We start from the raw sequence: 55,740 nt of genomic DNA, 5'->3' as shown, positions 1-55,740 counted from the left end.
GCTCGCCGACCTCGCTGCTCGGTCTCTACTTTCGGCTGGCAGGCGAGGCAGGCGGCACAGCCGGCGCGAAGGTTCTGCCAAAGGGCGGCATGGGTGCTGTCATTTCAGCCATCCGCGCTGCAGCGGAAAAGGCAGAGGTGACCATCCGCACGGCGACTCCGGTGGCAAGGATAATCGTCGAGAAAGGCTGCGCCGTCGGCGTTGTGCTGGCCAGCGGCGAGATGCTCCGCGCCAAGACGATCGTCTCCGCCATCAATCCGGCGACCGCTTTTCTCGATCTTGTCGGGCCGCGCGAGTTAGACACAGGCTTCGTGCGCAAGATGAAAAATATCCGCATGAAGGGCGATGCGGCGAAGCTGCATCTGGCGCTCGACCGGCCGCCGCAATTCACCGGCGTCGATGCCGCCGGCCACAAGGGCCGTCTGGTGATCGCGCCCTCGCCCGATCATGTCGAGCGCGCCTTCAATCCATCGAAGTACGGCGAGTTCTCGCCGGAGCCGGTGATGGAGATCACGCTGCCCAGCCTTGCCGACTCGTCGCTGGCGCCGGACGGCGCCTGTGTGCTGTCTGCGGTCGTGCAGTATGCGCCCTATGCGCTGAAAGAAGGCTGGAGCGTTGGCAAGCCGAAATTCCTCAAGGCGATCATGGCTCAATTGGAGACCTATGCGCCGGGAATCGGCAAGACTGTGCTTCATGCAGAGCTGCTGACACCGGCCGACATCGAGGCGCGCTACCGGATGCCGGGCGGTCACTGGCATCACGGTGAACTGCAGGCCGACCAGATGCTGATGTCGCGCCCCGTCTCCGGCTGGTCGGGCTACGACACGCCGGTCGACGGGCTGTTCCTCGCCGGCGCCGGCTCGCATCCGGGCGGCGGCGTTTCCGGCGCGCCCGGCTTGAATGCCGCGCGGCGCATTATTGGGATGAAGGGGTAGGCATGAATACTCAATCGGCCAAGGCCGTGCTCTACGGCGCCCCCCTCTGTCCTGCCGGACATCTCCCCCACTTGGGGGGAGATTGGCCGCCATCCCGACTTTCGCCAATCACCAACGCCCGAGGAACAAGAGGAGGCGCCCAAGCTGCCGATCTCCCCCCTCGCGGGGGAGATGTCCGGCAGGACAGAGGGGGGCGCGAAGGAATGCAGTCATGAATCAGCTACCTACCCTCGACGCCTCAGCAGCCCGCGCCGCAGCACAATCCCATTTCCGTATCTTGCGGCTCGGCACGCCGTTCCAGCCGCGCATCGACGCGCTGGCCAGGACCAATGACTGGTACAATTGGGCCGGCTACCGTGCCCCACATTCGCTGTGGGACGAGGAGCTCGAATATTTCGCCATCCGCAGCCAAGCGGCCCTGTTCGACATCTCGCCGATGACGAAATACCGCATCGCCGGGCCGGACGCCGAGGCCTTCCTCAATCGCGTCACGTTGCGCGACGTGACCAAGCTGAAGTCGGGCCGCGTCCACTACACCGCCTGGTGCGACGACGACGGTTTCGTCCTCGACGACGGCACGCTGTTCCGCCTGTCGCCAACACGGTTCCGGCTGTGCTCGCAGGAACGGCATCTGCCCTGGCTGCTGGATAGCGCCACAGGCTTCGACGTGACGGTCGAGGAAGAAACAGAGGCCGTCGCCGGTCTGGCGCTGCAAGGCCCAACCTCCTTTGCCGTGCTGCGCGATGCCGGTTTCGCCGGCGTCGAAAGGCTGAGGGTTTTTGATCTAGCCGAGTTCCCGCATGACCACGGCACCATCACCATCTCGCGAACCGGTTTCACCGGCGATCTCGGCTACGAACTGTTCGTGCCGGCCGACAAGGCGCTCAGCCTCTGGGACCGGCTGATACTGGCCGGCGAATTACGCGGCATCCGCGCCATCGGCTACACCGCGCTCAATCGCGCCCGGCTCGAAGCTGGGCTGATCGTTGCCAATGCGGATTTCACGACGTCCGAGCATGCCATTCGCGCCGACCGCTTGCGCATGCCGGATGAGATCGGTCTCGGCTTCATGGTCGACCTGCAAAAGGGTCATTTCAATGGCCGCCGCGCCATTCAAGGCGCGCGGGCGAAGAGGCGTCTTCGCCATGTGCTGGTCGGGCTTGAGATCGAGGGCAACATTCCCGCCGAACACGCCATCGTCTACTATAGGAAAAGCCAGGAGGTCGGGCTGGTCAGTGCCGCCATGTGGTCACCGACGGCCAAGCGCAACATCGCCATCGCCTCTCTTGCGCGGCCGTTTGGCGACACGGTCGTCGACGACCTCTGGGTCGAAATCTACGCCATGCGCGAGTTGCAATACCAGAAGCTGATGAAGCGGGCCAAGGTGGTGCAGCGACCCTTCATCAAGCTCGACCGGCGCACCGCCAATCCGCCGGCAGATTTCTGACCATGACGGATGAGGCAAACAAGCACGACGTCGATGCAGAAGCCAGCGAGCAGTGGGAGCTGGTCAACACGCCGCTCGGCGAAAAATGGTCGGGGCGCACGCGCTATGCCGCGGCCATGTTCTTCTACAAGCGCGGCGAGATGAGCGCCGAGACGCTCGAAGTCTACCGCATCTGCGCGCGGCTGGATTCGACGGATCCGCTGCCGATCATCCGCGACCGCGGCGTCGGCCAGGATTGGCTGAAGCGCATGAGCTTTGAATAGCTCGCCCCAGGGTGTGTTGAGATTCAGGTCAGGCCGCGCCGAGAATGGTGGTTTCCGAGAACCGGAGGGGAGCGTACTTAAAGTACGTGAGCCCGCGCATGACCCCGAAATCGAGATCGATTTCGGAAAGATCATGCGCAAAATCAAAGTTCTACAGCGTCCTTTGCGCGCCCAATAGGGCGCGCGGCGCTGTAGGTAAGCGCAGGAACCGCCGTTCGCAGGCCGGCATCACCTGAATATCAGCAGACCCTACCCGATCGTCTTTTCCAGCATGCTGATCCAGTTGCGATAGGCGATCTTCTCGATCAGCGCGCGACCGAAGCCGCGCGCGGCGAGCGCATCGATGAGCTTCGGCAGGCCGGTCACATCGCCGATCACAGCCGGGATCATGGCGCCGTCGAAATCGGACCCGAGGCCGACGCCGTCTTCGCCCAGCGCCTGCAGCAGCGAATCGACATGGCGCGCCATGATGTCGAGACTGGTGTCGGCATTCATCCTGCCGTCTTCGCGCAAGAATCCGGTGGCGAAATTCAGCCCGACCATGCCGCCCGAGTCGCGGATCGCGCCGAGCTGCCAGTCGGTGAGGTTGCGGGAATGGCCGCAGATCGCATGGACATTGGAATGGGTCGCGACCAGCGGTGCATCACTGATCTCGACCACGTCGCGAAACCCCTTTTCGTTGAGATGCGAAAGGTCAACCATGATGCCGAGCTGGTTGCAGGCGTTGACCAGCGCCTTGCCGGCATCGGTCAGGCCAGGTCCGGTGTCGGGTGTCGACGGAAAGCGGAACGGCACGCCGTGGCCGAAGGCGTTCGGGCGGCTCCAGACGATGCCGAGCGAGCGCAAGCCGGCGGCATACAGCACGTCGAGCATCGTCAGTTCGGGGTCGATCGCCTCGACGCCTTCGATATGGAACACCGCAGCGATCGATCCTTGCGCCATCGCGTTTCGCACGTCGCCGGCGCTGCGGCAAACGGTGAGCGCCGACGCCCGCTCCAGCCTGTACAGGATCGAGGCCATGGCGATGGTGGAATCGAGCGCGTCGGCACGGGAGAGTTCGGGCGGCAACGGCTCGTTGTCGCTGGGTGCCGGCGGCACCGCGCTGCGCCTGGATTTCTCAGCCGGCGGCGGGAAGATCGCGAACATGCCGCCGGCAAAGCCGCCCTTCTTCGCGCGGGGCAGGTCGATGTGGCCGCCCTGCGTCCCTTCGATGAACAGCTTTTCGACATCGGTGTCTTTCGACTGATAGAGCCGGAGCAGCGTATCGTTGTGGCCGTCGAAGACGGGGACGAGATCGGATTCGGTCATCAGGGAGCCATTCGGTTAAGGGGGTGTGCCTCAGACGCAGCCAGTCTGCAGGCGATATGCCTAATTAGGCAAGATGTGCGAACTGCGCAAATGCCAGAGACGTTATCCCCTTGTGGCCACCCGCTCTTCCACCGTCATCCCGCGCGCTCAGGTGGCCGAATTGAGCCGAACCTACTGTTTCAGCACGTCGGCCCATTCCTTGTGACGATGGAACTGGGCGTTGGCGAACGGGCAAAGCGGGATGATCTTCTTGCCCGCCGCGCGCGCGTCCTCGACGGCGCGGGTGACGAGGCGAAGCCCGGCACCCTGGCCGCGAAATGCATCCGGCACCTCGGTGTGGTCGATGATGATCTGGTGCTCGCCGACCTTGGTGAAGGTCATCTCCGCCTCGGCGCCATCAGGCCCGCGCAAGAGATAACGGCCCTTGGAGCCGCGGTCCTCCAGTTCGATCTCCGGCAATTGGTCAAGCATTGCTTACGCTCCTTCTACCGGCGTAGCGGACAGAAATCGCTGCGCCGCCTCGATCTCGTTCGACTGCACCTCATGGCCGCCGTCATGCCACTCCACTGTGACATCGGCGCCATCGGCGCGCAAATACGCCTCCAGCCGCGACGTCAGGTTGGGCGGGCAGATCGGATCGCGCCTGCCGGCGGTGACCAGGATGCGGCGGCCGGCAAGGCTGCCGTGCACCTGCGGCTCGAACGGGATCAGCGGATGCATCAGCACCGCCGCATCGAGAAGCGTCGGCGCAGCGAACACCACCGAGGCCAGGATGTTGGCGCCGTTGGAATAGCCGAGGCCAAGCACCGACGAGGGTTTTGCCGCCTCGACATGTGCCCTGATAAAACCCACCATCTTGTCCGTCGCCCGCGCCAGGTCGCCCATGTCGTAGACGCCCTCGCCGGTGCGGCGAAAGAAGCGTCCCGCACCGTGTTCCGAGACATCGCCGCGCGGCGAGATGATGGTCGCCTGCGGCGCGAGATCGCGCCCGAGCGACAGAAGCTGGCTCTCGTCGGCCCCGGTGCCGTGGAAGACGAAAAGCAGCGCGCTGCCCGGCGAACCGGGCAGCACCTTGTGGATGTAAGCGTCCTTGCTCATGGCCCTGTCCTCAGTCTTCGAGCTTCTGCAAATGCTGTTCGAGATAGGGCCTCAGATGCTGGTGCTGCGTCGGCAGCTTCAGCGCCTCACCGAGATGGGCCGTATCCTCGTCGCGGTCGAAGCCCGGCTCGTTGGTCGAGACCTCAAACAGCACGCCGCCAGGCGTGCGGAAATAGATCGCCCAGAAATAATCGCGGTCGATCACCGGCGTCACCTGATAGCCGGTGTCCATCAGCGCCTTGCGCACTTCGAGTTGCTTGGCGCGGTTTTCGACGGCGAAGGCGACGTGGTGGACGGAGCCAGCGCCGAGATCAGCAAATGCAGCGCCCGGCAGCGATTCGATGTCGACGACATTGGCACCATTGCCGTTCTTCACTGCCAGCCGTCTGATGGTGCCGGATGTGTCGACTTCCTCATAGCCCATGAATTTCAGCAGCTCTTCTGTGGCGCCGCCATCCTTGAGTCTGAGCGACACCGAGTGAAACCCGCGGATCGCCTCGTCGGAGGGAATGCCAGCTTTCGCCCATGGCGCACGATGGTCGGCCTTGTTCTCGACCAGCGCAAACCCGTCGCCATCGGGACCGGCGAAGGCAAGCCGCTTCTCGCCGAATGTTTCTTCGCGCGACAGCCCCATGACGCCCTCATCGGCAAAACGCTTTTCCCAATAGGCGAGCGTGCCTTCGGGCACCGAATAGACCGTGGTGCCGACCTCGCCGACGCCGTGGCGGCCCTTGCCGATGTTGGGGAAGGGGAAATAGGTCATCACCGAGCCGGGCGTGCCGACCTCGTCGGCATAGTAGAGGTGGTAGACATCCGGCGCGTCGAAATTGACGGTTTTCTTGACCCGGCGCAGGCCAAGCTTTTTTGTGAAGAATTCATTGTTCTGGCGTGCATCCCTGGCCATCGAGGTGACATGATGCAGGCCCTTGATCTGGTCGAGCATTTTCCTGCTCCTTCCCTTGTCCTGTGCGGCCCATGCCGCGGTCCACGCCAATATGAGGACCCGCCAGCCGGCGGCAAAGGCCGCAAACGCAGAATAGACTGTGCTGGAAAAGTGAACAATAAGGCGATTTATGTTCACTATTCAGAAAACCCGTCAGGCTTGCGTCATCGCCAAAATTCGGCTCCATGAGCGGCACGGATACATGATTGGGAAGGATACAGCGATTGGCCGAAAAAGGCAGACGCCAGAACATTCTCCTGATCACCTGCGACCAGTGGCGCGGCGATTGTCTGTCGGCTGTCAGTCATCCGGTGGTGCGGACCCCAAACGTCGACGCACTCGCTGCCGAGGGTGTACTATTCAGAGAACACTATGGCGGCGCGGCGCCCTGCTCGCCGGCGCGCGCTTGCCTCTACACCGGCCTCTACCAGATGAACAACCGCGTCTGCCGCAACGGCACTCCGCTCGACGCACGCCACGGCAACATCGCGCTCTGGGCGCGCAGCCTCGGCTATGATCCGACGCTGTTCGGCTATACCGACGTGTCGCCCGACCCGCGCGCTCTGGCGCCGGGCGACCCGCGGCTGAAAAGCTACGAAGGCGTGCTGCCCGGCTTCACCGTGCGCCAACTCCTGCCGGAGCATCAGAAACCGTGGCTGTCCTGGCTCAAGGCGCGCGGCATCGATAGCGGCGCCGGCTTTCCCGACATCCATCGGCCAGCGAGCAAGATTGGAGGCAGGATCGAAAGCGCGGTGACCAGCGCACCGCCCGTCTATTCGAAGGACGAGACCCCAGCCGCTTTCCTGACCGGCGAATTCGTCCGCTGGCTTGGCGAACAGGAGCGCGACACACCGTGGTTTGCGCATCTTTCCTTCCTCAGCCCGCATCCGCCCTTCATCGTGCCGGAGCCTTACAATATGATGTATGATCCGGCCGACGGCACAGCCTTCCGCCGCGCCGCGAGCTGGCAGGCCGAGGCGGAGAGCCACCCCTACCTTGCCTATGATCTTGACCAGCAGCAGCGGACAAAATTCCGCCCCGGCGCCGAGGGCAAGGTGCGCGACTGGGGCGACGATAATTTTGGCGGCATCCGCGCGCTTTATTACGGCATGATCTCGGAGGTCGACGCGCAGCTTGGCCGCATCTGGCAGGCGGTCAAGGCGGTGGGTGCATGGGATGACACCATCATCGTGCTGACCTCGGACCACGCCGAGATGATGGGCGACCATTACATGCTGGGCAAGGGCGGCTTCTTCGACGGCAGTTTTCATATTCCGCTGATCATCCGCGACCCGCGCCGCCGCAAAGCGGCCGGCGCCAGCGTCGACCGCTTCACTGAGGCGGTGGACATAGCGCCGACATTGCTCGATCTGCTTGGCGAGGAAACGCCGCCGCATCTCGACGGACAATCGCTGAAGCCGTTCCTGGATGCCGGGGAGCCGGACAACTGGCGCGAGGCCGCGCATTGGGAGTTCGATTTCCGCTCGGTAGCCGAGGGTCATGCCGAGCGCCACTTCGGCATCGGTCCGCGCCAGTGCAATCTGGCCGTCATCCGCACGGAAAAATTCAAATATGTACATTTCGGCGGCGGCCTGCCGCCGCTGCTGTTCGACCTCGAGAAGGATCGAGACGAGCTAACCAATGTCGCTGCCGACCCGGCCTATCTGCCAGTCCGCCTGGAGCTTGCCGAAAGGCTGCTTGCCTGGCGGGCCGAACATCTCGACCAGTCGCTGGCGCTTGCCGAACTGACCGAGGATGGCGTTGCCGGCCACGTCGCAGGCCTGCCACCTTTCCAGTCATGAAAAGGCCCGCGCCGTTGCCGGCACGGGCCTTTTTCATCGTTGGAGCGAACTACCGCATGATCATGCGCTGTGTGTCGCGGTTTTGCGCATATGTAGCCTTGTCATAGGGGGCCTGCGCCTCGAGCTGCTCCTTGGTGAAGTTCGTGTAGAGATAGCGCTTGCCATCCTTGTCGGTCATGAATTTGAGGTTGTCCATGCCGATCGCCACCTCCTTCTCGCCAACGCCAAGGAAACCGCCGACGTCGATGATGACGGCGTCGACCTTCTTGTCGCCCGTCAGCACGACGTCACCAATTTCACCGACATTGACATCATTGGCGCCATAGACGGTGGTTCCAACCAGATCCTCGGACCGGATTTTGTCGACCGGCATTTCGGTCAGCGCCGACTTGTCGATCGCAGCGGTCTGCGTCTGGTCGGGGGCGGAGGCGTCAGGCGTTGCTGCAGCCGGAGCCTCGGCTGTCTTGTCCATTGGGGCCGGAGCAGCGGTGTCAGGCGTTGCCGCGGGGGCTTGCGCCGTCTTGTCCGCCGGTGCTGGAGCCGGAGTGACGGTAGGGGTGGTAGCTACCGGCGCCGCCGCGTCAGTGGATGCGGTAGTCACCGGGGCGGGATCATAGGGCCTGCGGTCGAACTCCGGCAACGCCTCCAGCCCCTCCTTCGTGGTCTCGGCCACCAGCCAGCGATCACCGTCCCTCTCCGCCCACTTGGCCTTGTCGAACTGATAGGCCACGTTCTTTTCGCCAACCTCAAGGAAGCCGCCGACGCCAATGATCAGCGACTCGGCCATGCCATCCTTGGCCAGGACGATGTCGTTCACGTCGCCGATGTTTTGAGCATCGTCGCCAGTGCCGTTGTAGACGGTTTCACCGATGATGTTGGTGGCAAGGTTCCCATCGGCGCGCTTCACGGGTTCGGCAGGAGCCGGTTCAGCCGGAGCCGCCGGAGCGTTCTGTGCGGTGGTATCGGTCGCGCCAGAAGGGGCTGGAGGAGCCGTGGCCGTGGTGTCGCTGGCCGCAGGAGCCGGATCATAGGGCTTGCGATCGAAGTCCGGCTGAGCCGTCAATTCATCCTTTGTGGTTTGGGCAATCAGCCAGCGGTCGCCATCGCGTTCGGCCCACTGCAGCTTGCTGTAGTCGAAAGTGACATTCTTGGCGCCGACGCCAAGAAAGCCGCCGACGCCGATGACGACGGATTTCGCCTGACCGTTTTCATCGAAGATGACATCACTGACATTGCCGATGTTCTCGGCATCGTCGGCTGTGCCATTATAGACAGATTCACCGATGATATTGGTTACCAGGCTGCCTTCGGCGCGCGGAATGGGAGCAGCCGGAGCGGTATCCTGGACTGCTGGATCCTGCGTCGGCGCCGGGGTTGTGGCCGTCTGCGCGTATGCGCCGGTCGCAATCAACGCTGCGAGTGCGGTGGTGGTTAAAAGGGTGCGGATCATTGTAATCTCCTCGTGCGTTATCTCGTTCACGCCACGGGCCGCCGGTGGGAGATTGGTCGCGGCGTTACATATTCACAACGTCGTGACCGCGCCGTTGTTCCGACACCATGGCGAGCGTCGTGAAAAAAACCTTCCGAACCGCGCCAATCAGGCAGTCGGCCGGTGAGATTCGCGCCTGTATTTTCGTTAGAGCTGCGGAACTTTTTTTCAGCCGCCCCGTTTCAGCCTGTGGCTGGGTCTGTCCTGGTCGATGAATACCCAATGGCTGACAAGAAAAAACGGAGCGGGGGGATGCGATTTGCGGCGGTGCTGAACCAGGAGGGCGGCACCTTGCGCACGATTGATCTTTCCGCGTTCACCGACCGGATGCGCCAGACATTGGAGGCAGCAGGTCACTCCATCGATATCGACATCGTTGCCGGCAATGACATCGTTAGAGCGCTGGACCGCATCGCTTCGAAGCACAGCATCGACATTGTTCTGGCCGGTGGCGGCGACGGCACCATTTCGGCCGCGGCGGCTCGGTTGATGGGCAAGAAGAAGGCACTTGCCATTTTGCCGGCTGGCACGATGAACCTGTTCGCGCGCGGGCTCGGCATCCCACAGACCCTTGACGCGGCAGTGAAATCCTTTGCCGACGGCGAGGTGATCGCAGTCGATATGGCAACCGCCAATGGCCAGCCATTCGTGCACCAGTTCTCGATCGGCATGCATGCCAGGATGGTTCAACTTCGCCAGACCATGGAGTTTGGCTCGCGGTTGGGAAAGATGCGGGCCTCGGCGAAGGCTGCCTGGGCGGCGATCAACAATCCGTCGGCAATGAAGGTGACGCTGACTATCGGCGAAGCCGAGATCGTGACGCGCACCACCGGCATCGGCATCACCAACAATCTGTTCGGTGAGGGTCATCTACCCTATGCCGACAATCCCGCCGGCGGCGTGCTCGGCATCTATGTCACGGTGGCGCGGCGGCGTGGCGAACTGATCAGGTTCCTCTTCGACATGGCGCGCGGCAAATGGCGCGACAGCGAGCACGTCGAAATCCACCAGGCCGACCGGGCCGTTTTGAAAGTCCACTCGGCAACCAAGAAATTCCGAGCCGTCATGGATGGCGAACTGGTCAGGCTTGACCGCGAAACGACGATCGAAATCCGTCCTGGCGCGCTGAACGTTCTCGTCCCGGCGCGCGCTGTCCAAGCGAAGGCCGCGTGATGCAGGCCGGCACAGTCGATCGGAAGGCTTCAGCCTTTGGGAATCTCGCCCTGTTCGTTCCTGGGAAGCTCGCCCTGTTCGGTTGTCGACGTCTTGTCTATCATGTTGCCGTAAATCTCCGCGATGCCCCAGGCGATAAACGCCAAAAGCAGCGCGGCGATCAAGATACGGAAAGTGTGCCACCCCCAGCGTCCCTGGCGGGCTTTGTCTTCAGGAACGATCTTGGGCATGATGATCGGCCTCCATGTTGTTTGGCGCAAGCATGTCGTTTGGCGCCGGCGGGCGCGGCTGGCAAAACGTGGTTGGGTAACGGTTCCTCAAGGCGAAGGTTCCGGTTTCAGAGCCAGGCAACTGGCCTAGCGCGAATGGCTGCAAGCCGATGCATTTGGGGGCCTTGTGGATAGCAGGGTAGTGAAAAAGCCGACTCTGCCGGTCGATGTGCTTGGCGCAGTTGGCGCCGCGGACCGGCTTGCCGTGCTCCACGGTCTCGATGCAATCGACACGACGGCCGATCCTGACTTCGACCGTATCAGCGCTCTTGCCGCCGCGGTGATGCAAGCGCCTATCGCGCTCGTCACGCTGCTCGGTGTCGAGCGGCAATGGTTCAAGTCCTGTGTCGGCCTGGATGAGACCGAGGCCGCGACCGATACATCTTTCTGCGCCCACGCCATTGCCGCCGGCGACGAGCCGATGGTGGTGACCGATGCGAGCACGGATTCGCGTTTCAACGCCAGCCCGCTGGTCACCGGCGAGCACCATGTCCGTTTCTATGCGGGTGCGGTGATTGTGGTAGCCGGCGCCCGGATCGGCACGCTCTGCGTGCTCGACCGCAAGCCGCGCGCGTCGCCGTCTACAGCCAAGCTTGAACAATTGACGGCGCTCGCCAGTCTCGCCGCCAGCCTGTTCGCATTGAAGGACGCCACCCGCAACGGCGCCAGCGCCGCTGCGGCGCTGGCGCGTGAGGAAAAGCGGCGCGCCATAGCGCTCGACGCCGCCTCGCTCGCTAGCTGGGCATGGGATATCCCCACCGATATGATCGAATGCGATGTCCGGCTGTCCGAGCTGTTCGACCTGCCGCGCTCGAATCGGCTAAGGGCGCGCGATATCCTTGCTGCCATCGACCCGCGCGATGTCTACCAGACCGAGACGCACTTTCGCGACGCGCTGGCCAGCGGCGACGACTATTTTGGCGAATACCGCGTCAAGGGCTTCAGTCCGCCGCGCTGGCTCGCTACGCGCGGCCGTGTCATCGAGCGCGACGGCGACGGCAAGCCGACGTTGATCTTCGGCGTCAATTACGACGTCACCGAACGCAAGCTCGGCGACGAGCGGCAACGGCTCTTGCTGCGCGAGCTGAACCATCGCGTCAAGAACACGCTGGCGACCGTGCAGGCACTGGCGACGCAAACCGTTCGCCATGCCCGCAAGCCGAGCGAGTTCCTCGAAGCCTTTAGCGCCAGGCTTCAGGCGCTAGGCGCCGCCCACAGCCTGCTGTCCGACCGCGAGTGGCGCGGCATCGGCATTCGCGAACTCGTGCAGATCGAGGTCAAGCCATTCGACACCGCCCAACAGCCGCGCATGACGATCTCAGGCGCCGATCTCCTGCTTTCGCCCGACCAGGCGGTCGGGCTCGGCCTGATCCTGCATGAACTGGCCAATAACGCGCTGCAATACGGATCGCTGTCGGCGGCTGCGGGCAAGGTCGATCTCGACTGGAAGGCACAGGGCCGGAAAGGCGCACGGCGTCTTGTGCTGACCTGGCGCGAAAGCGGCGGGCCTGAAGTTGCCTCGCCCGAACGCCACGGCTTCGGCTCGATCCTGATCCGCCGCAGCCTGGCTAAGGTCATCTCCAGCGAAGTGACCCACGAATTCCGACCGGAAGGCGTGTTTGCCGAAATATCGATGCCGCTGGAGGATCTGTCGAAGTGATGGCCCGACCCTGATCCCGAACCGAAGGTCCTCGTCAGCGAAAAGTGGGGTCCGGTTTTCGGATAAGATCATGGTCGAACAAGAAGAAGAATCGCTTCGAGCTATTTCGCTTCGCCGGCATCCGGATCGTCGGCATCGGGCTTTATATTCTCGCGGTAGATGGCGTAGGCGGCGAGCGCGATCGCCGGACCGAGAATGGTGCCCAGGCCACCTTTCCCCTTGAGCAGCGTCGGCAGTATGGCGAGCGCAGCCGTGATGCCGACCGCCTTCATGTCGGCATTGCGCCTCCGCGCCCTGCGTCGGGCGCGCGCGCCGGCCGACAGCTGATAAATAAGCAGGAGGACCCCTGCGATCACCAGGAAGCCGATTCCGAAACCAAAGCAGGCTGCCATCGGCCCGTAGCGGCCCGCCACCCAAATATAGGCCGCTCCGACGAGGAAACCGAGGCCGCACAGTGCTGCAAGTGCCGCGAGCGCATAGACGATTGCAGCCGTGCGCGCGCGACGCACGGCTGCAACGGTCTCACCCGAGGCGAGGCCCGAGATCAGCGATGCCAGCATTCCCATCTGGGCTGAGGCTAGCGGCGCGCGAGAAGCGCGAACAGAAAGCCGACCCCGGCTGCGATCGCCAGCGACGTCACCGGCTTTTCGCGCACGCTCGCCGCCACTTGCGCTTCGAGGTCCTTGGCGTTGCTGCGCAGGGTGTCGAAGGCCGCTTCGCCCTGGGCGCGCAGTTGCTCGACGCCTTCGGTCGCGGCGCGGCGGGCCGTCCCGTAACCATGTTCGCCAGTCTTGGCCAATTGCTTGGTGAGTTTTTCGATATCGGCTTTCAATTGCCTGATGTCGGCCTCGAGATCCGAATTCGCCCGGCTTGCGTTCGCGGTCTTTCCTGCGGCAGTCGCCATTGCTTAACTCCTTGCGCTTGCTTGGTTTCAAACGCTCGATACTCACCAAGGTTCCGAAATCGGAACAAGGTCCATGAAAGGGTGTTTCCGCGTATGAGTCCAGCCCGAACCGAACATCCCAGGACCGGCGTCAGATCAGCAGCCGGCGTTCCTCGCTCAACCCTCCCAGCGCGAGTTAAACCTGCGGATCGTCTGTTGAAGAATCGAGATTCCGTCGTCTGCGACGGACGTGTTTTTTTACATAACAGAATGCCAAATAACTTTAGATGACAGGACACCAAATAGCGATCATGACTCCTCTGTTCCCTGCGCTTCCCCTTTTCCCTGCGCGCCACGGAGACATTGCCACGTGCCACCCCTGCTTGACGGATTGCGAATTCTTGTTTTGGAGGATGAATTCCTGATCGCCATGGATGTCGAGCAGCTTTGCCGCGACTATGGCGCCGGCGACGTGACCATCGCCCGCGATCTGGGTGAGATCGATCGCAAGAACGTTGCCTTGCGATTCGACGCAGCCATCGTCGATCTCATGCTGGGCGGCGCTTCGACGCTCGATTTCGCTTCGCGGCTGCGCGAATCGGGCGTGCCTTTCGTCTTCGCCTCGGGCTATTCCGACATGGACGAAATCAAGGTGTCCTTTCCCGATATCAGATTGGTCACCAAGCCCTATTCGGGAGACGATCTCGTGCAAGCAGTGGCGGCGGCGTGCGGGCGCGGACCTCCTGTTTGAGGGTCCGGAAACGGGGGCGCGGATTGCCGGGTCAGTGTTCAGGCGGCGTTCGACCCCGTCACCTGAGCCGAGATCGCGTCCGGGCCAAACTCGTCATCGCCGGAAATCTTCAGGATTTCCTGCAACCGCGTGCGGGCGCGGCTGACGCGGCTCTTGATCGTTCCGACCGCACAGCCGCAGATCTCGGCGGCTTCCTCGTAGGAAAAGCCCGAAGCGCCGATGAGGATGATGGCTTCGCGCTGGTCCTCGGGCAATTGCTCGAGCGCGCTACGAAAGTCCTTGAGGTCGAGTTGGCCGTGCTGGGCCGGATGGACGGCTAGCCTGGCCGTCATGATGCCGTCGCTGTCCTGCACCTCGCGGCCGCGCTTGCGCATCTGCGAATAGAATTCATTGCGCAGGATGGTGAACAGCCATGCCTTGAGATTGGTGCCCGGCTCGAAGCTTTCATGCTTGTCCCAGGCCTTCACCAGCGTTTCCTGCACCAGATCGTCGGCCTTGTCGGCGTTTTGCGTCAACGATACGGCGAAGGCCCGCAGGCTCGGAATCGAGCCGAGCAGATCGGTCTTGAAGCTCTGGGAGACAGCCGCCATGCCTCAGTCCTTTTTCTGTGCAGGTTGGGCCCGTTCCAACTGGCTGAGCAATTGGGCGAAGCGATCCGGCACATTGTCGGAGACCAGCTCGTCGTAATATTGTTTGAGTTTGCGGCCGATTTCCGAATTTGGCCCGAGCGGGTCGCCGGAAGCAGCCCGGCGCCTGTTTGCAGCGCCAGCCGTGGTATTTTTCGTCATGTCTTCATTTCGCCCTTTGTTCCCAGCACCCAGCCGCCCCTCAACACAAGACGCAAAGCAAGCGGCCCCCTCGTCGGGTTGCCCCATCCCGACCTCAAACGCCGTCCCATTATATTAGTTCCACAACCATCGGAACTTTTTCGGAAATCCGGCGTTTGTGTTTTCAGGGCTATTTTCGGGACTTGTAATCAGCTTGGCCTGCAATCTATGCATTTACGTCAGAGGGAGACGTCCGTCATGAGCCTATCCGCAACCATCGCTCCACACCTGCCGTTCCTGCGCCGCTTCTCGCGGGCCGTTTCCGGATCTCAGGAGAGTGGCGACGCGCTGGTCGCCGCGATGCTCGAAGCCATCATCGCCGACGTCGACATCTTTCCGAACGCGTCGAACGACCGCATCGCGCTCTACAAGGTCTTCGCCAGGCTGTTCACCTCGGTCGCCATCCGCGTTCCGCAAGAGCACCCGCAGTCGGCATGGGAACAGCGCGCCGCCGCCAATCTGAACGCGATCTCACCGCGCCCCCGCCAGGCCTTCCTGCTGGTCGCCGTCGAAGGTTTCAGCGAAGACGAGGCGGCGGAGATTCTAGACGTCGACGATGAGGAGTTCTCCGAACTTCTCACCGAGGCCAGCAACGAGATTTCCCGCCAGGTGGCAACCGATGTGCTGATCATCGAGGACGAGCCGCTGATCGCCATGGACATCGAGCAAATGGTCGAAAGCCTGGGTCACCGCGTCGTCGGGACTGCGCGTACCCACGCCGAGGCGGTGGCTTTGTTCGCAAAGACGCGGCCAAAAATGGTGCTGGCCGACATCCAGCTTGCCGACGGCAGCTCGGGCATCGAAGCGGTGAACGAAATCCTGTCGTCCACGCCGGTGCCGGTGATCTTCATCACCGCCTTTCCCGAACGTCTCCTGACCGGCGAGCGGCCGGAGCCGGCCTTCCTCGTCACCAAGCCGTTCAATCCGGAGATGGTCAAGGCCCTGATCAGCCAGGCGCTGTTCTTCGACCGGCATGCGAAAGCCGCTGCATAGGACCGGATAGGCCCAGCCTAGCGCCGCTCTGTTTTCCACAGATCAAACGACGCTGGCCCTTTGCGGCTGGCAAACGTCCTTTGCGCCTCGAACTTTCCCTGCTCGTGACGATTCAATTCGGGCCGGAAAGATTTCCAGGGATCGTCTTTTTCGGGAAATGGTGGAACAAACGGCAGCGAAAGGCGTTTTTGCCACACCATTCGAAGGAGATGGATCATGCTTTACTGGGCGCTCGTATTTCTCGTCGTCGCGATCATTGCAGGCGCTCTTGGTTTCGGCGGCATCGCCGGCACCTCTGCCGGTATAGCGCAGATATTGTTTTTCATCTTTCTCGCTTTCCTGATCATTTCGCTTATCGCGGGCTTGTTCAAACGGGCGTCGTGAACGCTAGGTGCGATCAGACACTGGGAGCCGCACCCCTCAAGCGGTTTCCAGCTACCGCCGGGCGGTGTCCTTCAACGGGACGTCGCTCGGCGGACCTGTTTTGGGAACCCATTTTTCCGTCATCCGTTCAGCCTGGACTGGGCGGGTGAAGTGCGATGCAATCCAGAGCCGGAGACATGAAAGACAGCGGACGAAGTGATGAGATCATCGCTTTGCATTCCGCTGAGAGTGGAATGCAGCTTGGCCGGGCCCTTCTCCATGCGCTGCACAATGCCGGCATCTCGGTTCTCTATCAGGATCGCGAGATGAAAACCGTCTGGGCCCGCAACATGCGCCCGCCATGGGCCTCCGATACGGCCGACAGCAACGGCAACCTGCCACTGGCGCAGGCGGAGCGTATCGGTGCGGCCAAACGCAACGTCATCGCATCCGGCAATCCCGAACATCTTGAGCTCAGCATTCCCGCCGACGATGGCGTTCGCTGGTTCCAAATATGGGTGGATGCCGATCACGACGACGGCGGCGCCGTGCAGGGCGTCGTCACCACCATGGTCGAAACGACCGAGCAGAAACGTCGCGAGCAGACCCTGAAGACGCTGCTGCGCGAGGTCAGCCACCGCTCGAAGAACCTTTTGGCCATCATCCAGAGCATCGCCACCCAGACCAGCCGTTATTCAGACACGCTCGGTGATTTCCTGACACGCTTTCGCGGCCGGCTGCAGTCGCTTGCCTCATCCCAGGATCTGGTGACCTCGTCCAACTGGCGGGGAGCGGCACTGCGCGAACTGGTGTCCGGTCAGGTTGGCCGCTATGGAGCCGACCCCTCGCGCAGCCTGCGTTTCCAGGGTGCAAATCCATACCTCAACCCCAATGCCGCCCTGCATATCGGCTTGGCCATGCACGAGCTAGCCGTCAATTCGGTCAGCTACGGCGCGCTGTCGCGAGCCGACGGATTCGTCGAGGTGACGGCCGATCTGACGGCTGCTTCCGCTGGTGAGACCGCCCTGTCGCTGACATGGGCCGAAGCCATCGGAGCCAATGACAATCAGCCCAGCGAGAAGCGTTTTGGCAGTGTCGCGCTCGAGCGCGTCGTCCCTGCGTCGCTGAACGGCACGGCGACACTTGAAATCACCAGGGACCGCCTCGAGTATCGCCTTATTGTTCCTCGCGGCAATTTCGAGACCGATTGAACGGACAACAGCCGAGCCAAAGTGGACTGATCACGGCCGCCCCGGCTTTAACCACCTATTCACCATAAAGTCCGATGCTGTTTTTCCCAGCACCGCTACGCATGACGTTTTCGATCGCAGTTTGCTGCGCAGCACGGGAGGAGTGGCTTTGACGGTTGCCGACATCAACAGGCTGGAACAGGCCGCACGCGTTTCGATGGGCGGGTTTCAGGATATCGAAGCATCCGCGATGCCATCGCCCCGTGCTTCCCTCCCGACCCTCGGCGTCGCCGCAATTGCGCTGGCCGCGGCGGTCGTCCTGGCCGCCGCGTTCCAGTTGATCTAGAGCATCGGAACCAAAGTGGCCGGCGGGTTGTGCTTGCCTCATGTTGACCTGTTTCTCGAATCAATCGCGCGCCAGCCTGCATCGCAGGAACTTTGGCGAATGTGGCCCGTTTCTTATGGCGAGAGGACCGTCGCCATGGAACACATCGCTGCCGTGCTGCTGGTCATTGGTTGTTCGAACACAATGACCGAATGCCGCGAACTGCCCGCATCGATGAGCGTGTTCGAAACCGCTCAGGAATGCACCGCCGAGCGTCCGTTCGCCCTGGGCGATGTGCAAGGTCAAGCCCCGCGCGTAATTGCCAAATGCCTGCCCGTCGATCCGCCACTGGAGGATGATTACGACCAGATCGTCTGGAATGTGCGTCCAGACGGCACGCTCGACGCTTCCGTTGAGATTTCCAACGTCGAGGTTGTTTCGAACGGCGCGCGCCCCGTAAAAGATTCTCTTAGCCAACAATAAAATCGAGCAGGCAAAACCCTTTTTCGCATGATAAGTGACGGGTGGAGCTACAAGTGAGGACAAAGCGAGGAGTGACTCTATGCGGAAGATGATTATTGCCATGGTTGCCGTGGTCGCAGTCAGCGGTTGCAGCACCACCGAGCGGGATGTCGGCGTCGGCGCCGGTGTCGGCGCTTTGGCTGGCGGCCTGATTGACGGAGGCAAGGGTGCGCTTGTCGGCGCAGCCATCGGTGCCGGTTCCGGCTTGCTGGTGCGCAACCTGCGCAATGGCTATTGCCAGTACCGCGACAACCGTGGCCGTCTCTATACGGCTCGCTGCTGATCCGTTCAAACGCATGAGGCAATAGAAGCAGAGACCGGCTCGTCCGGTCTCTGCTTGCTTGCGCCTTCGAAAACGGTCGGTTTGCGGCAGCGTTTCAGCCCGACAGTGGAATCCTGATTTCCACGCTCAATCCGCCATCGTGAAAATCGCGATTGATCGTGCCGCGCAATTCGCGCGTCACGTTCAAATCGATCAGCTTGGTGCCAAAACCGGTTTTGACAGGTGCTTCGAGCTTCTTCTGGCCAACTTCGCGCCAGTTGAGAACCAGCGTCCTATCGCGCCTGCGACCTTCGACCGACCAGTCGACCTTGAGCGAGCCGACTGAGTTGCCGGTTTCGCCATATTTCAGTGCATTCGTCGCCAGTTCGTGAAAGGTCAGGCCGAGCGCTTGCGTTGTCGTCTCGTCGAGCAGCACCTCTGGCCCCGACAATATCCCCTCGGGAAGCTCCTTGCCGAACACCTGGCCAAGCTCGATGCGCAAGAGATCGCCGAGATCGGCCTTCTGCCAGCGCGAGCGCGTCAGCATGTCCTGGGAGGCCGCCATCGCTTGCAACCGGGCCGAAAAGGAGGAGGAGAACTCGTGGACGTCGGTGGCGTGCGACGCCGTCTGGCGCGCGATCGCCAGCACCCGCGTGATCGAGTTCTTGATGCGGTGCTTCATTTCCTGCAGCATCAGGTCTTTTTCGAGCAGGCTCTTTTCCGTCGTCTCGTGAAGCAGCGAGACCGCGTCATAGGCCCGCTCCTGATAGCGTGCCACCAGCGCGATGGTGCCTGCGAGCAACAGCCCGAACAGGCCGAGCATCACCGGAATTGCGCGCGAGGAGGGTTGCGAGAAGGCGCTTGTCGGCCTGAACAGGATGGTCCACGGTCGTCCGGCGATGGTGATCTTGCGGGAAGCCAGCAGCCTGTCGCCGAAGGTCGACACCGGCGGCGTTTCCGACTGGAACAAAAGATGATCGGCATCCACCTTGCCGTCATAGATTTCGATGTTCACCGGCAGCAGCGGCGTCCGGCTGAGCGCGGTTTGGAACAGATCGCGGGCGCGGAAGGCCGCATAAAGAAAGCCTGATGTCGAGGATCTGGACGCATCGATGCCGTCCGGCGCGGTTTCGACGTTGAGCCGCACGAAAACCAGGAAGCCGGTGAAGGTTTGCGCAGCACCTGTCTCCTGGCCTAGCTGCACGCGCCCGGTCGCGTGCTGCTGGTCGTCGGCCATCGCCTTTTCGATCGCCTCGCGCCGCACCGGGTCGGTGAACATGTCGTAGCCGATGCTGGATTGATTGGAAGCGTCGAGCGGCTCGAACAGCATGATGGGCGTACGCCACGGCAATGTCGTATCCGGATAGACGGCATGGCTGGTGCCATAGTCGTGCAGGATGGCACGCTCGACCGCTGCCTCGTCGCCGGCTCTCGCCAGTCTGAGAAAGCCTATGCCGCGCAGGCCGGCGAAATTGTCGTTAATGCCAAGCGCATCGAAGAACGCCTTGAACTCGCCCCGCGAAATGCCGCCATTGCGGGCGTCGAACAGCGCCTGGGTCGATCGCAGCAGCGACAGATGCAGGTCAATGCGGCTATCGATCCGGTTGAGCGCGTCGTCCGCCGTCGCCTCGAACTTGATGCGCGCCGCTTCCTGCGTCGCGAAATAGGCGAATCCCGCCATCGTCAGGCTGATCAGCGCGACGGCGATGAAAGCGACGGTCGGAAAGAACTTCTTCAATTGCTTCTGCGGCCCATGAACGGTTCCTGACCTTTATGGGCAAGTCCCCGCGCCAACACAATGGCGCGGCCAAACCATCATGACGGCTGGCATATCATGTCGCAGATATTTAGCCGGCTATTTAAAGCCTCAGGCTGCGATCTTCAGCGCACCTGGCCCCGGAATGGCACCGGGCGGACACTTCCCCAGGATGATCATGCCGAGCACCTCGTCCTGGGTCACGTCGCTGGTGCGCGCCGTTCCAACGACCTGACCATTCTTCATCACGCAGACGCGGTCGGCAAGCTCGAACACGTCGTGGATGTCGTGGCTGATCAGGAAGATGCCGATGCCGTCGGCCTTGAGCTGCATGACCAGTTCGCCGACCTGCGCCGTTTCCTGCGGCCCCAATGCCGCCGTTGGCTCATCCATGATCAGGATACGGGCGTTGAACAGGATGGCGCGCGCGATCGCCACCGACTGCCGCTGGCCGCCCGAAAGCTTGACCACCGGTTCCTTGAAGCGCTGGAAGCGGGGATTGAGCCTGCCCATCACCTTGCGCGCCTCGGCCTCCATGGCGCCATCGTCGAGCGTGCCCCAGCCGGTCATCAGCTCGCGGCCGAGGAAGAGGTTGGCGGCGGCGTCGACATTGTCGGCGAGCGCCAGCGTCTGGTAGATCGTTTCGATGCCGTATTTCTTGGCATCGCGCGGATTGGAGATCGAGGCCTCCTCGCCATTGACGAATATCTGGCCCGAGTCGCGCTTGTAGGCGCCGGACAGGATCTTGATCAGCGTCGACTTCCCGGCACCGTTGTGGCCGAGCAGCGCCACCACCTCGCCCGGGAAAAGGTCGATCGACGCGTCGTCGACCGCGCGAATACCACCAAAGGCAATCGAGATGTTCCGCATATCGATCAACGGCGTGCCTGTGCGAGCAGTTGTGTCAACCATGATCGCCCTTCCCTAAACGCGCTTGCGGTAGACGGTGTCGAGCCAGACGGCGATCACCAGGACGGCGCCGACGACGACGCTCTGAAGCGGTGAATCGATGCCGAGCAACACCATGCCGGATTGCAATGACTGCATCAGAAGCGCGCCCAGCATGGCGCCGAGCACCGTGCCGGAGCCGCCGGCCAGCGACGTGCCGCCGATGACGGCTGCGGCGATGACCAGCAACTCGTCCAGCGTACCCAGCGCATTGGTCGAGGCATTGAGGCGAGCCGACGCAATCGCCGCGCTGATTGCGGCCAATATGCCCATGATCATGAACACCTTCATGGTCACCCAGCGCGTGTTGATGCCGGCGAGTTCCGCCGCTTCCGGGTTGCCGCCAATGGCAAAGACATAGCGGCCGAAACGGGTGCGCCTGGTGATGAAGGTCATGACGATGCCCACTGCGACCGCAATCAGCACCGGTATGGCGATGCCATGGGCGATGAACAGCCCGCCTTCGGGGACGGTGATGCCGTTCCGCTGCGCGTATTGGCGCACGATGCCGATTGGCCAGGGATAGGAATTGGCGATCCACACGGCGCCGAGGATGGCGGCGCAGGCGACAACACCAAGCAAGCTCTCCGCCCAGACAGGACGCAGCGGAAACTTGAACCGCTTGCGCTGCGACCGGCCGTTGAGCAGCATGAAAGCGACGGCCGCACAGGCGAGAACGCCGACGATCCAGCTTGCGGTTGCCCCGATCGAGCCACGCGGCCCGCCACCCATGAGCTGGAAGGTGGCGTCGAGCGGCGCGACGGTGCGCCCGCTCGTCATCAGCCACGCCATGCCACGCCAGATCAGCAAGCCGCCCAGCGTCACGATGAAGGCCGGAACCTCGAGATAAGCGATGATGAAGCCCTGGAGCGCGCCTATCATGAGGCCGAGCACCACACCGGCAGCCAATGCGATAATCCATATCCAGGGATTTCCCACCTGGAGCCCCATGACGCGGATCAGGAATTCGGCCTGCGCCACGCCCATCACCATGCCGATCACGCCTTCGACGGAGCCCACCGAAAGATCGATGTTGCGCATCACGATGACCAGCACCATGCCGGTCGCCATGATCGCCACCGAGGAGGTCTGCACCGACAGGTTCCAGAGATTGCGCGGCGTGAGGAAAAGCCCACCCGACAGGATGTGAATTCCAACCCAGATGACCAGCAGAGCGCCGACCATGCCGAGCATGCGTATATCGAGCTCGGTTGCCTTGAGGAACCGTCCGATGGCGCTGAGCTCGGATTCGCGCGCCCGGTCTTCGGCCGTGTGGGCGACCGGTGGGTTGGATGCCGTGTCGGTCATGATGTCCTCCGACCGGGTTGCCGTCTGGCGCGGATGCCGGAACAGAATGCTATTTGCTTTCCACGGTCATTTGAAGCGGAAAGCCTCTCGAAAAACGCCGCGGCCTGACAGCCGCGGCGTTCGTTTCCTTGCGAAATGATCCAGATCAGTTGCAGGCCGCAACGCTGCCCGCGGCGACACCCGCGCAGACTTCGTCCTTCTTGATCCAGCCGGCGTCGATGACGACGTTGAGATTGTCCTTGGTGATGGCAATCGGCGTCAGGAACAGCGACTTGACGGCATTGCCGCCCGGCGTGGTGAAGTCCTTGACGCCCGCAATGTCGGTCATCTGCTTGCCATCGGCAAGCTGCGAGGCGATCTCGGCGGCGTTCTTGCCGAGCTCTCGCGCGTCCTTCCACACCGATACGGTCTGTGTGCCGAGCGCAATGCGGTTCAGCGCTGCATGGTCGCCGTCCTGGCCGGACACCGGGACGGATCCGGCCAAGCCTTGCGCCGTCAGCGCCGCGACGACGCCACCGGCGGTGCCGTCATTGGCGGCAACCACCGCATCGACCTTGTTGTCGTTGGCGGTCAGGAACTGTTCCATGTTCTTCTGGGCGTTGGCGGGAAGCCAGCCGTCGGTATACGCCTCGCCGACATTCTTGATCTTGCCGCTCTCGATGGCATCCTTGAGCACTTCCATGGAGCCGGCGAACAGGAAATCGGCATTCGGATCGGCGCCCGAGCCCTTGATGAAGACGTAGTTGCCTTCCGGCGCGACCTTGAACACTTCGCGGGCCTGCATGCGGCCGACTTCCTGGTTGTCGAAGGTCAGATAGAACACGTCCTTGTTCTCGATCAACCGGTCATAGCCGACGACCGGAATGCCTTCGTCCAGCGCCTTTTGCACCGCCGGCCCGATGGCCGACGCATCTTGCGCAAGGATGATGAGCGCGTTGGCGCCCTGCGAGATCAGGCTCTCGACATCGGTCAGCTGCTTGCCGGGATTGGACTGCGCATCGGCGGAAATATACTTGTCGCCGGCGGCCTCGATCGCTGTCTTCATGGCGGCTTCGTCGGTCTTCCAGCGCTCTTCCTGGAAGTTCGACCACGAAACGCCAATGACCTTGTCCTTCGCCTGTGCGACCGACGCGAGCGTCAGCGACATGGCGACCCCCGCCAGGATGGCGGCTGCGAATCTCTTCATGATAGTCCTCCCTGCGCCGCGATACGGCGCGACCAAACTGGCCCGAAGGCCGGCACAAAGGCTCTATTTTTTCGAGCCTCGAAAAAATACTGGTCCAACGCCGAAGCGCTGTCAACATCAATTCTGATGGATTTTGATGTCCCTGCCGACTTTTTTCGAGCCCCGGAATAAACAATGACAGGGCCTTCTGCTTCTGCCAGTATTTGTCGGACGCTACCGACGGCTTCCGGTTCATGAGCGGCCGCGGCAAGAGGGAGGAAGCAAAGGATGTCGGTTGGAATCCGTCATGACGATTTGCGTCGGCGCAACCGGGCGATGGTGATTTCGGCCGTACGCCGGGCAGGCCAGCCGTCGCGAACCGAGATCGCCGCGACCACCGGCCTCAGCCATTCGACCATATCGGCGATCTCTTCCGACCTCATCCAGGAAGGCATCCTGACCGAGAGCAAAGCGAGCGAGACCGTTTCGCTGAAACGCGGCCGGCCGCAGGTCGGCCTTAGCCTCAATCCGGAAGCGGCAGCGGTGTTGGCCGTCGTGTTGTCGCTGAATTTCCTTTCGGTCGCCGTCATCGATTATGCCGGACAAGTGGTCGCCGAGGAACAGCGCCGGCTGGACACGCTGACCATGTCGCGCGACGAGCTGATCGACGAATGTGTCGCCATCGTCCGGCGCCGGCTCGAAGATCCCGATCTCGATGTCCAAAGCGTCGCCCGCATCGCGCTGGCGATCCAGGGCATCACCGATTCCCATGCGCGCGCCATGTTGTGGTCGCCGATCACGCCGCAGACGAACATTGCCTTCGCCGACATTCTGGAACGTGAGTTCGGCATCCCGGCCATCATGGAGAACGACTGCAACATGATGGCCGTGGCGCTGCGCTGGCGCGACCCGGATCGCTACCGCGACGATTTCATCGCCATCCTGCTCTCCCACGGCATCGGCATGGGGCTGGTGCTGAAGGGCGAACTGTTCACCGGCACCCATTCCTCAGGCGGCGAATTCGGCCACATGATCCACCGGCCGGGCGGCGCGCTTTGCCGCTGCGGGCGGCGCGGCTGCGTCGAGGCCTATGCCGGCAACTACGCCATCTGGCGCAATGCAAGGCAGTTGAGCGAGAACGCCGAGCCGGTCGCCGATGTCAGCGACGCCGAGATGCGGGCACTGGCGGCCCGGGCGCGCCAGACGGACGGACCCGAGCGCGAAGCCTACCGCAAGGCCGGCGAAGCGCTCGGCTTCGGGCTCGGCAGCCTGTTCGCGTTGATCGATCCGGCGCCGGTCGCCATGGTCGGCGCCAGCGCTGCCGCCTTCGACCTGATCGAGCCGGCCCTGCGCGAGGCCATCGCTCAGACCGCCGGCGGTCAGCATTCGGGTTCGATTTCCTTCGACACTGAGCCGAACGAGCTGCCGCTGATCCGCGAAGGCTGCGCCATGCGAGCGCTGAGCTTCGTCGACCAGGAGATTTTCGCGCCGGGCGCGCAAGGGAAGTCCGGCACGGCCAGGAAGCACGTGGCCTGAATGGAAGAACGCAGCTTGAATTTAGGCAGTCTGTTCAGTCTTCCCTGATCGCATAGCCCGCGCCGCGGATGGTGCGGATGACATCGGGCATGCGGCCATTGTTGACCGCCTTGCGCAGCCGGCCGACATGGACGTCCACCGTGCGCTCGTCGATGTAGATCGTCTCGCCCCAGACATTGTCGAGCAACTGGCTGCGCGAGAACACCCGACCCGGGTGCCGCATCATGAATTCGAGCAGCCGGAATTCGGTCGGCCCGAGCCGGATCTCGCTCTTCTTGCGATAGACCCTGTGCGATTCGCGATCGAGCATGATGTCACCGACCTTCAGCACGCTGGACAGCACTTCGGGCTTGGCGCGGCGCAGCAGCGCCTTGACCCTGGCCATGAATTCCGGTGTCGAGAACGGCTTGACCAGATAGTCGTCGGCCCCGGTCGAGAGGCCGCGCACCCGGTCGCTTTCCTCGCCGCGCGCGGTCAGCATGATGATCGGCAGCCGCTCGGTTTCGGGACGCACCCGAAGGCGACGGCAAAGCTCGATGCCCGAAACCGCCGGCACCATCCAGTCGAGCACCAGAAGATCGGGCACGTTTTCCTGAAGCCGGATTTCGGCCTCGTCGCCGCGCGTCACCACCTCGACCTGATAGCCTTCGGATTCCAGATTGTAGCGAAGGAGGACGCCCAGCGGCTCTTCGTCCTCCACCACCATGATGCGCGGCGCGATCATCGGCCGGTTACCCCTGTCATGTCGCCGACGCCGGCATCGTCGTTTCGTCGAGCTTCGGCCGATCCGCCGGCAATTGCTGCCCGGTCACGACATAGTAGGCGTTTTCGGCGATGTTGGTGACATGATCGCCGATACGCTCGAGATTCTTGGCGCAGAACAGAAGATGCGTGCAGGCGGTGATGTTGCGCGGATCCTCCATCATGTAGGTCAGGAGTTCGCGAAAAACCGCCGTGTATTTCACGTCGATCTTCTCGTCGGCGGCGCGCAGCTCTTTCAACGCGCCGGCGTTGCGCGACACATAGTGCTCGACCACGCCGCGGAGCTGCTCGAGAACGAGATCCGCCATCGCGTCGATACCGTGCGAGAGATTACGCGGCGTGGCGCTCTGCCCGACGGCGCTGACCCGCTTGGCTATGTTCTTGGCCAGGTCGCCGATGCGCTCGAGATCGCCGGCCATCCGGATTGCGCCAACCACGGCGCGCAGATCTTGCGCCATCGGCTGCCGCTTGGCGATCAGCGTGATCGCGCTGTCGTCGAGTTCGCGCTGCCGCGCATCCATGATGGCGTCATCCGAGACGACGCGCTGCGCCATCGCATTATCTGACGCGAGCAACGCGCGGATCGAGGCTGCGACCATCGCGGCGGCAAGCTCGTCCATGTCGCGGATCAGCCTGTCGATGTGCTCCAGTTCCTCGTCGAAAGATGCGACGGTATGTTCACCCATGATACTGTCCTCGTGCTCGAAATTCGCCGGACCGCTTAGCCGAACCGGCCGGTGATGTAGTCCTGGGTGCGCTTGTCGTCGGGGTTGGTGAACATCTTGTCGGTCGCGCCCTCCTCGACCAGATAGCCGAGATGGAACATCGCCGTGCGCTGCGACACGCGCGCTGCCTGCTGCATCGAATGGGTGACGATGACGATCGTGTAGTTCTGGCGCAGTTCGTCAATCAGTTCCTCGACACGGGCGGTGGCGATCGGATCGAGCGCAGAACACGGCTCGTCCATCAGGATCACTTCCGGTGACACAGCGATGGCGCGCGCAATGCACAGGCGCTGCTGCTGGCCACCGGAAAGGCCAGTGCCCGACTCGAGCAGGCGATCCTTGACCTCGTTGAACAGGCCGGCCTTCTTCAGGCTCGATTCGACGATGCCGTCCAACTCCGCCTTGCTCCTGGCCAGACCGTGAATGCGCGGACCGTAGGCGACGTTTTCGTAGATCGACTTCGGAAACGGGTTCGGCTTCTGGAACACCATGCCGACGCGAGCTCGCAGCTCGACGACATCGATTTTCGGGTCGTAGACATCCTCGTTGTCGAGCGTGATCTTGCCGCTTACCCGCGCGATGTCGATCGTGTCGTTCATTCGGTTCAAGCAACGCAGAAAGGTCGACTTGCCGCAGCCCGATGGGCCGATCAACGCCGTCACCTGGTTCTCGCGGACATCGAGATCCACGTCGAACAGAGCTCGCTTCTCGCCGTAATGAACGGAGACCTTTTCGCCCTTCATCTTGATCGAAGGCTCGTTGGTTCCGCTACTCAGTTTCTGCTCGACGCTGGCTTCCGTCATGATGTTCATATCCTCTACTCCTTACCAGCGCCGCTCGAAGCGCCTGCGCAGTATCACCGCGATGGCATTCATGATGACCAAAAACACCAGCAAAATCAAAATCGCCGCCGAAGTCTTCTGCTGGAACCCCGCTTCAGGAAAATCGGCCCACATGAATATCTGCACCGGCAGGATCGTCGCGGGATCGGTGAAGCCACCGGGAATGTCGACGATGAAGGCGACCATGCCGATCATCAGCAACGGCGCGGTTTCACCCAGCGCATGCGCCATTCCGAGGATGGTGCCGGTCATGATACCCGGCATCGCCAGCGGCAGGACGTGATGGAATACGGTCTGGACCTTGGACGCTCCGATGCCAAGTGCGGCCTCGCGGATCGACGGTGGCACGGCGCGCAGCGAAGCGCGTGAGGCGATAATGATGATCGGCAGGGTCATCAGCGCCAGCACCATGCCGCCGACCACCGGGGCCGAGCGCGGCAGGCCGAAGAAATTCAGGAATACGGCAAGTCCAAGCAGGCCGAAGACGATCGAAGGCACCGCCGCCAGATTGTTGATATTCACTTCGATGATCGTCGTCAGCCGGTTCTTGGGCGCAAATTCCTCAAGATAGATCGCCGCCGAAACGCCGATCGGGAAGGCGATGGCGAGCGTTACGATCATGGTCAGGAACGATCCGACGACCGCGCCCCAGATACCGGCCAGTTCCGGCTCGCGGCTTGCGCCGGTGAAGAAGAAGATCGAGTTGAACCGGCTTTCGATCAGGCCGGCGCTCTTCAGCGTATCGAGCCAGACGATCACCTTGTCCGAAATCTTTCGCGATGCTTCCGGCGTGTCGATGACCCGCAGGAATGCCTGGCCGCTCGCGGCTGGCGCCGTGCTGTCCAGCGCCTCGATCACCGTGCCCTTTGCGACCGCCGTTCCGTTGGCCCCAGGCGACAGCGCGGTCAGCTTGACCGTGCCGCCATTGAACGCGACCAGCAGCGACGACGCGCCGCTCGTCAGCGTGAGCATGCCGTTTTCGCCCTCGGTCGCACCATGGCCGCGCGCCAACGCCAGCATGGCATCGTCGCCGAAGGTCAGATCGATGTCGCCGCTGCTTTGCGAAGGCGTGACGCTTGTCGAAATCGCCTCGTCCGAACCGACGTCGGCAAGCAAACCCTTGAGATAAAGGTCGGCAAAATCGTCAAGTGGAACCGCGTAGTCCACAGTTCCTCCGAGCATCCCCGGATCAGCAGCGATATCTTTGCGCAGGAACACGCCTGTGCCCGTGGAAATCAGTCCGCGCAGCAGGCGCTTGTCCTGACGGCTCGTCACATCCGGAAATTTTGCCGTAAGCGCTTCCTGGGCGATGGCGTCGTAGTTGACGGCGTCGAGTTTCGCCGGGTCTACCTTGGCCGCCGAAAGATCGATCGGCAGCGTCAGATAGTTCTGCCGCAGCGCCGGGATCGCCTGCGTGACGATCGTCGACAAGAGCAGCACAAGGAACAAGCCGGCCAACGCAACGGCTGCGGCGCCAAGCCATTTGAACCACGTTTCCGCGCGGTAACGGCCCTTCAGCCGTGCCTTCGCGGCATCGTCGGTATGAATGCTGACCGGCCGTCTGCCGGCGCCGAATGACGCGATCGCATCAGTCATATTGCTCTCGGTATTTCTGGACGACGCGCAAAGCGACGATGTTGAGGGTAAGCGTGATGCAGAACAACACCAGGCCGAGCGCGAAGGCTGCAAGCGTCTTGGCGCTGTCGAATTCCTGATCGCCCACAAGCAGCGTCACGATCTGCACCGTCACTGTTGTGACCGCTTCGAGCGGGTTGGCCGTGAGGTTTGCCGCCAGCCCTGCGGCCATGACCACGATCATTGTTTCACCGATCGCGCGGCTGACTGCGAGCAGCATCGCCGAAACGATGCCCGGAAGGGCCGCCGGAAGGATCACCTTGCGGATGGTTTCAGACTTGGTCGCGCCGAGGCCGGCGGAACCGTCCCTCAGGGATTGCGGAACGGCGTTGATCACATCGTCGGAAAGCGAGGAAACGAAGGGAATGATCATGATGCCCATGACCACGCCTGCGGCGAGCGCGGATTCTGACGCAACGTTGAGACCCAGGCTTTCGCCCAGACCACGGAAGTAGGGCGCAACCGTCAGCGCAGCGAAGAAACCGTAGACGACGGTCGGAATGCCAGCAAGGATTTCCAATACCGGCTTTGCGACCGCGCGGACGCTTTTGGAGGCGTAATCCGAAAGATAGATCGCAGCCATCAGCCCGATAGGCGCAGCTACCAGCATGGCAATGAAGGTGATGAGCAACGTGCCGGCAAACAGCGGCACCATGCCAAAAATGTCCTGGTTGACCGCCCCGGCTTCCGCTCCGGCGCCGGTGAAGGCGCTCTGTGGCGACCAATGCGTGCCGAACAGGAACTTATAGAGCGGCACCTGTTGGAAGAACCGCAAGGATTCAAAGATGAGCGACAAGACGATGCCGATCGTCGTCAGGATCGCGACCGCCGAACAGGTGATCAAGAATGCGCGAAGAACGCGCTCGACCACGTGGCGCGCCCGGTAGGCCTGCGCGATGCGCGAATAGGCCCAGTAAAATCCGGACGCGGACAGTATGAGCGCGATCCCCCAGATGATCCAGGCGCTGGTCGCATGGATCGATTTGTAGACGGCCGCGGCCGCCTCTTTCGTGGGATCGGCGAAGCCGACAAGCCCGCCAAAGGCCATCGCGCGAGCGTCGCGGATGAAAGCTTCGACCTGCGGAATGCCCATTCCCGACAGCTCGGCGGAGAAGCGGTCGGCAATGATCGACGATTCAATTCCCGGCGTCACCATCGACCACAGCACGATCGCAAGCAGCGCGGGACCGGCGGCAAAAAGCGCCAGGAACATGCCATGCTGGCCAGGCAGCGAATGCAGCCGGGCGACGTCGCCATTGACACTGGCAATGGCGCGTGTGCGGCCTATCCAATAGGCCGCAGCAGCCAGAACTAACAGAAGAACAACGAGATAACCGACCATGATTCAGGACGTCCCCTCGACCGCCGGCCATTCACCGGCTCAAAGCACGGGACGTTGGTCCCGCGCTTTGTGCTTTAGAGCATGAGGGTCAGAGCGGATATTTGCCCGGACCCCGAAAAAATCAGGAGCCCATGCCCTTCAGGGCCTTGGCGTTTTCGGCCCACGTGGCGCGCTCGGCGTCCGGCAGCGGGATCAGGCCCTTGTCGGCCAGATAACCCTCAGGACCCCATGCACCCTCCGAGGTGTACTCTGCGATGAACTCTTGCATGCCGGGGATGACGCCGACATGCTCTTTCTTGGCATAGATAAAGAGCGAGCGGGAAACGCCGTACTTGCCGGATGCGATGTTTTCGAAGGTCGGCTCGACGCCGTCGACCTTGTGGCCCTGCAGCTTGTCGGCATTCTGGTCAAGGAACGAGAAACCAAAGATGCCGAAGGCATTGGGGTTGGCTTCCAGCTTCTGGACAATCAGATTGTCGTTTTCGCCGGCCTCGACAAAAGCGCCGTCTTCGCGGATTTCGCCGCAGCCCTTTTCATTAGCCGCCTTCACTTCTTCCTGGCAGGCCGCATCCATGACGAGTTCAACGAACGCGTCGCGCGTGCCAGACGTGGGCGGCGGGCCAAGCACCTCGATCTTTGTCGCGGGAAGCGACGCATCGACATCCGACCAGTTCTTGTAGGGGTTGGCGACGACCTTTCCGTCAACTGCGACATTCTTGGCGAGCGCCTTGAAAACCTGTTCCTTGGTCAGATCGACGACAGTCCCTGCCTTCGAGTTGGCGAGCACGATGCCGTCGAAGCCGACCTTGATCTCGACCGGCGTCACGCCGTTTGCCTTGCAGGTTTTAAGCTCGCTGTCCTTGATGGCGCGCGAGGCATTGGTGAAGTCGGCGGTATTTTCGCCGACGCCCTGGCAAAACAGCTTCATGCCGCCGCCGGTGCCAGTCGATTCGACGACCGGGGTCTTGATCTGCCCGCTCTGGCCGAGCTTTTCGGCGACAGCCGTCGTGAAGGGGAACACTGTGGACGAACCGACGATTTGAATCTGGTCGCGCGCGGCGGCATAACCAGCCGACGCGGCGAGCGCAAGCGCCGCGGCCGACGCCGTAAGGAGGAATTTCTTCATGTGGCCTGCTCCTGTTCGGAATATGGTCTCTCGGCGCCATTCCTTCGGCGCCCGCTGAGGCCAATAGCCCCCGATTATAACAGTCGCATGACAGTTTGATGTCAGCCCGGTAACGCCGCACAGCCATGTCGAAAGGGAAGCGCCGCGGGTCTCGCCGGCACAGCCGTGGTTTGCCGCTGGAATCAGCAGCTTGCACGGTTTCCAGCCGGCATTTCCTCGGACAGGCGGTGCAAATTTGCGTCGAAAAAGAAAATCCGGGCGGGAGCGCGTTGCATGCGGCCAAAGGAGGTCATGGCCGCGCCATCGCCGAAACAGGTCCGTTGGGGTAAATCTGACCCTGTTTCTTGCCGGCGGTCGCTGCTCCCGCCCGTAACTGGAGGGGCGGAACTCGAATGTGCTTATTGTCCCAACCCGGCGCACGCTTTGGTATGGTGCGATCGCACCATAGTCTCGTCCGCAATGCGTCGCCGAATCTCAGCTGAATTTCTTGCAGCCTGACCGGATGCCTATCCCGCGTTGCGCTGGATTTCGCCGTCCGCGCCGAGCCAGCGTTCGACCTTTTCCAGCAAGGCCCTGGGCTGATGGGCTTGGGCAGATAACGTCCATGCCCGCCTCCAGGCACCGTTCGCGATCACTCTTCAGTGCGTGCGCGGTGACGCCGACGATCGGGACGTGCGAGCCGGTCTCTTCTTCCAGCCGCCGAATAGCGGCGGTCGCTTCGTGGCCGTTCATCTCAGGCATCGAAACATCCATCAGGATCATGCGCGGATTGAGCCTGCCGAAGGCATCGAGCGCCTTGCGGCCATTGCCGACGATCTCGAAGCCGTAGCCGGTTTCGCCGAGAATCTGAGTGAAAACCATTTGGTTCACCTCGTTGTCCTCGGCAACGAGGATGTCCAGCCGATGCCCGGTGCCTGCCGGCGTGCTGGTGCGGGGACGAACCGGTGGCGGCTGCAGCAGCGCCCGCACGGACGCGGCTCCATATACGGGCAGCGGCGGTTGCACCGGCGATGACTGCGCCATGTCGTTCTCGGAACCGCCGGCCGGCGGCGCGCCGGAATGTGCCCCACAAGCATCAACGTTCCGCTAACCTTAACGGACCGTGACCAGTGCATCGGATTTGGAATTCGGTTGTTGCGCCGCTCCAAACTGGGGCGAATTCGCATTCGCCAAACTGCAGCGCCGCGCCTCGTTTCGGGCGCGCTACGGACGCTGCGGCACTTTGATTTTGCCCGCGATATTCCGACGGTTGCCGCTAGAACCGAAGCGGCGTTACAATCCCGCAAGGGTGTTGCCGATGTTGGGACGGATTCTGCCTTTTTTGCTGTGCCCGATGCTGCTGTTCGGAAGCGGCTGCTCGCGCAGTTATGACGGCACCGTCGTCATTCCAAGGCCGCTCGATGTCCGGCGGTTCTGGGACAGGCCGCCGCAGCAGGCGCAAGCCGAACAGCCCCAGTTGCAGACCGATGTGTTTCCTGTGGCGCCCGAAACGCCGAAAAAAGCCGAGGTCCGCAGAACCAACACCCCCGTGGCGCCGAGAAGGCAAATCACCAGGATTTCCAAAGATCCGCCGACGCCGTCATCCGAGCCGGCAAAACCGCTCACTTGCAGGAATATCAGCCAACCCGGAAAACGGGTCCGCATGGTCTGCGAATAGCCGACCGGCATTCAAACGGTGATCTAAATTAAGCTCCACGGGGTCAGTTTTCGGGGAAGAAAGCCGGCCCGACCACCCTTACCGGCCGCGTTTCGGTTAATTTTTCGATCGACTGATGCTGAGCGGCGCCCTTGGCTTCGGCATTGGGAGCCCCGAGATCCGGAGCGTTGGCATCGGGTCCGAGAATTTCTGCAACGGCGCCAAGATCCGGCTTTGTCGTCGGCAATGGAATGATGGCGTTGGCCATGTTGGCGGGCGTTACCGTCCGCGCCCTGAGTTCGGCGACCCGCCGGGAATAACGCTTGACGCTACACGCCTTGAAATTCGCGTCGTCGCGGTACCTGAAAGCGGTCGCAAGCTCTGTGTAGGGTTTTCGCGTCTCGAGAGCGACCATCGCTTCGGTCTCGAGGCTGGCATCCTCCAGCGTATAGAGGTCGACACCGGCATCGTCGCAAATGTAGCGGCACTGATCGACGGTCTCCTTCAGATCGTCTCTTTTGGCGAACTGCGATTTTGGCGCGGGGAAGAAATATCCGTCCGATAGGCGCACGCAAAACAGCATCGGGCTGCCAGCATATTTCAGGCCAGCGGACTGGGTTTTGGCTGCCGAACGCTGGTCCTGCTGCTGCTCTTTCTGCCGATTCTGTTGCTTGGCGGTGGGCGCGCAGCCCAGGGCGGCGAACCTGGCCCGCAGGCCGGCTGTAATCCTGCCCGCATTCGATGCGGCCGCGATCTGGCGTTGCACCTCTGCCTTGCTCCTGACGAGATCGGCACAAGGGTTGAAGAAGAACCCGACCAGCGAACTTTTGCCCGAACATTGGCGCTGTTTCTCCAACCGTTGGATCGCAGCAAGCTGCCGGCGAAACTGCGCAAGCTGCGGGCTCGACCCGCCGCCGCGTTCGGCCGAACGCATTTGGCTTTCGATCGCGCTGCAACTATCCGCGTATGAAGAGGAAGTGCCGAGCATAAATGCCGTCACCAATACCGGCACAAGAAACATGTCAGACCAGAAGCGTGTCATTGGAGCGACCATTGCCATTGTTTCTGCCGATAACCTGGAACCGCATTCTTTGTTGATGGTGAATAAGGGTTCTCTAAATGAGCATCACCTAATTCCAGCGAGATTGCAGCTTCAAGAGACTTTAATACTAGTGTATTAGATGTATTCGCGTAAATTCAATATTGCACTTTTGTTTCAAGATTGAGACGAAACCAAAAATAACGCCGGCTATCCGCGCCACTGCCGAAAATTTGACCAGACTGGCAGGTTTCGGACTCCTCGATCGACCGGTGAATTTCCGATCAATCCGGCGTTACCGGCAGTTTCGCACTGAAACCTTTGTCCTGTCTTCGGCGTTAAATGGCCATTGCAGCGCCGCGCGTCCCTTTGGGCGAAAGGCCGCTGTAACGTTTTGATTTGGCGCATGGTCCTTTCCGGTCTTGGGCCATGCGCTGGACGGTCAAAGGAGACGCGCATGTCGATTCACTTCACTGTCTCGGGCCTGACCAGAAATCTGTTTCATTCGCTTGGACTGGACCATGAGCGCGCGCCGAGACCTCTCAGTCCTGAGCAAAATCTTTTGCTGGAATGCTATCTGTCCGGCCAGATTCCGGAATCGGCCTGGAGCGACTACGTCTTCGAAACACCGGAATTGGCACGCCATGTCAACGCGAGGCGCGGGCAGCACTAGTGCATGTCGCCCAAAAGTGCGCAGCGGTTTTGGGATAACGACATGCATAAAAACAAAGGCTTAAAGCACGTCGATTGAATCCGTTTCAACGCGACGCGCTTTAACATCTCGTGCCGGAATTCGGCCCGATCGCTTTGGGATGGCGCCACCGGACTACGCGTGGCTGAATGCGCCCGCCCGGAAACGAGCGGGCCTTTGCTTGGGGTGACGCCCGATTACTGTTTGGGCGAGCTGAATTGCAGGGTGAAGATGTTGCCTGCAATCCCTTGGGCGAGCGCCGGCGAAAAGCTCAGCGGCAAGCAGTCTTCCACGGCGGCGATCGCGGCATCGACAAAGGATTGCCGTGCCTTCGCGTCGCCGGTCACGTTGATGGCAGCCGGCCTGGGCGGGCCGATCAGCGTGCCATTGCGCTTGAAGCTGAAGCTCAACGTGACGGTTGAATTCCCGGCATCTGCCGGCGGGGTCCAGCACGCCTGGATCGCAGCCCCGACATCATCCATGGTGTTGAGCGATGCGGCATTCGATTGACAGGTGGCGCCTGCCAATATCGCGCCCGCAATCACGCACAGCCCTGCAGCGCGTTTCATTGCAAGTCCTCGTCCTTCCGCCTTGCCCCACAGCGATATGGTACGGACAATGGCGACGATGACAATATGTTTTGCAAGGGCTTGATGCCCGGCAATCGCGAAGTCAGGCCGCAGTTTCCGGGCGAAATGGCCCTTGAGAGCAAAAAGGCCGGCACATGGCCGACCTTTCCTTTTCACCTCGCCCGCGCCAGTACATCCGTGGTCACGAATTGGGGTGAATTGCCGATCAGTAGATAGGGCTTTGGTTAACAAATCCTTAGCTGGCGGGGCTGCTCACCGACGTGTCCTGGCCAACCTTGATCGGCGTTTTCGTGATGAATGCGGAAAGTCGTTTTTAAAACCAGCACAGACTATTAATCGTTGTGCACCAACATGTTGGCGCGTGAGACATATCGAAGTAACTATCGTATTCTGGAAGTCGATTTATGGCCGTGCTTGGCGCCCTCCCTCCCGACGTTCTCTGTCGACCAATTCGCGAAGCTGATTGGGAAGGGGTGGTCGACTGCCTGTGCCGGGGCTTTCCGAAGCGTGACCGGAATTACTGGATACAGGCGCTGACCCGTTTGTCGCAGCGGCCTGCCGTCGCCGAGTTCCCACAATACGGCTTGGCTTTGGAGAAGGCTGGTCGGATCGTTGGCGTTGTGCTGACCCTATATACCCGTTATCGCGGGCAAGAAGGGGACGAAGTCCGCTGCAACCTTTCAAGCTGGTCCGTCGACGCGGAATCCCGTCCCTATGGCGCCAAATTGGTTACGACGATTCTCAAGCAAAGGGACGTGACCTACACGAATATTTCGCCGGCGCCCGCGACATTAAAGGCTAACTGGGCGCTCGGCTTTCGCCCCTTTTCCACCGGACAATTCGCCTTCTTGCCGGCTTTGAATTCAGTGCCGCGGTCATATCGCGTGCTCGAGGCTCGTCCCGATCTTGCGGAAATGGCGATGCTGCCCGACAGTGAGAGATACATACTCTCGGAACACTCCGCGCTGGGCTGCATGTCATTGATTTGCATTTGCGACGGCGTGGCGTTTCCTTTCGTATTGATGCCGCGCCGAATATTGCGCGGTCTTGTCCCGTGCTATCAGGTCATCTATTGCCGCTCCCTCGCGGATTTGAGCCGGTGCGCCGGCGCTGTGGGGCGCTTTCTCTTGCGAAGCGGCATCCTGCTTTGCGTCGTCGACGCCAAGGAGCCGATTGCAGGTCTGCACGGGCGGTACCGCCACAACAGGGGGCTGAAATATTTCAAGGGCCCCAAACCACCCTCGCTTGGAGATCTGACGTTCACCGAGCTTGTGATATTCGGTCCCTGAACGACAAGCGCAACAACCTGTTGGGCTTCGGCGATGCCGAAAGTGAACCCCCGCCTTGCGCGGGGGTTCCATTTTTGAAGCTACGATCTGCTACTGAACAGGGGCGGTCTGAGCTGGCGGGGTTGCGGGTGCCGGCGTCATCGTGTCGGCTGGAGGTGGCGGCAATTGGCCAGCGGTCGTCGCCTGCGTTCCTCCTGATTGAGTTTGGTCACACGCCGCCAGGGCAGCAAGCGCCAGGCCGAACGCAGCGAATAAAGGTAGTTTGCGGGTCATGTACAGTCCCTTCCATGGACGCCACCCGCGCGGCCCCATCATCGGGACCCATGCCCCCAGGTCAACCGTCGCTTCTTCGTCGACGCTTCAAACATTCTTACGTCCAGTAAAAGGCAGGGCTTTCGACCTCTGTTTTAGGTCGGCTTAGGAAGCAACCGTTAGAGCGAAAGCCTCACGCCTCGGCCTGTGACTTCACATAGGCGATATAGCCACGCACGTCGCCGGCCGGCTCCGCATAGGCCTTGCCGAGCTTCTTCTCGATCGCCGCCATATATTCCTTCGCCCATTGGGGCAGCGCGTAGTCGATGACGGCGAGGAATTCGAGCGTCGCCGCTAGGCGGATGTCGGCGATCGACGGGTTCTTGCCGCCGATGAACGGCTTGCCGTTCCTGAAGAAGCTGTGAAAGACCTCCAGCGGCTCGGCAATTGCGGCCGCCGCGGCCTTCTGGGCCTCCGATTTCCTGTCGGGGTGGGCGTCGCTGTGGCCGACCTCGCCGGCATATTGCGGGAAGTTCAGCGCAGGATAGGTGGCGCGCGCCACATAGGGGTAGAGCGTGCCGATCAGGTAGAACATGGCGCTGTCGATCATTGCCCGCTTGGCCGGCGCCTTCGGATATAGTTTCTCCAGCCCATGCTTGTTGGCGAGATACTGCATGATGGCGCAGCTTTCCCACAACACGCCTCTCGGCAGGCCCTTGTCCTCGATCATCGGCGTCAAATGGGCTGGGTTTCGCGCCATGTATTCAGGCGAGCGCGTGTGGCCCCATACGTCGGTCTCGGAATGATCCAGCCCCGCCGCCCGCGCAAACACCCGAACGCTCATATTATTGACGCTCGGCTTCAGCATGCTGAGCGTCAGTCCGGGCTTCTTCGCTGATTTCGCTACGGCCATCCGCGCGGACTTCGCGGATGCCTTGGCTGCAGGTTTTGCGGCGGCTTTCGTTGCCGACTTGGCGGAAGCTTTCGACGCCTTCGCTGCAGGCTTTGTTGCGGCCTTGGCAGCTGGTTTCGTAGCGGCCTTGGCGGCCGGCTTCTTCGCACTCTTCGTTGTCGTCTTTGCCATTGAGTTCCTCCCTCGGGGTTGCTGTCGTCAGTATGGATTTTTCGGTGTCCGGTCGTCCGACAAGGTTGCGCGGGAGCGCTCGACCAGCGCCTGGATCGCGTCGGCGAGATGCACTTCGGCTATTGCGTAGTCGCCGCGCCCAACGCGGATTTTGTGCGCCTGCATCAGAACGTCGGCGTGGGTGAAGCCCGCCGGCGGCTCGAAACGGTAGGAGGCGAGCTCGATCAGCAGGCCGAGCGGATCCTCGAAATAGATCGAATCCATAAAACCGCGATCCTTGACGCCGCTGTGCTTGATGGCTCGCTCGTCGAGCCGGGCAACCGCCTGCAGAAAGGTAACGCGCGACACCGCAAAGGCGATATGATGGACGCAGCCCGGATCGGTCGGCGTACGCCGTTTCTCCGGCGTGCGGCTCTCGTCGGTGAAGATGGTGATCAGCCGGCCGTCGCCCGGATCGAAATAGAGGTGACTTTCGCTGGCCTTGTCGAGGTTGGGCTGCTCGAAGATGAACGGCATGCCAAGCACGCCTTCCCAGAAGTCGATGGAGGTCTGGCGCCCGGCACCGACCAGCGTGATGTGATGGACGCCCTGCGATTGCAGTTTCTGCATTTGGCCCTCTCTCCCTACGATCTCCTCGTCCCCAGGACGAGCGTCGATCTATTCGCTGCGCGACAGATTCGTCCCGGCGGCGTTCTGCGCACCGTCCTGGAACCTTTAGCCCCAATACATGCCGCGATGCTAATTCAATTGAGGGCGCCGCACCAGAAGCGGCGACTCCGGCCGTGACCGACGGGCGATATCCGTGTATGCAATGTTTTGAAATTCTTGGTACGCCCAAGGGGAATCGAACCCCTGTTCCCGCCGTGAGAGGGCGGTGTCCTGACCGCTAGACGATGGGCGCGTTCAAGAACCGGCGATATAGGCTGACGGCTGGGAAAAAGCAACTGGGCTTCGGACAGTCTCTAGTGCCGGGAAAATATCCGTTGCAGGCTTACCGTTTTGGCTGGATCAAGTCCCAGAGATTTCCGTGGAGATCGGCGAAAACCGCCACAGTGCCATAGGCCTCGTGTCGGGGCGCCTCACGGAATTCGACGCCCTTTTCGAGCATCAGCGCGTGGTCGCGCACAAAATCGTCGGTTTCGAGAAACAAAAAGACGCGGCCGCCGGTCTGGTTGCCGATGCAGCTTGCTTGCGCGTCGTCCGACGCCTCGGCCAGCAGCAGTCGCGCGCCTTGCCCGTTCGCCGGCGCGACCGTGACCCAGCGCTTGCCGCCGCCCAGATCGGCGTCCTCAATGAGCAAAAAGCCCAGCCGGTCGACATACCAGGAGATCGCCTCGTCATAGTTTCTGACCACGAGTGCGACGGTCGCGACGCGGCGGCCTTCAGCAAAGCCGGTCATTGTTGCGGCCACCAATCATTGTGCAGCGAAGTCATCGGTTGCGGATCGAAAAGCGACCGATGATGCGGCGCTCAGTAATGTCGTAGACAAAAATGGCGCGGCTGCCGTCGGCAAGTTCCGCATCGATGGAGATGCGATTGCCGGAGAGCGACTGGCTGATGACCTTGGCGCCGACCGGCAGCACGATGTCGCCGGTCAGCGGCTCGCCTGATGGCACCTGGATGTCGCCGGCCAGCGGCGGGCTAGCCGGCGGCGCGGTGCGCGTTTTGTAGACAAGGGCCGCGATCACCACCATAAGGGCAAGGAACAGCAGGCCGAGATTGATGGCGACGAAGCGGACGAGCTTCTTGCGCACCTTTTCGACTTCGGGGTCGAGCGGCTTTTCCTCGTCTTCGTCGGCAACAGCCATGGCAAACATTCCGGAACGATTTTCGATGAGCGCTCATAACGAAGAGGCCCCCATATTGATAGAGGATGGATTGATAGGCGATGGATTGATGGAGGGCGGATCGCCAGATGGTCGATCGATCGTGCTGGAAGCGGGTCCCGATGTGGCCGGCCAGCGCCTTGACCAATGGCTGGCGGGCAAGCTCGGTCCGGACATGTCGCGCAGCCGGGTACAGATGCTGATCAGGCAGGGCGCGGTCAAGGTTGGCGGCCAGCCGGTCAACGAGACGAAGCGCAAGATGGCGGCCGGTGACCGCGTGTCGGTCGACATGCCGGAGCCGGAGCCGGCGGAGCCGCAAGGCGAGAACATCCCGCTCGACGTTCTCTACGAAGACAACGAATTGATCGTCATCAACAAGCCGCCGGGGCTGGTCGTCCATCCCGGCGCCGGCAACTGGACCGGCACGCTGGTCAACGCGCTGATCCACCATTGCGGCGACAGTCTCTCCGGCATCGGCGGTGTGCGGCGGCCGGGCATCGTCCACCGCCTGGACAAGGAGACCAGCGGCGTCATGGTCGTCGCCAAGACCGACCGCGCCCACAAGTCATTGTCAGAGGCCTTTGCCGACCATGGCCTGACCGGCGACCTCAAACGCGCCTACCTGGCGCTGGTCTGGGGCATACCGATGAGACCGACAGGCACTGTCGACGAGCCGCTTGGCCGCGCCGCCGATCGCGTGCGCCGTGCCGTGGTGCCGGAGGGCCGCGACGATGCCCGCCACGCAATCACCCATTTCACCGTGATCGAGCGCTTTGGCGAGCAGCAAAAGGAATTTGCCACGGCAAGCCTGGTCGAGTGTCGCCTCGAGACCGGCCGCACCCATCAGATCCGCGTCCACATGGCCCATATCGGCCATCCGGTCATCGGCGATCCCGATTACGGCCAGGCCTTTCGCACCAAGGCAAACCGGCTGCCCGAGCCGCTGAAAGGCCGGGTGAAGGCATTTCCGCGACAGGCATTGCATGCCCGCCTCCTTGAATTTCGGCATCCGACAACCCACTTAACGATGAGTTTCGAGGCGCCGGTACCGAGGGATATGGAGGCACTCGTCGACGGCTTTCGCAAACTCTGAACCGCCATCCATCCATTCAAACCTGATCGGCAAAAACCTGACCGGCGTTGTTCACTTTGGCGTGACACACTGTTTCGTGTTGAACCAATGCTGTCCTTTCTGGTTTTGTTCCTATATACATCCGCTGTCGCGACGAGCCTTTTGGCGTTCGCGACATATGCCCGCCGCGTTTCGGGGGCACCACTCCAAGAGAGAGGGGGCGCTATCATGGCCCAGTCATTACCCAGTATCGTTTCCGGCGAAGGCGGCCTCAGCCGCTACCTGGAAGAAATCCGTCGCTTTCCGATGCTTCAGCCGCAGGAAGAGTACATGCTCGCCAAGCGTTACGCTGAGCATGAGGACACCACGGCTGCGCACAAGCTCGTCACCAGCCACCTTCGGCTCGTCGCCAAGATCGCCATGGGCTATCGCGGCTACGGCCTGCCGATCGGCGAGGTGATCTCGGAAGGCAATGTCGGCCTGATGCAGGCCGTCAAGAAATTCGAACCGGAGCGTGGCTTCCGGCTCGCCACCTACGCCATGTGGTGGATCAAGGCCTCGATCCAGGAATACATCCTGCGCTCGTGGAGCTTGGTCAAGATGGGCACGACCGCCAACCAGAAGCGCCTGTTCTTCAACCTGCGCAAGGTGAAGGGCAAGATCCAGGCGCTCGACGACGGCGATTTGAAGCCCGACCAGATCACCGAGATCGCCACCCGCCTCAACGTGTCCGAAGCGGAGGTGGTGTCGATGAACCGCCGCCTGTCGGGCGATGCCTCGCTCAACGCACCGATCCGGGCGAGCGAAGGTGAATCGGGTGAATGGCAGGACTGGCTGGTCGACGACCACGAAAGCCAGGAAGAGGCGCTGATAGAGCAGGACGAGCTGGAAAACCGGCGCGGCATGCTGTCCGGCGCTCTTGCAGTTCTCAACGAGCGCGAGCGGCGCATCTTCGAGGCGCGCCGCCTGGCCGAGGAGCCGCTGACGCTGGAAGAGCTGTCGGCCGAGTTCGACATCAGCCGCGAGCGCGTGCGCCAGATCGAGGTGCGCGCCTTCGAAAAGGTGCAGGACGCGGTCAAGGCCGCAGCCAAGCGCCAGATGCAGGCCCTGCGCACCATCGAGGCGCAGCCGGCGGCGTAAAGCTTCCGACGAAAACAAATAACGGCGGCGTCAGGTAACTGGCGCCGCCGTTTTTTATGGGTCCTCCGACTGCCGGGAGAACTGTACCTTGGTGCCATACTCTAGCTAGGATTGCCGGTTCCGCCGCGCCTTCGCGACCGCCCGATCCCGCCATAAATCGCTCAATCATCGGTGTGATCAGCCTGGCCGGCCCGGCAACTCGCCATCGCGTTCGCAAACGATCGCATTCATAGCGGCATTATAGCAATTTTCCCCAAGCCCTGGAAACCGCAACGCTGCAAGTTGTGACGGCAATGTTCCGGCGCCGACACGTGCGTCCGTCGCGAAATTCCACAAGGCGGCGCTTGCGGCAGGCGGGCGCGACAATGGGCCGCCGGGGCTGCGCTGGGCAGTTGAGCTCGTCTATTTGGAAACCAAAGGCAATATGACGATGACGATTTCTCAGTTTCTCATCGCTCTCGGATCCGAAGGTCCCCCAGCCGACCGAGCGAAAGAGATGGACCTGTATGGATGGCTAATTGGAAGCTGGGAAATGGACACGGTCCACTACCTCGACGACGGCACAATTCAGAAATGGAATGGAGAATGCCATTTTGGCTGGGTGCTCGAAGGCCGCGCGATTCAGGACGTTTGGATCAGGCCCAAGCGCCCTGCGCCGTCCACGATGTATGGCACGACTTTGCGCATCTTCGATCCTGGGATCGATGGCTGGCACATCATATGGAACGACCCGCTCAACCGAGATCACTCGCGCCAGATCGGGCGGGCCGAGGGTAAGGACATTGTCCAGCTCGGCAATGACTCGCGCGGTCTGAAAACTCGATGGCGTTTCACTGAGATCACTACCAACAGCTTCCATTGGATCGGCGAGGAAAGATCTTCCGAGAGCGACCCTTGGCAAATCACGTATGAACATTTAGCCCGCAGAACAAAACCCTGAAGCTAGACTAGCTGGCGTCTGCGACCCATCTCATCACAAGCAATCGAGCGGAAATTTCAAATACCGGCGGCCGTTGGATTCCGGTTCCGGCAAGCGTCCACCATTCATGTTGACCTGCAGCGCGTGCAGGATCAGTCTGGGCATGGGCAGCGTCCTGTCGCGCGCCTCGCGCAACGCCACGAAATCGGCCTCTGTCCTGCAGGCGGCAATATGGGTGTTCTTGGATTTCTGTTCCGCGACCGTGCTCTCCCACAGGGGTTCGCGCCCTTCCGCCTGGTAGTCATGACCGACGAAAAGACGTGTCTCGTCCGGTAGCGCGAGGATATCCTGGATCGAGCGCCAGAGCCGGGCGGCACTGCCGCCGGGAAAGTCCGCCCTCGCCGTGCCGCTGTCCGGCATGAACAGCGTATCATGGATGAAAGCGGCGTCGCCGATCACATAGGTGATCGATGCCAGCGTGTGGCCCGGCGAAAAAAGCACCTTTGCCGGAATGCCGCCGACCGAAAAGGTCTCGCCATCCGCAAACAGCCTGTTCCACTGGGATCCGTCGGCAGGAAAATCCGGCCAGTTGTAGATCACCTTCCACAATTTCTGGACGTCGATGATCTTCTCGCCAATCGCCGTCGGCGCTCCGGTCTTCGCGCTGAGATAGTGCGCCGCCGAGAAATGGTCGGCATGCGGGTGGGTGTCGAGGATCCATTCGACGACCAGCCGTTGATGTCTAATGAAGTCGAGCAGGGCGTCGGCATTCTTCGTCGCCGTGGCGCCGGACTTCTCGTCGAAATCCAGGACCGGATCGATGATTGCGCATCGTCGCGTCTGCGGGTCGGCGACGACATACTGGATGGACCCGCTCGGCTTGTCGTAAAAGCCTGCCACCTGCAGCTTGGCCGATGTCGCGTCCAATCCCGGCTCCCTCAACTCCTACCCGGCAGGAATGGTTTTCCCTGCCGGGGCAAAAGAAGAGCATGGTCATTCGCCAGCGCCACGCCGTCAAGCACCGCATGCTCGTGCAGGCGAGAAAACCGAAAAATCTCCTGTGCCGCCTCTGCCCTGCTCAGGCAGCGGGCTGCTTGGTCTTCCGGAGATACGGCAGTATCGTCTCATAGGCGCCGAAACGCTTGATCGCATCCTCGTTGGAAACGGCGGCGGTGATGATGACGTCCTCGCCCTGCTTCCAGTTCGCCGGCGTCGCCACCTGGTGCTTGGCGGTCAGCTGCATGGAATCGATGGCGCGCAGGATCTCATCGAAGTTGCGGCCAGTGGTCATCGGATAGGTGAGGACCAGCTTGATCTTCTTGTCGGGGCCGATGACATAGACCGAACGCACCGTGGCATTGTCGGCGGGCGTGCGCCCTTCCGAGGTTTCGCCGGCACCGGCCGGCAGCATCTCGTAAAGCTTGGCGACCTTGAGATCCTTGTCGCCGATCAGCGGATAGTTCACCGAATGGCCGGTCGCCGTCTTGATGTCGTCCTGCCATTTGGCGTGGTTTTCGACCGGATCGACGGAAATGCCGATGATCTTGACGTTGCGCTTCTTGAACTCGCCTTCCAGCCCGGCCATCGTGCCGAGCTCGGTCGTGCAGACCGGCGTGAAATTCTTCGGATGGCTGAAGAGCACCGCCCAGCCGTCACCGATCCATTCGTGGAAGCTGATCGTCCCTTGCGTGGTTTCGGCCGTGAAATCCGGCGCGATATCGTTGATACGAAGGCTCATGACGTGTCCCTACCCTGTGATTGCAGATTTGCAGATCGCAGCCGGCACCCACCGGCGCTGCTCTGCCCTTCTACCACTCCGGTGTCATCCTTCAAACGCCTGTTGCCACCGGCATTGAGGCCGGCGGCGAAAAATTTTCATTGCTTCTCGGCAAATGCAGCAGGAATTTCCGCTGCGCTGGCTCAGGCCTTGTTCACCGCCAGCGTCGTGGCCAGATCTTCCATGCGCTGGGCGAGCGCCCCAAGCGCATTCGTCAGCACGGAATCGTTCTTATCGGCCTTGGTCAGCGCGTCGTCACGCGTCTTGCGCAGCGTCAGCACTTCGCTTTCCATGCCCTTGACGCGTTTTTGCAGTTCCGAAAGCTCGTCCATGACCATGATGCCGGCCATCACGGTCAGCCGCTGGTCGCCGATCTCGCCGAAAGAATCCTTCAGATGTGAGACATAGCGGTCGAAGCGCTCGGCGAGGTCGATCAGATGCTCTTCCTGGCCCTCGTCGCAAGCCATGCGATACTGCTTGCCGTCTATGGAAACCGTGACTTGTGCCATTGGGCCAGCCCCTATCTATCCAACACGGCGCGGATGGTTTCCATGGCGGTCACCAGCCGACGAGACACTTCCTTGTTGGCGTCTTCCAGTCGTTCGGCGCGCGCTTCGGAATTGTCGAGTTCCTGCGCCAGCCGCGAGCGGTCGGCGTTCATGCGCTGCACCTCCGCCTCGGCTTCCGTATAGTCGCGCTCGTGCTCGAGCTTGGCCGCGACGGCATTTTCCAGCCCCTCGATGGCCTTACCCAGCCTCGCGATGACTTCCTTGAGTGTCGTTTCCCCGGTCATGGCTTTCGTCCTGCGCCCTGCCCATCACCGAATCATCCACGTTCAGAACGCGTTATGTCTGAAACATTACGCGCCGTGTGAAGCCGACGTCAATAAAGGTCTCGCGACTGTCCCCTGCTAACGCTAATGTAGGGCCTCCAAGACCCTTCTGGCGCCATCACAAGACCGGCAAAAGCGCGCCGGTTTATTGACTAAAAAGCCGCGCCTGCTATGTGTCGCGCACCCCTTTCCAGGGCTCTCCCAAGGCCCCAAACCCCCACACTGGAGGAAGCATGACCTCGCGTGAACAACATGACCGGATGGCCAATGCAATCCGTTTTCTTTCCATGGACGCTGTCGAGAAGGCCCAATCCGGCCATCCTGGCCTGCCCATGGGCTGCGCCGACATTGCCACGGTGCTGTTCACGCGTTTCCTGAAATTCGACGCCAAGGCTCCACACTGGGCCGACCGCGACCGTTTCATCCTGTCGGCCGGTCATGGATCGATGCTGCTCTATTCACTGCTCTACCTGACCGGCTACGAGGACATCACCCTCGACCAGATCAAGCATTTCCGCCAGTTGGGATCGAGGACGGCAGGCCATCCCGAATACGGCCATGCCGCCGGCATCGAGACGACGACCGGCCCGCTCGGCCAGGGGCTTGCCAATTCGGTCGGCTTCGCACTCGGCGAGCGCATCATGAATGCCGCCTTCGGCAATGACCTTGTCGACCATTACACCTATGTGCTGGCCGGCGACGGCTGCCTGATGGAAGGCGTTTCGCAGGAGGCCATCGCGCTTGCCGGACATCTCAAGCTGAACAAGCTGATCGTCTTTTGGGACAACAACAACATCTCGATCGATGGCCCGGTGTCGCTGGCCGACAACACCGATCAGGTCGCCCGCTTCCAGGCGTCCGGCTGGAACGCCAGCCACATCGACGGCCAGGATCCGGAAGCGATCGCCTATGCCATCGAGGCGGCCCGCCATTCCGACAAGCCGACGATGATCGCCTGCAAGACCACGATCGGCTTCGGCGCGCCGACCAAGGCCGGCACCAACAAGGCGCACGGTTCGCCGCTCGGCGCTGATGAAATCGCTGGGGCGAGAAAGTTCTTCGGCTGGGATTCGGCACCTTTCGATGTCCCTGCCGATATCCTCGATGCCTGGCGCGACGCCGGCAAGACGGGCGTCAAGGCACGCACCGACTGGGAAGGCCGCCTCGCCAAAGCCGATGCCAATTTGCGCAGCGAATTCGAGCGCCGCATCAGCGGCACGCTGCCGGCGAATTTCGACGCCGTCATCACCGACTACAAGAAGAAGCTCGCCACGGACAAGCCGAAGGTCGCCACCCGCAAATCGTCGGAAATGGCGCTCGAGATCATCAACGGCGCGGTGCCAGAAACGATCGGCGGCTCGGCCGACCTGACTGGCTCGAACAACACCAAGACCAGCCAGACCAAGAACATCACATCAGACGACTACGGCCAACGCTACGTCCACTACGGCATTCGCGAGCACGGCATGGCGGCCGCGCTCAACGGACTGACGCTGCATGGCGGCCTCATCGCCTATGGCGGCACCTTCATGTGCTTTTCCGACTACGCCCGTCCTGCGATGCGGCTTGCGTCGCTGATGGGCATCCGCTCGATCTTCGTCATGACCCATGATTCCATCGGTCTCGGCGAAGACGGCCCGACCCATCAACCGGTCGAGCATCTGGCCGCACTGCGCGCCATTCCGAACCACAATGTCTTCCGCCCGGCCGACGCGGTCGAGACCGCCGAATGCTGGCAATTGGCCATTGAGCAGGAAAAGACGCCTTCAACGTTGGCGCTGACCCGGCAGAACCTGCCGACGGTGCGCAACGACTTCGTTGCGGAAAACCTCAGCCGCCAGGGCGCCTATGAGCTGGCCGCCGCCAATGGCGATGCGGCGGTGACGATCTTCTCTTCGGGCTCCGAGGTCGAAATCGCGCTGGCGGCGCGCGAGGCGCTGGAAAAGCACGGCCATCCGACCCGCGTCGTCTCGGTCCCCTGCTTCGAATTGTTCGACAAGCAGAGCGCCGACTATCGCAAGAAGACGATCGGCAACGCGCCGATCAAGATCGCCATCGAAGCCGGCATCCGCCAGGGCTGGGATCATTTCATCGGCACCGACGGCATCTTCATCGGCATGACCGGCTTCGGCGCCTCTGGCACGATCGAACAGCTTTATCCGCATTTCGGCATCACCGCCGAAGCGACGGTGAAGGCGGCGGAAGCCCGCCTGCACGGCGAATAAAGCTTGGCGCCCGCGAAAACGCGCGTAGCGGTTTTGCGGGCAGCCTCAGTTTGGTGGACTTAAATCCAACCCATCGACGGCTGGATTCTTTGGCAGCCCGCCGTTATGAAGCTGCGGACTTGATCTTCGGCCTCCAACTCCCAGGGAGAAAAAAATGACCGTCAGAGTTGCCATCAACGGATTCGGCCGCATCGGCCGCAACATCCTGCGCGCCATCCACGAATCCGGCCGCAAGGACATCGATGTGGTCGCCGTCAACGACCTCGGCCCGGTCGAGACCAATGCGCATCTGCTGCGCTTCGACAGCGTGCACGGCCGCTTCCCGCATGAAGTGACGGTTGACGGAGACCAGATCACCGTCGGCACGGAGAAGTTCAAGGTCACCGCGATCAAGGATCCGACGCAGCTGCCGTGGAAGGAGCTCGGCATCGACATCGCGCTCGAATGCACCGGCATCTTCACCGCCCGCGACAAGGCAGCGGCGCATTTGACCGCCGGCGCCAAGCGGGTCCTCGTCTCGGCACCTGCGGAGGGCGCCGACCTCACCGTCGTCTATGGCATCAACCATGACAAGCTGACCAAGGACCACATCGTCATCTCGAACGCCTCCTGCACCACCAACTGCCTGGCGCCGCTGGCAGCGGTGCTGCATGAGGCCGTCGGCATCGAGAAGGGCATGATGACGACGATCCACTCCTACACCGGCGACCAGCCGACGCTGGACACCATGCATAAGGATCTCTACCGCGCCCGCGCCGCGGCCCTGTCGCAGATCCCGACCTCGACCGGTGCGGCCAAGGCGATCGGCCTCGTGCTGCCCGACCTCAAGGGCAAGCTCGACGGCATCTCCATCCGCGTGCCAACCCCGAACGTCTCGGTCGTCGATTTCAAGTTCATCGCCAAGCGGCCAACGACCGTGCAGGAGATCAACGAGGCGGTGATCGCCGCCTCCAAGGGCAAGCTGAAGGGCATTCTCGCCGTCACCCATCATCCGAACGTGTCGATCGACTTCAACCACGATCCGCATTCCTCGATCATGGCGCTCGACCAGACCAAGGTCATGGACGGCAACTTCGTTTCGGTGCTGTCCTGGTATGACAATGAATGGGGTTTTTCCAACCGCATGGCCGACACATCAGTTGCATTCGGCAAGACCATCGCCTGATCACAGGACCATCTTCTCGCGACTTGGAAACGCCCGGCTCTGTCCGGGCGTTTTTCATTGGAGCGCCGTGTGTCCTCTTGGACGCGCAACGGACGCTCCGCCACTTGATTGGCAAGGCCGCGCCTTGAGCGTCAAAACACCCGAAAATCAGCGGCATAGGGCAAAAAACCACCCTCCCGCCTTGCACCGGTCATGTCTTCGCCTCACTCTCCCGTAAAGCGAGAGGTACACGAAATTGAGGGGGCGGTTTTCGGATGGAGCATGCGATCTATCTCGTAACGCTGGTTGGCACCGCACTTGTCGTTGCAGCCGCGTTTTCGAGCCTGATCGCCTTCCGCTTCGGCGCTCCTCTCTTGCTGTTGTTCCTCTGCATCGGCTTGGCCACGGGCACCGACGGCCTCGGCATCCAGTTCGACAATGCGCGGCTGGCTTATTTTGCCGGCTCACTGGCGCTGGCGGTGATCCTGTTCGATTCTGGTTTCGGCACGCCGCTCAATGTCTTGCGGCAGGCGGCCGGACCGGCGCTGTCGCTGGCAACGATCGGCGTCCTTGTGACCACTGGCCTGTTCGGCGTCGTCGCCTACTACCTGCTCGATCTCAGCTGGCTGGAATCCTTCCTGCTCGGTGCCGCAGTTGCCTCGACCGACGCAGCAGCGGTGTTCTTCCTGTTGCGCGCCGGCGAGATCAATTTGCGCGAGCGCGTGCGTTCCACGCTCGAGGTGGAATCCGGCACCAATGACCCGATCGCCATCTTCCTGACCATCACCCTGGTCGAAATCATCGCCGTCAACGCCAATCTCGAGGCCGGGGTGCTGGCTACCGACCTCGTCCTCGGTTTCCTTCTCAACATGGGGCTTGGCGCTATCGTCGGCATTTTCGGCGGCCTTGCCATCGTGCGCCTCGTCGACCGGCTCAATCTCGACCACGGGCTGCTGCCGATCTTCGTGCTGACACTGTCGCTGATGGTGTTCGCCGCCGCGGGCGCCATTGGCGGCTCCGGCTTTCTGGCGGTCTATCTCGCCGGCCTCATTGCCGGCAATTCCGACATCCGCGCCGTCACCATCCTCAAGCGCTTCCAGGACGGCATGTCGTGGCTGGCACAGATCATCATGTTCCTGATCCTCGGCCTGTTCGCGACGCCGTCGCAATTTCCGGCGATCCTGCTGCCGGCGGTGCTGCTAGGCCTGTTCCTGATCTTCGTGGCGCGGCCAATCGCCGTCTGGCTTTGCCTGATGCCGTTCCGTCTGCCGCGCCCGGAAGTCGCCTTCATCTCATGGGTGGGCCTGCGTGGCGCGGTGTCGATCCTGCTCGCCATCACGCCGCTGCTTGGCGGCCTTGAGAACGGCCGCCTCATCTTCAACACCGCCTTCATCGTCGTGCTGGTGTCGCTGGTCATCCAGGGATGGACTGTCGGACCGCTGGCGCGCCGCCTCGGCCTGATCGTGCCGGCCCGCCTGGGGCCACTGGACAAGGTCGAGCTCGAATTGCCCGGCTCCGCCCATCACGAGCTTCTCGCCTATCGCGTAGCACCTGGCAGCCCAGTGGCGCGCGGTGAGCGCATTCCGCGCTGGGCGCGGCCGTCGCTGGTGCTGCGCGACGGGCGCTCGATGCGCTTCCAGGACATGGGCAGGCTCGCCGCCGGCGACCATGTCTACATCTTCGTGCCGGATCGCTATCCAGCCCTGCTCGACAAGCTGTTCGCCAGCCGCGCCGTGGTCGATCCCGAGGATGCGGACTTCTTCGGCGCCTTCGCCGTCGATCCGGCGCGCTCCGCCGCGGAACTGGAAGCGGCCTACACGCCGGGCCTGACCGAGGAGGAACGCAAGCTGACCGTCGGCGACCTGGTGACGGAGCGGCTCGGCGGCCATGCCGAATATGCCGACCGCGTGCTGATTGGTCCGATCGAGCTGATCGTCCGCGACGTCGACGACAAAGGCAAGATCACCGGCCTTGGTCTTTCCCTCGAGCCGACCGCGCCGGTGGCACGGGTGCCGGTGTTCCTGAGTGCCGGCGAAATCGGCGACCGTATCGTTGCCTTTGCGCGCAATTGGCGCAAGCGGGTCAAAAAGCAGAGTGGCGAGGCGCTGACGGACGCGGAACCGGCTCCACAGCCGGTGGTGGAAAAGGCAACCGACGAGGGCTGACGGCTCCCGACACGGGCTGTGGTCATTTTCCGCGTAGCACCATTGCAGGTCTTGCATCGTCGTTGTTGCGGGTTAAGGTCCCGGCGATTTTTCGCGAAAGGGAACAGCATGGCCAGCTTCAAGACACTGGACGACATCGGCAATATCGATGGTAAGCGCGTGCTGGTGCGCGTCGACCTCAACGTTCCCGTCGCCGACGGGAAGGTCACCGACGCCACCCGTATCGAGCGCATCGCGCCAACCATCGCCGAGCTTTCCGGCAAGGGCGCTAAGGTCATCCTGCTTGCCCATTTCGGCCGGCCAAAGGACGGACCGTCGCCTGAATTCTCGCTTGAGCCTATCGCCACGGCGACCGCGGAGGTGTTCGGCCGCCCTGTCGGCTTCGCATCCGACTGCATCGGCGACAAGGCCGCGAGCGCCGTCGCCGCCATGGGCAACGGCGACGTGCTGCTGCTCGAAAACACCCGCTTCTACAAGGCCGAGGAGAAGAACGACCCGGCCTTCACCGAAAAACTCGCCGCCAATGGCGACATCTTCGTCAACGACGCCTTTTCGGCCGCCCACCGCGCCCATTCGTCGACGGAAGGGCTTGCGCACCTGCTGCCGGCTTTCGCCGGCCGCACCATGCAGGCTGAGCTCGACGCGCTGGAAAAGGGCCTCGGCAATCCCGTCCGCCCTGTCGTTGCCATCGTCGGCGGCGCCAAGGTCTCGAGCAAGATCGACCTGCTGATGAATCTGGTGAAGAAGGTCGACGCGCTGGTCATCGGCGGCGGCATGGCCAACACCTTTCTCGCCGCGCGCGGCACTGACGTCGGAAAATCGCTGTGCGAGCACGACCTCGCCAACACCGCCAAGCAGATCATGATCGAGGCGGCCGAAGCCGGCTGCGCCATCATCCTGCCGGTCGACGGTGTCGTCGCCAAGGAATTCAAGGCGGGAGCCGCCAGCGAAACCGTCGCAATATCAGAGGTGCCGGCCGACGGCATGATCCTCGATGTCGGCGAAAAAACCGTGAAGACCATTGCCGACTGGATCGATCGCGCCGCGACGCTGGTCTGGAACGGTCCGCTTGGCGCCTTCGAGATCGAGCCGTTCGACCACGCGACGGTGGCGGCAGCCAAGCACGCCGCGGCCCGCACCAAGGCCGGCAAATTGATCTCGGTGGCCGGCGGCGGCGACACGGTGGCCGCACTCAACCACGCCGGCGTCGCCGACGACTTCACCTACGTCTCGACCGCCGGCGGCGCCTTCCTGGAGTGGATGGAAGGCAAGCCGCTGCCCGGCGTCGATGTGCTGAAGCGCTGAGGCGAGAAAGCGAACGGGGCGTTTGCGCGTTTCAATCGATTCGAGCTTTCCGCTTGGAATGGTTCGACTTGAACCTGCCTTGCTCTAGTGGTCTGCTAGGCGGGAACAACGTTTCAGGGAGAAGCACAATGAGCGAACGTCTCGAGGACATTGCCGCCGCGATGGTGGCCGGCGGCAAGGGTCTTTTGGCCGCCGACGAAAGCTCCGGCACCATCAAGAAGCGCTTCGACGTGATAGGCGTCGAATCGACCGCCGACAGCCGCCGCGACTATCGCGAGATGATGTTCCGCGCCTCCGACGCGATGACCAGATACATTTCCGGCGTCATCCTCTATGACGAGACCATCCACCAGAAGGCCGCCGACGGCACGCCGCTGGTCGACATCATCAAGGCAACAGGCGCCATCCCAGGCATCAAGGTCGATGCCGGCGCCAAGCCTCTGGCCGGCTACCCCGGCGACACGATCACCGAAGGCCTCGACGGCCTGCGCGAGCGGCTCGCCGACTATTACAAACTTGGCGCCCGTTTCGCCAAATGGCGTGCAGTGATCGACATCGACGCCGCGAAAGGCGTGCCTTCCGCCACGTCGATCGGCTCGAACGCGCATGCGCTCGCCCGCTATGCGGCGCTTTGCCAGGAGGCCGGCATCGTGCCGATCGTCGAGCCGGAGGTGCTCATGGACGGCGCCCATGACATCGGCACCTGCTACGAGATCAGCAAGGCAACGCTGACGAAGCTCTACACCGAGCTCTACGCGGCCCGCGTCGTCCTCGAAGGCACCATCCTGAAGCCGAACATGGTTCTCGCCGGCAAGAAGTCGGGCAAGGTGAGCAGCCCTGAGGAAGTCGCCGAAAAGACCATAAAACTGTTCCGCGAAACGGTGCCGGCCGCAATTGGGGGCATCGCCTTTCTCTCCGGCGGACAATCGGACGAGGAGGCGACCGCCAACCTCAATGCCATCAATGCCATCGGCCCGCATCCGTGGAAATTGACCTTCTCCTATGGCCGCGCCTTGCAGGCGGCGCCACAGAAGGCGTGGAGCGGCAAGGCGGCCAACGTCGCCGCTGCCCAGGCCGCCTTCGCCCACCGCGCCCACATGAACCATCTGGCCGCGCTTGGAAAATGGCAGCCGGAACTGGAACAGGCCGCCTGACCGGTTTTTTCTGCCTTCATCCGGACCCGGGTCATGTGCCCGGGTTCCATGTGCTCTGAAATCGCTCCAAGAATGCGAGGACCGTGTCGGCTTGCGTTGAGCCCAAACGTCCTTGGGTCTCAAAGAGGAGCAGACCCATGCCAAACAACAAGATCGTTTCACGGGAAGACTGGTTCCAGGCGCACAAGGCGCATCTGGCCCGCGAGAAGGAATTGACGCGATTTCGCGACCGCATCGCTGCCGAACGGCGGGAATTGCCTTGGTTGAAGGTCCGGAAGGACTATGTCTTCGAGACCGAACAGGGCCCGAAGAAACTGGCCGAATTATTCGCCGGCGCAAGCCAGCTGATCGTCTACCACTTCATGTTCGGGCCGGGCGCCGATTACCGTTGCGAAGGTTGTTCCTTCCTTGCCGACCACATCGACGGCGCCAACCAGCACCTCAAGCACCACGATGTGTCGCTTGTCGTGATCTCGCGGGCGCCGTTGGCTGAATTTCTGCCCTACAAACAGCGCATGGGCTGGAAATTCGACTGGGTGTCGTCCTACGCCTCGGATTTCAACTTCGACATGCAGGTTTCCTTCACCGACAAGCAGATCGCATCAGGCGACACGACCTACAATTTCGAGCAGCGCGCGCGCAAATCAAAAGACCTTCCCGGCGTCAGCGTGTTCTACAGGGATGACAACGGTGACATCTTCCTGACCTTCATGTCGCGCTCCAGGGGCGGCGATCCGCTGATCGGCGCTTATCATTATCTCGACCTGACGCCGAAGGGCCGCAACGAGACCGGCCCCTACCACAGCCTGATGGACTGGGTGCGGCTGCACGATGAATATGCAGACCGGCCCGAGATGCCGGACGCCTGTTGCCATTGACGACGGGCCGTCGACGCAAGGTCTTTCGCCTTTAGCCCGATATGCGCTAAGTGCTGCTCGCTATGCCCTTTAACGGACTTGCCCATTAACGGTTTGCGATGCAGCGCTTTCTTGCCCTCCTCACCTGGCTCGCCTTTCCGGTCTATGTCTGGCAGGGGCTCGGCGTGCGCCGCCGCACCACCCGCATGCTGCCGGCGCAGGGTCCGGTCATGCACGAGATATCAGGCCAGGCGCCGGCGGTCTCGCTTCTGATGCTTGGCGATTCTTCCGCCGCTTCGGTCGGCATCGGCAATTCCGAGTATGGGCTGGCCGCGCAACTGGCTGATCTGATCTCGAAACGCACTGGCCGTGCGGTGCGCTGGCGGGCAGCCGGCTTCAACTCGGCGACCTCAGGCCAGATCCGCGACCATGTGCTGCCCAATCTGTCGGCCGATCCTTGGACGCATATCGTGCTCGCCATCGGCACCAATGACACCAAGAACTTCCACTCGGTGCCGCGTTTCAAGAGCGATTTTGGCGGCCTGCTCTACGCGCTGCGCGCCAAATGGCCGGAGGCGCGCGTGGTGTGGTCGCCGGTGCTCGAATTCACCCGGGCACCGGCAATGCCGCCGCTGCTCGGAAAGATCCTGGAAATCCGCGCCGCCGAGATGAACCGGATGGGCGAGCGCCTTTGCCTCGAACGCGGCGCGGTGCCGGCGCCGCGCCTGCCGATCACCGATGCCGAAGCCGGCTTTGCGTCCGACGGATTTCATGCCTCGGAAGCCGGCTACCGGGCCTGGGCGGAACATCTCGTCGGCTTGGTGCTCGCCAACGAACCACGCGTCGCGTAGCGGGCCGCCGGCCCTAATGCATGTCGCGCAAAAGTGTGCAGCGGTTTTGCGATAACGACATGCATAAAACAACAACCTAAAGCGCGTCGCGTGAGGTCGGTCGAACGCGACGCGCTTTAGAGTCTTTCACGTTTTGACGGAAGCGTACCCGGCGTTTGCGAAGTAGTTCTTGCATTCGCCGGGTTCGATCGTTGCGACGAGATGGCCGATGTGTCGCCAAGTGTCCTCGATGGTGCGTTTCTGA

57 protein-coding genes, 1 tRNA gene and 3 pseudogenes (1 of these 61 only partly in view) are annotated in these 55,740 nt (G+C 62.0%); 28 read left to right on the top strand and 33 right to left on the bottom strand.

The features are described from left to right. The 3 genes from EN885_RS18095 to EN885_RS18080 all read left to right on the top strand — a co-directional run. On the top strand, positions 1-935 hold the 3' portion of the coding sequence (locus EN885_RS18095; RefSeq protein ID WP_128242994.1) for an NAD(P)/FAD-dependent oxidoreductase. It extends 631 nt beyond the left edge of the window; only the last 935 of its 1,566 coding nucleotides appear in the window; its start codon lies beyond the left edge, outside the window; it ends in the stop codon at positions 933-935. 211 nt (positions 936-1,146) lie between these two features. After that, positions 1,147-2,382, top strand: coding sequence for an aminomethyltransferase family protein (locus tag EN885_RS18085; protein WP_128242995.1), 1,236 nt, complete (start codon positions 1,147-1,149; stop codon positions 2,380-2,382). Between the two features lie 2 nt (positions 2,383-2,384). Next, positions 2,385-2,645, top strand: a complete 261-nt coding sequence (locus EN885_RS18080) for a hypothetical protein (RefSeq protein WP_095487132.1) — start codon at positions 2,385-2,387, stop codon at positions 2,643-2,645. A gap of 249 nt (positions 2,646-2,894) precedes the next feature. Here the strand turns inward: EN885_RS18080 and EN885_RS18075 are convergent, their stop codons facing one another. From EN885_RS18075 to EN885_RS18060, 4 genes are all read right to left on the bottom strand, one after another. Then, positions 2,895-3,953: a dipeptidase gene (locus EN885_RS18075; RefSeq protein ID WP_128242996.1), complete on the bottom strand. Its 1,059-nt coding sequence runs from the start codon at positions 3,951-3,953 to the stop codon at positions 2,895-2,897. Positions 3,954-4,124: 171 nt separating this feature from the next. After that, the gene (locus EN885_RS18070; protein ID WP_095487136.1) at positions 4,125-4,424 is read right to left on the bottom strand and encodes a GNAT family N-acetyltransferase; all 300 of its coding nucleotides are present in this window, start codon (positions 4,422-4,424) and stop codon (positions 4,125-4,127) included. 3 nt (positions 4,425-4,427) lie between these two features. Further along, on the bottom strand, positions 4,428-5,051 hold the full coding sequence (locus tag EN885_RS18065; protein WP_128242997.1) for an alpha/beta hydrolase: 624 nt from the start codon (positions 5,049-5,051) through the stop codon (positions 4,428-4,430). A gap of 10 nt (positions 5,052-5,061) precedes the next feature. Beyond that, positions 5,062-5,994 (bottom strand): VOC family protein, encoded by a 933-nt coding sequence (locus tag EN885_RS18060; RefSeq protein ID WP_128242998.1) that lies wholly within the window; start codon positions 5,992-5,994, stop codon positions 5,062-5,064. A gap of 224 nt (positions 5,995-6,218) precedes the next feature. Between EN885_RS18060 and EN885_RS18055 the strand changes: the two genes are divergently transcribed. Beyond that, positions 6,219-7,796, top strand: coding sequence for an alkaline phosphatase family protein (locus tag EN885_RS18055; RefSeq protein ID WP_128242999.1), 1,578 nt, complete (start codon positions 6,219-6,221; stop codon positions 7,794-7,796). Positions 7,797-7,845: 49 nt separating this feature from the next. Here EN885_RS18055 and EN885_RS18050 read toward each other — a convergent pair whose 3' ends face one another. Beyond that, positions 7,846-9,246 carry a PRC-barrel domain-containing protein gene (locus EN885_RS18050; RefSeq protein ID WP_128243000.1) on the bottom strand — a complete coding sequence of 467 codons (1,401 nt, stop codon included), beginning with the start codon at positions 9,244-9,246 and terminating at the stop codon, positions 7,846-7,848. Between the two features lie 291 nt (positions 9,247-9,537). On the opposite strand from EN885_RS18050, the gene EN885_RS18045 reads away from it, so the two are divergent. Next, positions 9,538-10,458, top strand: coding sequence for a diacylglycerol kinase family protein (locus EN885_RS18045; protein ID WP_126104630.1), 921 nt, complete (start codon positions 9,538-9,540; stop codon positions 10,456-10,458). Positions 10,459-10,487: 29 nt separating this feature from the next. Here EN885_RS18045 and EN885_RS18040 read toward each other — a convergent pair whose 3' ends face one another. Continuing rightward, positions 10,488-10,688 (bottom strand): hypothetical protein, encoded by a 201-nt coding sequence (locus tag EN885_RS18040; RefSeq protein ID WP_095487148.1) that lies wholly within the window; start codon positions 10,686-10,688, stop codon positions 10,488-10,490. 181 nt (positions 10,689-10,869) lie between these two features. Between EN885_RS18040 and EN885_RS18035 the strand changes: the two genes are divergently transcribed. Next, a complete protein-coding gene (locus tag EN885_RS18035) occupies positions 10,870-12,387 on the top strand; it encodes an HWE histidine kinase domain-containing protein (RefSeq protein ID WP_245493093.1) in 1,518 nt (505 codons plus the stop codon). Positions 12,388-12,488: 101 nt separating this feature from the next. Here the strand turns inward: EN885_RS18035 and EN885_RS18030 are convergent, their stop codons facing one another. Both EN885_RS18030 and EN885_RS18025 read right to left on the bottom strand, forming a co-directional pair. After that, the gene (locus tag EN885_RS18030; protein WP_095487152.1) at positions 12,489-12,953 is read right to left on the bottom strand and encodes a hypothetical protein; all 465 of its coding nucleotides are present in this window, start codon (positions 12,951-12,953) and stop codon (positions 12,489-12,491) included. Positions 12,954-12,964: 11 nt separating this feature from the next. Further along, positions 12,965-13,291: a DUF883 family protein gene (locus EN885_RS18025; RefSeq protein WP_095487154.1), complete on the bottom strand. Its 327-nt coding sequence runs from the start codon at positions 13,289-13,291 to the stop codon at positions 12,965-12,967. Positions 13,292-13,640: 349 nt separating this feature from the next. Here EN885_RS18025 and EN885_RS18020 point away from each other — a divergent pair, with 349 nt between their 5' ends. Continuing rightward, positions 13,641-14,021, top strand: a complete 381-nt coding sequence (locus EN885_RS18020; RefSeq protein WP_126104627.1) for a response regulator — start codon at positions 13,641-13,643, stop codon at positions 14,019-14,021. A gap of 38 nt (positions 14,022-14,059) precedes the next feature. On the opposite strand, the gene EN885_RS18015 is transcribed toward EN885_RS18020, so the two are convergent. Together EN885_RS18015 and EN885_RS18010 are read right to left on the bottom strand one after the other, a co-directional pair. Then, complete coding sequence (locus EN885_RS18015; protein WP_029348707.1) at positions 14,060-14,611, bottom strand: RNA polymerase sigma factor; 552 nt, start codon at positions 14,609-14,611, stop codon at positions 14,060-14,062. A gap of 3 nt (positions 14,612-14,614) precedes the next feature. Beyond that, positions 14,615-14,809 (bottom strand): NepR family anti-sigma factor, encoded by a 195-nt coding sequence (locus EN885_RS18010; RefSeq protein WP_095487158.1) that lies wholly within the window; start codon positions 14,807-14,809, stop codon positions 14,615-14,617. A gap of 237 nt (positions 14,810-15,046) precedes the next feature. Between EN885_RS18010 and EN885_RS18005 the strand changes: the two genes are divergently transcribed. The 6 genes from EN885_RS18005 to EN885_RS17980 all read left to right on the top strand — a co-directional run bounded on the left by EN885_RS18005 (position 15,047) and on the right by EN885_RS17980 (position 18,524). Further along, positions 15,047-15,841: a response regulator gene (locus tag EN885_RS18005; RefSeq protein WP_128243002.1), complete on the top strand. Its 795-nt coding sequence runs from the start codon at positions 15,047-15,049 to the stop codon at positions 15,839-15,841. Positions 15,842-16,057: 216 nt separating this feature from the next. Further along, positions 16,058-16,225, top strand: a complete 168-nt coding sequence (locus tag EN885_RS17995; RefSeq protein ID WP_023797107.1) for a DUF1328 domain-containing protein — start codon at positions 16,058-16,060, stop codon at positions 16,223-16,225. Between the two features lie 155 nt (positions 16,226-16,380). Further along, positions 16,381-17,415, top strand: a complete 1,035-nt coding sequence (locus tag EN885_RS17990) for a sensor histidine kinase (RefSeq protein WP_095487162.1) — start codon at positions 16,381-16,383, stop codon at positions 17,413-17,415. Positions 17,416-17,557: 142 nt separating this feature from the next. Next, on the top strand, positions 17,558-17,740 hold the full coding sequence (locus EN885_RS33630) for a hypothetical protein (RefSeq protein WP_095487164.1): 183 nt from the start codon (positions 17,558-17,560) through the stop codon (positions 17,738-17,740). A 135-nt stretch (positions 17,741-17,875) separates the two neighbouring features. Continuing rightward, positions 17,876-18,202, top strand: a complete 327-nt coding sequence (locus tag EN885_RS17985; protein WP_095487661.1) for a hypothetical protein — start codon at positions 17,876-17,878, stop codon at positions 18,200-18,202. Between the two features lie 79 nt (positions 18,203-18,281). Next, positions 18,282-18,524, top strand: coding sequence for a YMGG-like glycine zipper-containing protein (locus EN885_RS17980; protein ID WP_095487166.1), 243 nt, complete (start codon positions 18,282-18,284; stop codon positions 18,522-18,524). 94 nt (positions 18,525-18,618) lie between these two features. On the opposite strand, the gene EN885_RS17975 is transcribed toward EN885_RS17980, so the two are convergent. The 4 genes from EN885_RS17975 to xylF all read right to left on the bottom strand — a co-directional run bounded on the left by EN885_RS17975 (position 18,619) and on the right by xylF (position 23,701). Further along, positions 18,619-20,241, bottom strand: coding sequence for a CHASE domain-containing protein (locus EN885_RS17975; RefSeq protein ID WP_126104625.1), 1,623 nt, complete (start codon positions 20,239-20,241; stop codon positions 18,619-18,621). A 129-nt stretch (positions 20,242-20,370) separates the two neighbouring features. Continuing rightward, positions 20,371-21,171, bottom strand: a complete 801-nt coding sequence (locus EN885_RS17970; protein ID WP_095487170.1) for an ATP-binding cassette domain-containing protein — start codon at positions 21,169-21,171, stop codon at positions 20,371-20,373. Positions 21,172-21,183: 12 nt separating this feature from the next. Then, a complete protein-coding gene (locus EN885_RS17965; protein ID WP_095487172.1) occupies positions 21,184-22,515 on the bottom strand; it encodes a sugar ABC transporter permease in 1,332 nt (443 codons plus the stop codon). A 145-nt stretch (positions 22,516-22,660) separates the two neighbouring features. Continuing rightward, a complete protein-coding gene (xylF, locus tag EN885_RS17960) occupies positions 22,661-23,701 on the bottom strand; it encodes a D-xylose ABC transporter substrate-binding protein (RefSeq protein ID WP_128243004.1) in 1,041 nt (346 codons plus the stop codon). Between the two features lie 267 nt (positions 23,702-23,968). Between xylF and EN885_RS17955 the strand changes: the two genes are divergently transcribed. Continuing rightward, positions 23,969-25,216 (top strand): ROK family protein, encoded by a 1,248-nt coding sequence (locus EN885_RS17955; RefSeq protein WP_095487176.1) that lies wholly within the window; start codon positions 23,969-23,971, stop codon positions 25,214-25,216. A gap of 34 nt (positions 25,217-25,250) precedes the next feature. Here EN885_RS17955 and phoB read toward each other — a convergent pair whose 3' ends face one another. The 7 genes and pseudogenes from phoB to EN885_RS17920 all read right to left on the bottom strand — a co-directional run. Continuing rightward, positions 25,251-25,940, bottom strand: a complete 690-nt coding sequence (phoB, locus tag EN885_RS17950) for a phosphate regulon transcriptional regulator PhoB (protein ID WP_031254097.1) — start codon at positions 25,938-25,940, stop codon at positions 25,251-25,253. Between the two features lie 16 nt (positions 25,941-25,956). Then, positions 25,957-26,664, bottom strand: coding sequence for a phosphate signaling complex protein PhoU (gene phoU / locus EN885_RS17945; protein WP_127288435.1), 708 nt, complete (start codon positions 26,662-26,664; stop codon positions 25,957-25,959). A 35-nt stretch (positions 26,665-26,699) separates the two neighbouring features. Further along, positions 26,700-27,515, bottom strand: a complete 816-nt coding sequence (gene pstB / locus EN885_RS17940) for a phosphate ABC transporter ATP-binding protein PstB (RefSeq protein WP_095487180.1) — start codon at positions 27,513-27,515, stop codon at positions 26,700-26,702. Between the two features lie 12 nt (positions 27,516-27,527). After that, positions 27,528-29,141 (bottom strand): phosphate ABC transporter permease PstA, encoded by a 1,614-nt coding sequence (pstA, locus tag EN885_RS17935; protein ID WP_126104621.1) that lies wholly within the window; start codon positions 29,139-29,141, stop codon positions 27,528-27,530. Then, on the bottom strand, positions 29,134-30,522 hold the full coding sequence (gene pstC / locus EN885_RS17930; RefSeq protein ID WP_126104620.1) for a phosphate ABC transporter permease subunit PstC: 1,389 nt from the start codon (positions 30,520-30,522) through the stop codon (positions 29,134-29,136). The genes pstA and pstC overlap by 8 nt, the downstream gene beginning before the upstream one ends. A 121-nt stretch (positions 30,523-30,643) precedes the next feature. After that, positions 30,644-31,648: a PstS family phosphate ABC transporter substrate-binding protein gene (locus tag EN885_RS17925; RefSeq protein WP_126104619.1), complete on the bottom strand. Its 1,005-nt coding sequence runs from the start codon at positions 31,646-31,648 to the stop codon at positions 30,644-30,646. 506 nt (positions 31,649-32,154) lie between these two features. Then, a pseudogene (locus tag EN885_RS17920) lies at positions 32,155-32,614 on the bottom strand (response regulator); the annotation flags it as partial. A gap of 168 nt (positions 32,615-32,782) precedes the next feature. On the opposite strand from EN885_RS17920, the gene EN885_RS33625 reads away from it, so the two are divergent. Continuing rightward, positions 32,783-33,019 (top strand): hypothetical protein, encoded by a 237-nt coding sequence (locus EN885_RS33625; RefSeq protein WP_164897865.1) that lies wholly within the window; start codon positions 32,783-32,785, stop codon positions 33,017-33,019. A 329-nt stretch (positions 33,020-33,348) separates the two neighbouring features. Here the strand turns inward: EN885_RS33625 and EN885_RS17910 are convergent, their stop codons facing one another. Further along, positions 33,349-34,218 carry a DUF2865 domain-containing protein gene (locus EN885_RS17910; protein ID WP_245493092.1) on the bottom strand — a complete coding sequence of 290 codons (870 nt, stop codon included), beginning with the start codon at positions 34,216-34,218 and terminating at the stop codon, positions 33,349-33,351. A 562-nt stretch (positions 34,219-34,780) separates the two neighbouring features. Between EN885_RS17910 and EN885_RS17905 the strand changes: the two genes are divergently transcribed. Then, a complete protein-coding gene (locus tag EN885_RS17905) occupies positions 34,781-34,996 on the top strand; it encodes a hypothetical protein (RefSeq protein ID WP_126104617.1) in 216 nt (71 codons plus the stop codon). Positions 34,997-35,211: 215 nt separating this feature from the next. Here the strand turns inward: EN885_RS17905 and EN885_RS34850 are convergent, their stop codons facing one another. Continuing rightward, a complete protein-coding gene (locus EN885_RS34850) occupies positions 35,212-35,835 on the bottom strand; it encodes a hypothetical protein (RefSeq protein WP_348631644.1) in 624 nt (207 codons plus the stop codon). Positions 35,836-36,008: 173 nt separating this feature from the next. Between EN885_RS34850 and EN885_RS17895 the strand changes: the two genes are divergently transcribed. Then, positions 36,009-36,893: a hypothetical protein gene (locus EN885_RS17895; RefSeq protein WP_245467553.1), complete on the top strand. Its 885-nt coding sequence runs from the start codon at positions 36,009-36,011 to the stop codon at positions 36,891-36,893. Positions 36,894-37,338: 445 nt separating this feature from the next. Here EN885_RS17895 and EN885_RS17890 read toward each other — a convergent pair whose 3' ends face one another. From EN885_RS17890 to EN885_RS17870, 5 genes are all read right to left on the bottom strand, one after another. Beyond that, a complete protein-coding gene (locus tag EN885_RS17890; protein ID WP_128243005.1) occupies positions 37,339-38,229 on the bottom strand; it encodes a glutathione S-transferase family protein in 891 nt (296 codons plus the stop codon). A 27-nt stretch (positions 38,230-38,256) separates the two neighbouring features. Beyond that, complete coding sequence (locus EN885_RS17885; RefSeq protein ID WP_127288431.1) at positions 38,257-38,838, bottom strand: VOC family protein; 582 nt, start codon at positions 38,836-38,838, stop codon at positions 38,257-38,259. Positions 38,839-39,055: 217 nt separating this feature from the next. Continuing rightward, positions 39,056-39,130 (bottom strand) — tRNA-Glu (locus EN885_RS17880). A gap of 90 nt (positions 39,131-39,220) precedes the next feature. After that, positions 39,221-39,628 (bottom strand): VOC family protein, encoded by a 408-nt coding sequence (locus EN885_RS17875; RefSeq protein ID WP_128243006.1) that lies wholly within the window; start codon positions 39,626-39,628, stop codon positions 39,221-39,223. A 31-nt stretch (positions 39,629-39,659) separates the two neighbouring features. Continuing rightward, entirely contained in the window at positions 39,660-40,046 is a 387-nt protein-coding gene (locus tag EN885_RS17870) for a fimbrial protein (RefSeq protein WP_206437546.1), read from the bottom strand. 16 nt (positions 40,047-40,062) lie between these two features. Between EN885_RS17870 and EN885_RS17865 the strand changes: the two genes are divergently transcribed. The 4 genes and pseudogenes from EN885_RS17865 (at position 40,063) to EN885_RS17855 (ending at position 43,207) form a co-directional block, all read left to right on the top strand. Next, positions 40,063-41,148, top strand: a complete 1,086-nt coding sequence (locus EN885_RS17865; protein WP_128243007.1) for an RluA family pseudouridine synthase — start codon at positions 40,063-40,065, stop codon at positions 41,146-41,148. A gap of 207 nt (positions 41,149-41,355) precedes the next feature. Beyond that, positions 41,356-42,267, top strand: a complete 912-nt coding sequence (rpoH, locus tag EN885_RS17860) for an RNA polymerase sigma factor RpoH (RefSeq protein WP_029348727.1) — start codon at positions 41,356-41,358, stop codon at positions 42,265-42,267. A 301-nt stretch (positions 42,268-42,568) separates the two neighbouring features. Next, positions 42,569-42,652: pseudogene (locus EN885_RS34300) on the top strand (VOC family protein); the annotation flags it as partial. 39 nt (positions 42,653-42,691) lie between these two features. Next, positions 42,692-43,207 carry a hypothetical protein gene (locus EN885_RS17855; protein WP_245493091.1) on the top strand — a complete coding sequence of 172 codons (516 nt, stop codon included), beginning with the start codon at positions 42,692-42,694 and terminating at the stop codon, positions 43,205-43,207. 33 nt (positions 43,208-43,240) lie between these two features. Here the strand turns inward: EN885_RS17855 and EN885_RS17850 are convergent, their stop codons facing one another. The 4 genes from EN885_RS17850 to EN885_RS17835 all read right to left on the bottom strand — a co-directional run bounded on the left by EN885_RS17850 (position 43,241) and on the right by EN885_RS17835 (position 45,756). After that, complete coding sequence (locus EN885_RS17850; protein ID WP_128243008.1) at positions 43,241-44,113, bottom strand: MBL fold metallo-hydrolase; 873 nt, start codon at positions 44,111-44,113, stop codon at positions 43,241-43,243. A 151-nt stretch (positions 44,114-44,264) separates the two neighbouring features. Continuing rightward, a complete protein-coding gene (locus tag EN885_RS17845) occupies positions 44,265-44,924 on the bottom strand; it encodes a peroxiredoxin (protein WP_128243009.1) in 660 nt (219 codons plus the stop codon). Positions 44,925-45,106: 182 nt separating this feature from the next. Then, complete coding sequence (locus EN885_RS17840; protein ID WP_095487243.1) at positions 45,107-45,472, bottom strand: cell division protein ZapA; 366 nt, start codon at positions 45,470-45,472, stop codon at positions 45,107-45,109. 11 nt (positions 45,473-45,483) lie between these two features. After that, the gene (locus EN885_RS17835; RefSeq protein ID WP_023797069.1) at positions 45,484-45,756 is read right to left on the bottom strand and encodes a DUF4164 domain-containing protein; all 273 of its coding nucleotides are present in this window, start codon (positions 45,754-45,756) and stop codon (positions 45,484-45,486) included. Between the two features lie 272 nt (positions 45,757-46,028). Between EN885_RS17835 and tkt the strand changes: the two genes are divergently transcribed. The 7 genes from tkt (at position 46,029) to EN885_RS17800 (ending at position 55,496) form a co-directional block, all read left to right on the top strand. After that, positions 46,029-48,020 carry a transketolase gene (gene tkt, locus EN885_RS17830; RefSeq protein WP_128243010.1) on the top strand — a complete coding sequence of 664 codons (1,992 nt, stop codon included), beginning with the start codon at positions 46,029-46,031 and terminating at the stop codon, positions 48,018-48,020. A gap of 154 nt (positions 48,021-48,174) precedes the next feature. Further along, entirely contained in the window at positions 48,175-49,185 is a 1,011-nt protein-coding gene (gene gap, locus EN885_RS17825) for a type I glyceraldehyde-3-phosphate dehydrogenase (RefSeq protein ID WP_128243011.1), read from the top strand. A gap of 254 nt (positions 49,186-49,439) precedes the next feature. After that, positions 49,440-51,329 carry a potassium/proton antiporter gene (locus tag EN885_RS17820; protein ID WP_126104596.1) on the top strand — a complete coding sequence of 630 codons (1,890 nt, stop codon included), beginning with the start codon at positions 49,440-49,442 and terminating at the stop codon, positions 51,327-51,329. Positions 51,330-51,437: 108 nt separating this feature from the next. Further along, positions 51,438-52,634: a phosphoglycerate kinase gene (locus EN885_RS17815; RefSeq protein WP_128243012.1), complete on the top strand. Its 1,197-nt coding sequence runs from the start codon at positions 51,438-51,440 to the stop codon at positions 52,632-52,634. Between the two features lie 128 nt (positions 52,635-52,762). After that, positions 52,763-53,788: a class I fructose-bisphosphate aldolase gene (locus EN885_RS17810; protein ID WP_128243013.1), complete on the top strand. Its 1,026-nt coding sequence runs from the start codon at positions 52,763-52,765 to the stop codon at positions 53,786-53,788. A gap of 137 nt (positions 53,789-53,925) precedes the next feature. Further along, positions 53,926-54,666 carry a thioredoxin family protein gene (locus EN885_RS17805; protein WP_127288423.1) on the top strand — a complete coding sequence of 247 codons (741 nt, stop codon included), beginning with the start codon at positions 53,926-53,928 and terminating at the stop codon, positions 54,664-54,666. Between the two features lie 98 nt (positions 54,667-54,764). Next, positions 54,765-55,496: an SGNH/GDSL hydrolase family protein gene (locus EN885_RS17800; RefSeq protein WP_095487257.1), complete on the top strand. Its 732-nt coding sequence runs from the start codon at positions 54,765-54,767 to the stop codon at positions 55,494-55,496. A gap of 126 nt (positions 55,497-55,622) precedes the next feature. Here the strand turns inward: EN885_RS17800 and EN885_RS17795 are convergent. Further along, a pseudogene (locus EN885_RS17795) lies at positions 55,623-55,740 on the bottom strand (IS630 family transposase); the annotation flags it as partial.

It is taken from the genome of Mesorhizobium sp. M6A.T.Cr.TU.014.01.1.1, assembly GCF_004022765.1.
Classification (GTDB): Bacteria; Pseudomonadota; Alphaproteobacteria; order Rhizobiales; family Rhizobiaceae; genus Mesorhizobium; species Mesorhizobium mediterraneum.
This window is presented reverse-complemented; position numbering and strand designations above follow the sequence as displayed.

Bases quoted from the DNA above. Each gene is read 5' to 3' on its own strand.
- rpoH (WP_029348727.1), top strand. From the start codon at position 41,356: ATGGCCCAGTCATTACCCAGTATCGTTTCCGGCGAAGGCGGCCTCAGC.
- EN885_RS17990 (WP_095487162.1), top strand. From the start codon at position 16,381: ATGCAATCCAGAGCCGGAGACATGAAAGACAGCGGACGAAGTGATGAG.
- xylF (WP_128243004.1), bottom strand. From the start codon at position 23,701: ATGAAGAGATTCGCAGCCGCCATCCTGGCGGGGGTCGCCATGTCGCTG.
- EN885_RS17885 (WP_127288431.1), bottom strand. From the start codon at position 38,838: ATGCAGAAACTGCAATCGCAGGGCGTCCATCACATCACGCTGGTCGGT.
- EN885_RS17845 (WP_128243009.1), bottom strand. From the start codon at position 44,924: ATGAGCCTTCGTATCAACGATATCGCGCCGGATTTCACGGCCGAAACC.
- EN885_RS17910 (WP_245493092.1), bottom strand. From the start codon at position 34,218: ATGCGTTCGGCCGAACGCGGCGGCGGGTCGAGCCCGCAGCTTGCGCAG.
- pstB (WP_095487180.1), bottom strand. From the start codon at position 27,515: ATGAACATCATGACGGAAGCCAGCGTCGAGCAGAAACTGAGTAGCGGA.
- gap (WP_128243011.1), top strand. From the start codon at position 48,175: ATGACCGTCAGAGTTGCCATCAACGGATTCGGCCGCATCGGCCGCAAC.
- EN885_RS18015 (WP_029348707.1), bottom strand. From the start codon at position 14,611: ATGGCGGCTGTCTCCCAGAGCTTCAAGACCGATCTGCTCGGCTCGATT.
- EN885_RS17965 (WP_095487172.1), bottom strand. From the start codon at position 22,515: ATGACCGACACGGCATCCAACCCACCGGTCGCCCACACGGCCGAAGAC.
- EN885_RS18065 (WP_128242997.1), bottom strand. From the start codon at position 5,051: ATGAGCAAGGACGCTTACATCCACAAGGTGCTGCCCGGTTCGCCGGGC.
- EN885_RS18070 (WP_095487136.1), bottom strand. From the start codon at position 4,424: ATGCTTGACCAATTGCCGGAGATCGAACTGGAGGACCGCGGCTCCAAG.
- EN885_RS17805 (WP_127288423.1), top strand. From the start codon at position 53,926: ATGCCAAACAACAAGATCGTTTCACGGGAAGACTGGTTCCAGGCGCAC.
- EN885_RS18040 (WP_095487148.1), bottom strand. From the start codon at position 10,688: ATGCCCAAGATCGTTCCTGAAGACAAAGCCCGCCAGGGACGCTGGGGG.
- EN885_RS17905 (WP_126104617.1), top strand. From the start codon at position 34,781: ATGTCGATTCACTTCACTGTCTCGGGCCTGACCAGAAATCTGTTTCAT.
- EN885_RS17955 (WP_095487176.1), top strand. From the start codon at position 23,969: ATGTCGGTTGGAATCCGTCATGACGATTTGCGTCGGCGCAACCGGGCG.
- EN885_RS18010 (WP_095487158.1), bottom strand. From the start codon at position 14,809: ATGACGAAAAATACCACGGCTGGCGCTGCAAACAGGCGCCGGGCTGCT.
- EN885_RS17925 (WP_126104619.1), bottom strand. From the start codon at position 31,648: ATGAAGAAATTCCTCCTTACGGCGTCGGCCGCGGCGCTTGCGCTCGCC.
- EN885_RS17865 (WP_128243007.1), top strand. From the start codon at position 40,063: ATGAGCGCTCATAACGAAGAGGCCCCCATATTGATAGAGGATGGATTG.
- EN885_RS17820 (WP_126104596.1), top strand. From the start codon at position 49,440: ATGGAGCATGCGATCTATCTCGTAACGCTGGTTGGCACCGCACTTGTC.
- pstA (WP_126104621.1), bottom strand. From the start codon at position 29,141: ATGACTGATGCGATCGCGTCATTCGGCGCCGGCAGACGGCCGGTCAGC.
- pstC (WP_126104620.1), bottom strand. From the start codon at position 30,522: ATGGTCGGTTATCTCGTTGTTCTTCTGTTAGTTCTGGCTGCTGCGGCC.
- EN885_RS18075 (WP_128242996.1), bottom strand. From the start codon at position 3,953: ATGACCGAATCCGATCTCGTCCCCGTCTTCGACGGCCACAACGATACG.
- EN885_RS17895 (WP_245467553.1), top strand. From the start codon at position 36,009: ATGGCCGTGCTTGGCGCCCTCCCTCCCGACGTTCTCTGTCGACCAATT.
- EN885_RS17840 (WP_095487243.1), bottom strand. From the start codon at position 45,472: ATGGCACAAGTCACGGTTTCCATAGACGGCAAGCAGTATCGCATGGCT.
- tkt (WP_128243010.1), top strand. From the start codon at position 46,029: ATGACCTCGCGTGAACAACATGACCGGATGGCCAATGCAATCCGTTTT.
- EN885_RS18050 (WP_128243000.1), bottom strand. From the start codon at position 9,246: ATGATCCGCACCCTTTTAACCACCACCGCACTCGCAGCGTTGATTGCG.
- EN885_RS17985 (WP_095487661.1), top strand. From the start codon at position 17,876: ATGGAACACATCGCTGCCGTGCTGCTGGTCATTGGTTGTTCGAACACA.
- EN885_RS18045 (WP_126104630.1), top strand. From the start codon at position 9,538: ATGCGATTTGCGGCGGTGCTGAACCAGGAGGGCGGCACCTTGCGCACG.
- EN885_RS17875 (WP_128243006.1), bottom strand. From the start codon at position 39,628: ATGACCGGCTTTGCTGAAGGCCGCCGCGTCGCGACCGTCGCACTCGTG.
- EN885_RS18005 (WP_128243002.1), top strand. From the start codon at position 15,047: ATGAGCCTATCCGCAACCATCGCTCCACACCTGCCGTTCCTGCGCCGC.
- EN885_RS17890 (WP_128243005.1), bottom strand. From the start codon at position 38,229: ATGGCAAAGACGACAACGAAGAGTGCGAAGAAGCCGGCCGCCAAGGCC.
- EN885_RS17995 (WP_023797107.1), top strand. From the start codon at position 16,058: ATGCTTTACTGGGCGCTCGTATTTCTCGTCGTCGCGATCATTGCAGGC.
- EN885_RS18080 (WP_095487132.1), top strand. From the start codon at position 2,385: ATGACGGATGAGGCAAACAAGCACGACGTCGATGCAGAAGCCAGCGAG.
- EN885_RS18025 (WP_095487154.1), bottom strand. From the start codon at position 13,291: ATGGCGACTGCCGCAGGAAAGACCGCGAACGCAAGCCGGGCGAATTCG.
- EN885_RS17870 (WP_206437546.1), bottom strand. From the start codon at position 40,046: ATGTTTGCCATGGCTGTTGCCGACGAAGACGAGGAAAAGCCGCTCGAC.
- EN885_RS17810 (WP_128243013.1), top strand. From the start codon at position 52,763: ATGAGCGAACGTCTCGAGGACATTGCCGCCGCGATGGTGGCCGGCGGC.
- EN885_RS17815 (WP_128243012.1), top strand. From the start codon at position 51,438: ATGGCCAGCTTCAAGACACTGGACGACATCGGCAATATCGATGGTAAG.
- EN885_RS17980 (WP_095487166.1), top strand. From the start codon at position 18,282: ATGCGGAAGATGATTATTGCCATGGTTGCCGTGGTCGCAGTCAGCGGT.
- EN885_RS17970 (WP_095487170.1), bottom strand. From the start codon at position 21,171: ATGGTTGACACAACTGCTCGCACAGGCACGCCGTTGATCGATATGCGG.
- phoB (WP_031254097.1), bottom strand. From the start codon at position 25,940: ATGATCGCGCCGCGCATCATGGTGGTGGAGGACGAAGAGCCGCTGGGC.
- EN885_RS17800 (WP_095487257.1), top strand. From the start codon at position 54,765: ATGCAGCGCTTTCTTGCCCTCCTCACCTGGCTCGCCTTTCCGGTCTAT.
- EN885_RS17855 (WP_245493091.1), top strand. From the start codon at position 42,692: ATGACGATGACGATTTCTCAGTTTCTCATCGCTCTCGGATCCGAAGGT.
- EN885_RS17835 (WP_023797069.1), bottom strand. From the start codon at position 45,756: ATGACCGGGGAAACGACACTCAAGGAAGTCATCGCGAGGCTGGGTAAG.
- EN885_RS18030 (WP_095487152.1), bottom strand. From the start codon at position 12,953: ATGGGAATGCTGGCATCGCTGATCTCGGGCCTCGCCTCGGGTGAGACC.
- EN885_RS18085 (WP_128242995.1), top strand. From the start codon at position 1,147: ATGAATCAGCTACCTACCCTCGACGCCTCAGCAGCCCGCGCCGCAGCA.
- phoU (WP_127288435.1), bottom strand. From the start codon at position 26,664: ATGGGTGAACATACCGTCGCATCTTTCGACGAGGAACTGGAGCACATC.
- EN885_RS18060 (WP_128242998.1), bottom strand. From the start codon at position 5,994: ATGCTCGACCAGATCAAGGGCCTGCATCATGTCACCTCGATGGCCAGG.